A 55,029-nucleotide genomic window follows, 5' to 3' on the forward strand; every position below is an offset into this window, starting at 1 on the left:
CGGCTGGTCGGGCTGGCGGCCGAACGCGCAGGCCTTTCCACCACCGAAGCGTCCCTACGCGAACCCGCCCAAGCGCAGCGGCTTGGCGCCCTGGCCGCCGGCTTGCAGGTCCGGTTCACCGGCCAACACATGCTGCTCAATGGCGAGGACGTGACCGAAGCGGTGCGCACCGAAGCCGCCGGCATGGCGGCGTCGCGCGTGTCGGCCGTGCCCGAAGTGCGGGCGGCGCTGCTGGCCTTGCAACACGGCTTTCGCCAGTTGCCGGGCCTGGTGGCAGACGGGCGAGACATGGGCACCGTGATTTTCCCCGATGCTGCCCTGAAGGTCTACCTCACTGCCACAGCGGCACAGCGCGCCGAACGGCGGCATAAGCAATTGATTTCAAAAGGGATTGCTGCTAATATTGCAGACCTTCTGGCGGACTTGGAAATGCGTGATTTGAGGGATTCAACCCGAGCCCACGCACCGCTCAAGCCCGCCGCAGACGCTTTGTTACTGGACAACTCTCAACTCAACGTCGAGCAATCGGTGCAACAGGTTTTGAGCTGGTGGCAAGGCAAAACGGTGTTTTCAGGCGACTGAAAGCGCCACCTTGATGGCCCAGACGGCACAGCCGGGCGTTCTCAGCCCGCAGGCCTGATGGTTCTTTCACTTAACCCCGCGGTGCTGCGCACCGCAATGTCAACGCCGCCCATCCGTCGATCTCCATGCGAACCGCCGCAAGGCTGTGCTGCATCCCGACGCCTGAGTGGTTTTAGGAAATTCAATGTCTGAATCTTTTGCCGCCCTGTTCGAAGAGTCCTTGAAACGCGCTGAAATGCGCTCAGGCGAAGTCATCACCGCCGAAGTGGTTCGTATCGAACACAGCCACGTGGTGGTCAACGCTGGCCTGAAGTCGGAAGCCTATGTGCCTCTGGCCGAATTCAAGAACGACCTGGGCGAACTCGAAGTCCAGGTGGGCGACTTTGTGTCGGTCGCCATCGACTCCGTGGAAAACGGCTTCGGCGACACCCTGCTGTCGCGCGACAAGGCCAAGCGCCTCGCCTCGTGGATGTCGCTGGAAAAAGCACTCGAGTCGGGCGAATTCGTCACCGGCACGACCTCCAGCAAGGTCAAGGGCGGCCTGAAGGTCATGGTCAACGGCATCAGCGCCTTCCTGCCAGGCTCGCTGGTGGACAGCCGTCCGACCAAGGACCTGACCCCCTACGAAAACAAGACCCTGGAATTCAAGGTCATCAAGCTCGACCGCAAGCGCAACAACGTGGTGCTGAGCCGCCGCGCCGTGGTGGAAGCCTCCATGGGCGAAGAGCGCGCCAAGCTGATGGACACCTTGAAAGAAGGCGCTATCGTTCACGGCGTGGTCAAGAACATCACCGAATACGGTGCGTTCGTGGACCTGGGCGGTATCGACGGCCTGCTGCACATCACCGACATGGCCTGGCGCCGCGTCCGTCACCCAAGCGAAGTGGTGACGGCTGGCCAGGAAATCACCGCCAAGATCCTGAAGTTCGACACCGAGAAGCACCGCGTTTCTCTGGGTCTGAAGCAGATGGGCGACGACCCATGGATGGGCGTTGCTCGCCGCTACCCACAAAGCACCCGCATGTTCGGCAAGATCACCAACATCGCCGACTACGGCGCGTTTGTTGAACTGGAGCCAGGCATCGAAGGTCTGGTCCACGTGTCCGAAATGGACTGGACCAACAAGAACGTGGCCCCTTCCAAGCTGGTTTCGCTGGGCGACGAAGTCGAAGTCATGGTGCTCGACATCGACGAAGACAAGCGCCGCATCTCCTTGGGCATGAAGCAGTGCCGCGCCAACCCATGGCACGAGTTTGCTGAACAGACCAAGCGTGGCGACCGCGTCAAGGGCCCGATCAAGTCGATCACCGACTTCGGCGTGTTCGTTGGCCTGGCTGCTGGCATCGACGGCCTGGTGCACCTGTCCGACCTGTCCTGGAACGAAACCGGCGAAGCTGCTGTGCGCAACTTCAAAAAAGGCCAGGAAGTCGAAGCCATCGTGCTGGCCATCGACGTGGAGCGCGAGCGCATCTCCCTGGGCATCAAGCAGCTCGACGGCGACCCGTTCACCACCTTCGTGTCGGTGAATGACAAAGGTTCCGTCGTGACCGGCAAGGTCAAGACCGTGGACGCCAAGGGCGCTGAGATCGACCTGGGTGAAGACGTGCTGGGCTACCTGCGCGCCTCCGAAATCAGCCGTGACCGCGTGGAGGACGCGCGCAACGTGCTGAAAGAAGGCGATGAAGTCACCACCGTGGTGATGAACATCGATCGCAAGACCCGCAACATCCAGCTGTCGATCAAAGCCAAAGACATGGCTGACCAGAACGAAGCCATGGCAACGCTCAGCCAGCAGTCTTCCCGCGAAAACGCTGGTACCACCAGCCTGGGTGCCCTGCTGCGCGCCAAGCTCGACAACAATAACTGAGCCGACTGAATCTGGGTGGGAGCGCAAGCGCCCACCCATTTCGGCCCAACAGCCTGATCGAGCTTTCTCCCAGACATGACCCGAAGCGACCTCGTTGAAGCCTTGGCCGGCCGTTTTGGCCAGCTCACCCACCGCGATGCGGAATTCGCCGTCAAGACGATTCTCGACGCGATGGGTGACGCCCTCGTCAAGGGCCACCGAATCGAAATTCGGGGTTTTGGCAGCTTTTCCGTCAACCGCCGCTCGCCCCGCATCGGGCGCAACCCGCGTTCGGGCGAGAGTGTGATGATTCCGGAAAAGCGCGTGCCGCATTTCAAGCCGGGCAAAGCCCTGCGCGAACAGGTGGACGCCAAGACCGCAGAGATACTGGGACGCGAACCCCAAACACCCGCTTGAAGGCGACTGCCCCGTGCAGCGACCTGATCGCTACAATCACTCCTCCACAAAGGGGATGATTTGAAATACCTGATGTGGCTGCTTAATGCAGCCATTTTTTTTGTGTTGTTCGCCTTCGCGCTGAACAACCAGGAAGCCGTCACGCTGCGCCTCTTTTTTGGGGCCAGCTGGCAGGCGCCGCTGGTGCTCGTCTTGCTGATGGTGCTGGTGCTGGGCGTCTTTCTGGGTGTGGCGGTCATGCTGCCGTTGTGGCTGCGGGCCAAAAAGGCCCGGCGCCAGCACGCAGCGGCCAGCACCGCCTTTGAAGCCGATTCCACCCTGATCCCGAGCCCGAACGATCCACGACATGGACTTTGACCTGACCTGGCTGCTGTGGGGCCTGCCGCTGGCCTTTGCCTTGGGCTGGGGTGCCTCCCGGCTGGACCTGCGCCAGTGGCGCATGGAAAGTCGGCAAGCCCCCAAAGCCTACTTTCGGGGCCTGAACTACCTGCTCAACGAGCAACAAGACCAGGCCATCGACGCCTTCATTGAAGCCGTTCAAGGCGATCCCGACACCGCCGAACTGCACTTTGCCCTGGGCAACCTGTTTCGCCGTCGGGGCGACTACGACCGCGCCGTGCGGGTCCACGAACACCTGCTGGCCCGTGCCGACCTGAGCCGCAAAGACCGCGACCGTGCACAGCACGCCCTGGCGCTGGACTTTCTGAAAGCTGGTCTGCTGGACCGCGCCGAAACCGCTCTGCATAAGCTGGAAGGCTCGGCCTTCGAAGGCGAAGCCCTGCTGGCCCTGCTGGCCATATACGAGCGCTCACGCGACTGGACACAGGCCAAACGCATTGCGCAACGGCTCGAAACCGCCGAGCAAGGCAGCTTCACCACCAGGCTGGCGCACTACCTGTGCGAAGAAGCCGAACAAGCACAACGCAGCGGCGATACCGCCCTGGCAGCCCGGCTGCTGGCCGAAGCCGTCGAAAAGGCACCGCAGCTGGCGCGGGCCTGGATGGCGTTGTCCAGCCTCAAAGTTCAAACCGGTGACCCAACCGGCGCATTTGATGCGTTGGTTCAACTCAGCCAACAAGCCCCGCAAGGCATGCCGCTAGCCGCACGCGCCCTGGCCGATCTGGGTCAGCAAACCGACCGTCAGGCCCAGGCGCTGGCACTTTTGCAGGCCTGCCATGACCGGGCACCTTCGCTGGATGTGACCGAAGCCCTGGCCAGCCTGAGTGCAGACCCGCAAACGGCACGCTCCCGCTACCTCAGCCACCTGGAGCGCGAGCCCTCGCTCGTGATCGCCACCCAATGGCTGGCGGGTGAAACGCTGTCGCAACCCGACGCCAAAACCCGGGTGCAAGCCGCACTGGAACAGGCCGGCGCCCCGCTCAAGCGCTACCGCTGCTCGGCCTGCGGCTTCGAGGCCCGGCAGCATTTTTGGCAGTGCCCTGGCTGCCAGGCCTGGGACAGTTACCCGGCCCGGCGCGTCGAAGAGCTTTAACGAGCGGCTGCCGCCACCCACCCTGTGGCCCATCCGTCTGCGCCTGCGCCCCGCCTTCTGCCACTGGGCGACAGCGCCTGGACCGTGGAGCTGGGCACATCCATCTCGCCACACGTCAACGCCAGCGTGATGGGTCTGGCTGAGCGTCTGGAACAGGCCCGACATGCGGACTCGCTGCTGACCTGCGTCACCGATGTCGTGCCCACCTTCCGCTCTTTGACAGTGCACTACAACCCGCTGGCGGCCAACGCCGCCGCGCTGGGCGAGCGCCTGCTGGTTCTGGCGCAGGGAACTGGCCACGGCATACAGCAGGGCCGCCTCTGGCACCTCCCGGTATGTTTCGACGCCGATTGGGCGCCCGACCTCGCCCGGCTGGCCGAGGCCAAAGGGCTGACAACCAACGCGGTGATTCAGCGCTTGTTGGACGCTGCTTTTCGCGTCTACATGCTGGGCTTTCAACCCGGTTTCCCTTACATGGGCGGTGTACCGCCCGAGCTGCACATGCCCCGCCTGCCCGCACCACGCCAGAAGGTCCCCGCGCAATCCGTGGCGGTGGCAGGCGAAATGTGTGCGATCTACCCCTGGGAAAGCCCCGGCGGGTGGAACCTGATCGGACACACGCCGGTGGTGTTGTTTGACCTGCGCCATGCCGACCAACCGGCGATGCTCGCCGCCGGCGATGAGGTGCGCTGGTACGCCGTGGACCGACAAACCCATGACGCGCTCGCAACCGAAATTGCCCGGGGTTTGCCGCGCGAAACCTTTCTGAAGGCACGCCAAGCATGAGCGGCGCGATGGAGATCGTGCAACCCGGCATCGGCACCACCGTGCAGGACCGCGGCCGCGCCGGCCACCGGCACCATGGATTGCCGCTCTCTGGGTGGCTCGACGCGCCCTTGGCGCAGGCCGCCAACGCGCTGCTGGGTAACCGCCTGGACGAGGCCGTGCTGGAGCTGCGCGGCATGGGCACGGTGTTGCGTGTTCAGGCTGGCCCTGTGCGGGTGGCGCTGGCGGGCCGCACCAGCGCAGTTTGCCTAAGCAGCGATGGCAGGCGCAGCGCCCTGCCCGCCTGGCACAGCGCCACGCTGTGTGAGGGCGACTTGCTGCAACTGGGCACGGCAGAGAGCGGCTGCGCCTACCTGGCCGTGGCGGGAGGACTGCGCATGCCGCCACAGCTCGGCAGCCGTTCGAGCTACTGGCGTGCCGGGCTGACGGGTGTGCTGGGTCGCGCCTTTCGCCCTGGCGACCTACTGCCCTGCGGACAGTGGAGCGTGTCCGACCCGAAAGAATGGCGCAGCCGCTCGCCCTGGAGCCCCACCGAAGGCACGGTGCGGGTGTTGCTCGGCCCGCAACAAGACCATTTCACGGCGGACGCGATTGCGCAGTTTTTGAGCCGGGACTGGGAAGCTACTGCGGCACAGGACCGCATGGGCCTGCGGTTTGTGGGCCAGCCGCTGGCCCACGTCAACGCGGCGGCTGCCGACATCGTGTCCGACGGCGTGGCGCCAGGCGCCATTCAGGTGCCGGCCAATGGGCAGCCGATTGTGCTGCTGGCCGACGGCCAGACTGTCGGCGGCTACCCGAAAATTGCCACTGTGATCAGCGCCGACCTGCCCCGGCTGGCGCACCTGCGACCCGGCACACGCGTGCGCTTTCAAGCCGTCACCCTGGAAACGGCGCACCGTGCGCTGCTGAACGAGCGCGAGCGCTGGCAACGTTGGCTCACCACCCGTGAGACCTACCTGCCGCCCGGCACCGTGGACGAAGCCGCCTTGTACGGCGCCAATCTGATCAGTGGCGTGTTGCACGCCACGCCCTGACAAGGAGCCCCATGACCCAACCCACCATCAACCTCAATGCCGACCTGGGCGAAAGTTTCGGCGCCTGGAGCATGGGGAACGACGCTGCGCTGCTGCAAGTCATTGGCAGCGCCAACATCGCCTGTGGCTTTCACGCGGGCGACCCCGTGGTGATGCGCGACACCGTGCGACAAGCGCTGGCCCAGGGCGTGAGCCTGGGCGCGCACCCTGCATTTCCCGACCTGCAAGGCTTTGGCCGGCGCGCGATGCAACTGTCGGCCAAAGAGCTGGAAGCCACCATCCTGTACCAGGTGGGCGCATTGCAGGCCATGGCCGCAGCCGAAGGCGGCCAGGTCACCCACGTCAAACCGCACGGCGCGCTGAGCAACGTCGCTTGCGCCGACGCCGAGGTAGCCGCCACCGTGGCCCGGGCCGTGCGGGCGCTGGACCGCGAACTCATCTTGCTCGCGCCCGCCATCTCGGCACTGGAAGCAGCGGGCTTGGCCACAGGCTTGCGCGTGGCCCGCGAGGTGTTTGCCGACCGCACCTACCAGGCCGACGGCCAGCTCACCCCGCGCTCGCAGCCGGGCGCCGTGCTACACAGCGCCCAGGACTGCGTGCAACACGTGCTGCGCCTGCTTGACGCGCAAGGCATCGTCACCGCCGATGGCCAGCGCCTGCCCACCCGCATCGACAGCATCTGCGTGCATGGTGACGGGCCAGACGCTGTGGCTTCGGCGCAGCAGCTGCGCGCAGCACTGGAAGCCGCGGGCTACCAGCTGGCACCGCTGAACGCGCTGGCCTGAACCCTGGATTTGGGTGGGTATCATCAAAGCCCCTCACTTCAACCCTCTCCCGCTGGCGGGAGCGGGCGCCGGTCCCAGACGCACCGGCACAACCCAAGGATTTCCGTGTTCAAGAATGTAACGATCTACCGCATCGCGCCCGGCTGGGACGTGACGCTGGAAGCGATGGACGCCGCGCTGGACGCGGCGCGTTTTGTGCCCTGCGGGGCCTCGCAAGACAAGTCGGTGGGCTGGGTGGAGCCCCGCGGCGAGCCGCACGGCCCGCTGGTAGAGTCGGTGGCGGGGCAACGCATTTTGAAGCTGATGATCGAAACCAAAAGCGTGCCGGGCTCGGTGGTGCGCGAAAAGGCGCAAGAAGAAGCCGACCACATTGAAGCCGCCACCGGCCGCAAGCCCGGCAAAAAAGAAACCAAGGCCCTGCGCGAAGACGCGCTGCTGGCGCTGCTGCCCCAGGCCTTTCCGCGCCGGGGCGCCACCTGGGTCTGGATCGACCTGGCCAACGGCTGGCTGGTGACCGACGCCAGCAGCCAGGGCAAGCTCGACGAGCTGGTGACCGCGCTAGTGAACGCTTTCAGCGACCTGAGTGTGACGCTGCTGCAAACCCAGGTGACACCCCAAACCGCCATGACGCAATGGCTGTCAGCCACCTCACCCGATGAGTGGCCCGGCCGCTTCAGCGTCGAGCGCGAGTGCGAGCTGAAGTCGGGCGACGAAGAAAAGAGCGTGGTGAAATTCACCCGCCACAACCTCGCCACCGACGAGGTGCGCCAGCACATCACCGAGGGCAAGCTTCCCACGCGCCTGGCCATGAGCTGGGAAGGCCGCATCGGCTTTGTGCTGACCGAATCGCTGCAGCTGAAGAAGCTGGCGTTTCTGGAAGGTGTGTTTGACGACCGGGCCAGCGACGACGAAAGCGGTTTTGACACCGACGTGGCGCTGACCACCGGTGAACTCACCCAACTGATCCCCGAGCTGATCGAAGCGCTGGGCGGCGAAATGGCCTTTGGCGCTGCGCCAGCCGATGCGCCCGCCGCCAGCGGCACCAGCAGTGGTCAAGCGGCCGTCACAGCCGTGGCTGACGGCGACCCGCCGTTCTGAACTCTCCACACCTGACACCACGCGCACACCATGCCCAGCGTCCTTGCCATTTGCCTCGGTGCCTGCCTGGGCGCGCTAGCCCGCTGGCGGCTGAGCCTGTGGCTCAACCAGGGCACAGCCTTGCTGCCCTGGGGCACGCTGACGGCGAACTGGGTGGGCGCTTACCTGGTGGGTTTCGCGGTGGTGGTGTTTCAAAGCCAGACCCAGCTCGACCCGGCCTGGCGCCTCGCCATCATCACCGGGCTGTTGGGTGCGCTGACCACGTTTTCCACCTTTTCGGTGGAGGTGGTGAGCATGTTGCAAAATGGCCGCTGGCTGCTCGCATGGGGCACCGCCAGCCTGCACCTACTGGGCTCGCTGCTGCTCACCTGGGCCGGCATGCGCACCGCCAGTGTGTGGTTCCACACCGGCTGATGCTGAGCGTCTGAATTACTTCAGCACAACGCCCGCAGCGTCTTGCACCTGCACGTTGATCGCAATGCCCTGACGCACGCTCATCGACACGGTGCAAAAATCTTCAAACTGCGCCAGCACGCGGTCCAGGTGCTCCAGCTCGGCGGCGGGTCGGCCCAGCTCCAGCTTCACGTTGATCCCCACGATGCGCAGGCGCTTGTCGGCGTTGCGCCCCATTTCGGGTGTGGCCGTGGCCTTGAGCTCGCCAGGGTCTTGCTTGAACTTCTGCAACGCAAACACCAAGCTCGCACTTAGGCAATTGGCCACAGCAGCCAGCAGCATGTGGTTGGGCGCCGGGCCGCTGCCCTGCCCCAGCGGCTCGGGTTCGTCGGCCAGCATGGTGGCGATGTTGGGGCCGAAATCCACCAAAAATTGGTAGCCCGATTGCCGGGTGATGGTGACGATTGCGTTGTCGCTCATGAGAACTCCAGTCGGTAAGGTGCAAGGCCGTTGATCCGCCTCAATGCGGCAGAGGATCCAGGATCCACCATGTAGCCTTGATAAAAGTCAAAGCTCTAAGGCGGGACATGAACCTATAGTAACAAACCCCCAGGGGTATCAGCCTATCCACCTTGAACCGTGCCTCCGGCGCACACAGGGTCCACGTCACAGGAGACAAGCATGCCCCAAAAAACGCCCACCAACCACTGGCCTGCACTACCAGAACCCGCCCGTAGGCGCTTCCTGACGGGTCTTGCAGCACTGCCCCTGGCCGCTGCCGTGGCGCAAACCAGCACGGCAGCCCGGGCCGACACGGTGAAAACCAGCGCCCGCATTGTGATTGCCGGCGGTGGAGCGGCTGGCCTGACCGCCGCATCGCGCCTGGCTGCTGCGTTGCAGGGCGCCAGCATCACCGTGGTGGATTCCCGCAAGGAACACTATTACCAACCCGGCTTCACCTTGGTGGCGGCGGGTATCAAGCCACAAGCGTACGTGACCTCGCCCACCGGCAGCTACATCCCCAAAGGCGTGGAATGGGTGAACGAGCGCGTGGCTGAAATCGACCCTGAAGGCAACAAAGTGGTCACCGAAAGCGGCAAGGCTGTGCCTTACGACTATCTGATCGTGGCCACTGGGCTGGAGTTGCACTACGCCGGCATTGAAGGCATGGACACTGCGCGCATTGGCCAAAACGGCCTCGGCAGCATCTACCACAGCCCGCAAGCAGCATCGGCCACCTGGGGTGCCCTCAGCCAGTTTGCCGACACCGGGGGCGTGGGCCTGTTTGGCCGCCCGGCGGGTGAAATGAAGTGCGCGGGCGCACCGTTGAAGTACGCCTTTATTTCAGACGACCACCTTCGCCGCCGGGGCAATCGGGGCAAGGCTGAACTGATCTACATGGCCCAGAGCAAGTCGCTGTTTGGCGTGCCCATCGTGGCCGAAAAAGTACGCATGCTGTTTCAGGACCGGGGCGTGAAGGTCAACCACGAACACGTGTTGCAGTCCATCGACCTGGACAAGCGACTGGCCACCTACAAAACCCCCACCGGCACAGCCGAGCAGGCTTACGACTTCATCAACGTGGTGCCGCCCATGCGTGCGCCCGAAGCGGTGCGCAACAGCCCGCTACCCTGGACCGAAGGCCCTTTTGCCGCCGACGGCTGGATGGAGGTGGACCGCGAAACGCTGCGCCACAAGCGCTACCCCAATGTGTTCGGTGTCGGCGACATTGCGGGTGTACCCAAAGGCAAGACGGCGGCCAGCGTGAAATGGCAGGTGCCTGTGGCCATTGCCCACCTGATCGGCGACATCACCGGCAAAGCCTCCACCGAGGTCTACAACGGCTACACCTCGTGCCCGCTGATCACGCGACTGGGCCAGGCCATGCTGATCGAGTTTGACTACAAGGACAACCTCATCACATCCTTCCCCGGCGTGATTGCACCGCTGGAAGAGCTGTGGATCAGCTGGGTCATGAAAACCATGGCGCTCAAACCCACCTACATCAGCATGCTGCGCGGCCGCGCCTGACCCCCAAGGAGAACCCCATGAAAGAACTCGACCCGCTGGTTTTCCTGTCTGTATTTCAAGAAATGCTGGGCTTTTGGCTCTGGATCATGCTGGCCGCTGCGGTGGTGGGCGTGGTGGCGTTTGTCGCCTTGCTGGTGCGCGAACGCGGCCTGGTTTCGCGCCGTCTGGTGCTGTCCGAGGTGCTCGGCATCTTCGGTGGCGGCGTGGCGCTGGTGATCATGGCCCGGGTGTCTTCGTCGGGCTTCACCGACGCGGGTGGCCCGGCCGACTGGTTCCTGATTGCTTTGGTGTACGGCGTGGGCCTGGCAGCCACGGTGGTGCTGGCTTACACGGTGCTGGGCTGGATGTCACCACGTCGCCCGGCTCAATGAGCCTGACAGCCCCATAAAAAACCGCAAGCCGCTGGGTGCCGCTTGCGGTGCTTTTCACCCTGCGTTCAGCCGCCCCCGCGCTGCATATACAGGTCAAACCGTTTCATGAACGCATAGCGCTGCTCGCTGTCCAACCCGTTGAACGCAAAGCTCACGCGCAGCACCGGCATGCGCATGAGCGCGATCACGCGGGGCGGCATGGTCTGCCAGCGCAGTTGCAGGGCGCCGGGCGCAATGCTCACCTGGGCCGACTGGCCTTGCACCTGCCAGCTACAACTGCCAATGGCAGCGGGCAGCCAGCCCAGCCACTCGGACTCGGTGCAGCCCATGTCGCGCTCAAAGGTTTCGGCGTAGCTTGATTGCATGTCAGGGTTTCAACCTCGCGAACAGTGATCGGGACCGGCGCGCAAGGACCACCCCAGAGACACCGCCGGGCTGGCTTTGCCAGACGGCTGGTGCCGCCCCCTTGAGGGGGTCGCGCGCAGCGCGGCGGGGGTGTTTCATCCTCTAGCCGCCGGCAATGGGCGGCCAGATGGCCAGCACATCGCCCTCCACCAGCGTGGCCGTCATGCGCTTTTCGGGCTCGATGTACTTGCCGTTCACCAGCACCAGGTGCACCAGCTTGGGCGGCAAGCCAAAGGGTTCAATGATTTTGCTGATGGGCAGCGCCGGGTCGATGTCGAGCGCAACCTGGTTGCTGCGCCGGGCTTCGGCGGGCAAATAGTCGGTGAGCGTGGCAAACAGTTTCAGCGTGATGTTCATAGGTGCCATTTTCGTTGGCCAACACAATGCGGGAGCAACACCGGCCGCAAGACCGCACACCGTGCCAAGGCACAGCGGGGCCATTGGGCCGGTGGCCATGCGGTCAACGGCGGCGCTCGTCGGCGGCACCACTCCATTGGCCCTGCCCCTGCGCGCTGGCCAGGTAGGCGTCCATCAGCCGGGTCGGGTCGTGCATGAGCTTGTCTTTCCACTCACCCAGGCGCACCTGACCTTCCACCAGCCCACGCATCACGCCCACGTGGTCGGTCCAGCCCACCGAATTGCAGCCCACCATCACATCGTCTTTGAACTGCAGGCTCAGGTGACGGCCCGAGGCCTGATCGGTCAGCTCGGCGTGTTCGCCACCGGGCACGCCCTCCCAGTTGCCAAAGCTGGTGGAAATCATGCCGAGCGTGTCCAACACGTTGATCTGCGTCACGCCTTTCAGATCGGCCCGCTGGCCCGACATGTTGAGCGCGGCCACGCGGGCTTGCTCGGCTGCGTTGGGCTGAATGGCGCTGACGATGGTTTTGCCGCTCACCTTGTCAAAGGCCTCGGCGCAGTCGCCCGCCGCATAAATGCCCGGCACATTGGTTTGCAGGGTTTCGTCGGTCAACACGCCCACCAGGCATCGCACACCGCTGTTTTCCAGAAAACCGATATTGGGCTTGACACCGGTCGCGCTGATCACCAGATCGGCCTCCAGGTGTTCACCCGTGGAGAGCCGCACACGCATCTTGCCGCTGGCTGGGGCCGATGACCCAATGCCCACCACCTCTGCAATTTTCCCCAGCAGGCCAGGCTCGGCGCCGTCACCGCGCTCAATGGCTTCCACCCGCGCACCGGTGTACACCTTCACACCCTTGGTGGCACACCAGTCCTTGATCATGCCGCCGGCCGTGGGGCCCATCATGCGCGGCACCATGCGGTCGCCCATTTCCACCACCGACAGGTCCACCCCGCGCTGCTGCAGCGCTTCCATGATGATGCAGCCAATGAAACCTGCGCCCATTTGCAACACCTTGGCGCCGGGTTGCGCCAGGTTGGCAATGGCGCGTGCGTCGGCCAGGGTCCAGCAGCTGTGCACACCGGGGCCGTTGATGCCGGGAATGGGCGGCGTGGCGGGCGACGAGCCGGTGGCGATCAGCAGCTTGTCAAAAGCCAGGGTGTTGCCGTCGCTCAGCTCCAGCGTGCGCTTGGCCGAGTCCAGCACCTTGGCACGCACACCGCGCAACACGGTGATCTTCAACGTTTCAAAATGGCCCGCCGTGTGGCGCAAATGCGTGCCGTCTTCGCCCACCTTGCCAATCAGCAAATAGGGAATGGCCATGCGCGAGTAAGGCGCTTCGTTTTCGTCACCCACAATGGTGATTCGGTCGTGGGGCGCGTGCTTGCGGATGGTTTCGGCAGCGATGACACCGGCCGGGCCGGCGCCGAGGATGACATGGTGGGTCATGAACGTGTTCTCCAAAAAAAGAAAGCGGCCTCAGGAGACCGCTACTTCGTTGCTTCCGGTCATTGGGGGTCAGAGCACACGCTTTGCGCTTTGCTCCAGTCGGTGATCCGACCCCCAATCACCTGCGTGTCTTCTGGCAACTCAGAGGCTCAGGCGTGCCTTGGTCTCGGCAGTCGGACGGCCTTCCGTGTCCCAGCCGCGGGCAGCGTAGTACTTGGGCAGCATCTCGGGCAGCTTGCTGACCATGCCTTTGGAAGCACCGGTCTTGGCGGCTTCGGTCAACAGGCGCTTGGGCAGGCTGTCGTCCTTTGCGGTGAAGCCAGCGGCGTTGTTGAATTCGCGCTCCATGTTCCAGATGCGCTCACCGATCTTTTCCAGCTCTTCGGTGGTGAATTCTTCGTTGCAAGCGGCTTGCAGTTGCGGTGCCAGGTCGGCCACACCCCAGGCAAAGGTGGTGAACACGCACAGGCCCGACGAGTCAAACGCGGCGGTGGCATCCTGGAACGCCTTCACCAGTTCCGGCTTGCCCTCGGACTCGACCGGGTCGGTCTTGACCGGAATGCCCAGCACTTCAGACGCAATGGTGTAACCGCGCAGGTGGCAGGCGCCCCGGTTGCTGGTGGCGTAAGCCAAGCCAATGCCCTGAATGGCCCGACCGTCGTAGGCCGGGAATTCCTGGCCCTTCACGCTCATCGACAGATCGGGGTGGCCGTACTTCTCGGTCAGGCGCTTGGAGCCCATGCCAATTTCTTTGCCAAAGCCTTCGCCCCGGGCGGTGATTTCAGCGAAGTGCGCCAGCGCTTGTGCCGAGCCGAACTTGGCATCAATGCCCAGTTGCTCTGCGGTCAGCACACCCATTTCATACAGCTCCATCACGGCGCCCACGGTAGCGCCGAAGCTGATCGGGTCAAAGCCCTCTTCGTTGCACAGCAGGTTGGCGTATTGCAGCGCTTCCAGGTCGTTCACACCGTTGGCAGCGCCCAGCGCCCAGGCCGCTTCGTATTCCAGACCGCCGTTGGCGCCCCAGTATTGCGGCTTGTTGGCCACGGTGAAATGGCCCTCGTCCATCTTGCTGATGCGTCCACACGCAATGGTGCAGCCAAAGCAAGCCTGGTTGGTCACCAGGTGCTTCTTGCCGTCGCTTTCGCGCGGCGTCACCATGGCTTCGGCCGAAATGTCCTTGGCGCCTTCGAACTGCACGTCGCGGTGGTTGCGGGTGGGCAGCGCGCCAATTTCGTTGATCACGTTCATGAGCACCTGCGTGCCGTAAGCCGGCAGGCCTTGGCCAGTGACGGCGTTCTCGGCCAGGATTTTCTTTTTCTCGAAGGTGGTCTTCATGAAGGCCTTGGGGTCGCGGATGTTGCCCACGCCCTTGGTGCCGCGCACGGCAATGGCCTTCAGGTTCTTGCTGCCCATGACGGCACCCACGCCCGAGCGGCCGGCGGCGCGGTGCAGGTCGTTCACCACGGCTGCATACAGCACGCCGTTTTCACCGGCCTTGCCGATGCTGGACACACGCACCAGCGGGTCTTGCAGGCTGGACTTGAGGATTTCTTCCGTCTTCCAGACACTTTGACCCCAGAGGTGGCTGGCGTCGCGCAGTTCCACGTCGTCGTCGTTGATGTACAGGTACACCGGCTTTTCCGAGCGACCTTCAAAAATGACCATGTCCCAGCCGGCCATCTTGAATTCGGCGCCCCAGTAGCCGCCTGAATTGGAGCAGGCAATGGCGCCGGTCAGCGGGCCTTTGGTGATGACGGTGTAACGGCCTCCGGTGGAGGCCATGGTGCCGGTCAGCGGGCCGGTGGCCCAGATGATCTTGTTCTCTGGCGACAGCGGATCCACTTTGGGATCGACTTCGTTGATCAGGTATTTGCTACCCAGTCCGCGCGAACCGATGTAGGCACGCGCCCACTCCATGTTCAGCGGTTCGGATTTCACGGTGCCTTCGGTCAGGTTGACGCGAAGGATTTTTCCAGCCCATGACATATTGAGTCTCCTGTGAGTGTGGGTTCAAACGGCAGGCTTAAGCTGCCGAGGGCTGGTTGCCCAGCTTGTCGGCCCACTGTTTCATTTTGTCCATGCCAGTCCAGTTGGCATCGATGAACGTGATGGCGCTGGTCGGGCAGGCTTCCACGCAGGCCGGGTCGCCACCGCACAGGTCGCACTTTTGTACCTTGCCGGTTTCCTGCACGTAGTTGATGGTGCCGAACGGGCAAGCGATGGTGCAGACCTTACAGCCCACGCAGGTGGTTTCGTTCACCACTTTGGCGCCGGTGACCTTGTCCACCGTGATGGCTTCCACCGGGCATGCATGCAGGCACCAGGCTTCGTCGCATTGCGTGCAGGTGTAGGGCACTTTCTTGCCGGTATGGTGAAAGTCAAACACCTTGATGCGGGATTTCGACGTGGCGTAGGTGCCATAGTTCTCGAAAGAACAGGCCATTTCGCACTGCAAGCATCCGGTGCATTTGTCCGGGTTGATGTGCAGGACTTTCTGCATGTGAGGTCTCCTGGTGGGTAGCGGCGCTGCTTGTGCAGTGCCATGCCTATGAAAGGAATTGCCTAGGCATTGTTGAAGGCTTAAGCCACTTTGAGTTCAGGGTTATCCCTAGTCAACTACCCCGCTTCTCATGAAATTCTCAAAATGAAACACGCACGGAGTTGGCATACTTGATGCTGCTTTGAACGGTGTCGCAGACGACCGAACAACAAAGAGAGACACGGCATGAACACAAGCCCGCTACCGCCCGGCACAGCAACCACCACCGACCGCATGGCCCTGATTGAAAGCGCACGGCGTGCGGTTTTGAGTGAAGGCGGCTTGCACGCGGCGCCTTGGGTGGAACCCTGGATCGACCGCTCCTGGCGCCGCTGCCTGGCCCAAGGTTTTCGCCCGCAGCAGGCCCTGGCTTTTCAGGCGGTTTCCGCGCCGGCCACGCACCGCGCCATTGAGGCCAGCCGTCCGCTGCTGCACGCGGCAGCTCCCGTCATTCAGTCGCTCGCGCGGGCTATGGCAGACACCCGCTACTTCGCTATCCTGACCGACGCACAAGGCGTGGTCATTGACGTGAACGGCCCGGTGGACCGCCACAACCCGCAGGCCAGCCTGATCGCCCGTGTGGGTGTGGACCTGTCTGAGCAGGCGGTGGGAACCACCGCCATTGGCGCCACCCTGGCCGAACTGCAACCGGTGTGGCTGCACCGCGGAGAACACTTTTTTGACGACACCGGCATTTACAGCTGCGCCGGTGCACCGCTGTTTGGTCCCGACGGCCGCTGCGTGGGCATGCTCGATCTCACAGGCATCCATGTGGCCGAGCGCCCGGCGCTCAAACACCTGGTGGCGCAGTCGGCCAGACGCATTGAAAACGCACTCACACTGGCGCAACCCCACCAGCTGCTGCTGCGCATCCACTGGCCCGGCAGCTCACCCGACGAAGACAGCGCTGGTCTGGTCTGTGTGGACGCCGACGGCTTTGTGACCGGCACCAACCGCGCCGCCGCTGACATGCTCACCCTGGCACCCGGCGCGCCCTGGCCCCATTGCAGCGACGTGTTTGCGGTGCCGTTTGAAACGCTGTTTGATGACGCCCGCAGCGCAAGCGCTGCGCGTGAACTGCCGTTGTGGTCGGGCCTGCGTCTGGCGGTGTGGAGTCGATTGAGCAACGACCGAGCCCAACCCCAGAACCCGCCACCAGCCAGGCACACCAGCTTGCCGCTGAAAGACGTCGAGACGGCACTCATACGCAAAGCGGTGGAAGACGCGCGCGGCAATGTGATGGAAGCAGCCCGCTCGCTCGGCATCAGCCGTGCCACCGTTTACCGCAAGCTGAGTAGCAAGCGTCCCGGCGGTCCCGCCTGACCCGAAAGGGTTGCCCTCAGGCTGTGGTGAGCGTGAGCTTGTTCTGTCGAAAAATGGCCAGCATTTCTCCAGATGCGTGCAGACGGCGGAAAGCCTCTTCCACCAGCAGCCGGAGCTGGCGATTGCGCGACTTGATCGCGACACCCACCGGCCAGCCACGATCAACCAGATTGCCCAGTTTAATTTCCTCTATACCCAGATGGGCAGGTGAAGCAGCAAGGCGGGCCAGCACGTACTCGCCCTGGGCACGGGTCACATAGGCTGCGGCCACCGTGCCATCCACCACCGCCTGCGCCGCCAGCAAACCGGTGTCGAACAAGCGAACCTGATCTTTCAATATTCCGCCGCCGTAGCCCAACATTGCAGAGGTCAGGCCCATGCCGCGCTCTCCTGCCAGGGGCAGTCCTTTGAGGTCGTCTGGGGTCTCCACGCGTTGCAAGCGCCGACGGTCGACCAGCAAAACGGGAACCTCTTTCTGGTAGGTGCCGAAAATGAAGGCCAGGCGATCGGCCATCATGAGGTGCATGTCAACAGGGACGCGCATCAGCAGATCTGCCGGGCCATGGCCCAGGTAGTGCCCTCGGGTCACCATGTTGCGCAGATCGCCATGCATGTCTTCCGCCGCCTGAAAAGGCAGCAGGGAGAGGCCCAGGCCCATTTCACGCGTCAAAGCACGGGCAATGTCGATATCGAGCCCTTGCATGTTGGCGGGCGGTCCGTAGGAATAGGGTTCGTTGTCTTTGTAGACGGCGACGATGAGTGATCCGCGCTGTTTGATGACCTCGAACTCAGAAGGCTCACCATCGTCAGGCCGCTGGGCCAATGACAAGGGCGCCACGGTGGAGCACAGGGCAGCGGCAAGCACCTGACGGCGGCTCGGGTACGCCGAGCCGCCGCTGGGCAATGGGGGGGCGGGGGTGTCGTGCTGGTTCAATTTGGTCTCCTGTGCGGGTTGGGCAAATCGTCGCCTGGAAGTGGTGCTCTAGCCTGCCCAGACGGCCGGGATCCACTCGGACCCGCCGCACTCGGGCAAACACTCAGAGGGCATCAGGGTTCGCGACGCGTTTCGAGGTAGGCCTTGATGGTCCAGATGGCTTCCTGCGACAAGGTGCTTTCAAAGGGTGGCATGTAGACGCGTCCATCCCGCACACGACCGCGGCGCACGGTGGCCACATAGAACTCGTCCATTTCTTTGAAACACGCCTTCTTCTTGGCTTCGTCTGCCATGCCCGTGCACTCTTGGTCAAACTTGCGCAAGTCAGGAGAAATACCCCCTGAGATGGCTTCGAGCCCGTGGCAACGCGCGCAGTTCTGGTTGTAGGCCGAGGAACCGATGCGCAAGGCTTCCTTGTACTCCGGTGCGCCGGTGGTGTACGGGTTGCTGTCCAGCCATTTTTCGCCCAGCTTGGGCAGCGTGCTTGTGTCAACCGCCTGGGGGGTGACATCCCCATGGGCATGGACCACCGCGGCGAGACCCGCACACAAGGCCAGGCCAAGGGCCCAGCGGCCCAGAAGTTGGATACGAAAATGGATGGGATATTTCATGGGTTTGTCTCCGAAGACTGAAAGCTGAAAAACGGGTACGCAACCCTCTTCAGCAATATGCAGGCCAGGCACACTTTGGGCCAAAGCAACGCCCTGCCAGCGCCCCGAGAAGGTTTCAGTTACACGCTAGACAAGAGCCATCGCGCAACACCAGTGTTGCAATTTGAAGCAGAAATATCTCCCCCTGGTACAGACGCAGCCCGCTGTGAGCCAACACATGGGGTGGGCGCGCCTGTGGCGAGCAATTTGCTTTGTCTGGAACACTCCAGCGCCACGGTCTGGAGCAACCAAGGGAAAGCCTGTGTTGATCCCTGACACAGATGCGAGGACAATGAAATGCAAGAAATCAAAAAAGTTGATCCGTCTTCGACGGGCACATCTCATGAGATGTTGCCGTGGGGAATGGATCCCTGGGACACCTTGACCCCGGTAGCAGGAGACGACATGAACGGCGGGATGCAGATGCACGGCATGGGCCGCCCGAAGGGTGGCCACAACATGTCCAATGACCTAAAAGGCACGGATGCGGGCTTGATCTCTCAGTCGCATCGGCGTTCGCTCGCGCACGGCCTGTCGGCACAGGACGAACCCGATTTTTCCAGCCCCGGACGCGGGCTACTGGCCGACGTGCTGGAGGAGAACAAGTTTCTTTTCCAGCACGCGGCGCCCGTCATGGAGACCCTGTACGACCAGATCGTCAACACCCACAGCATGGTGCTGCTGACGTCGGCACGTGGCATGGTGCTGCACTCGCTGGGCGACACCGACTTCCTTGAAAAAGCCTCACAGGTGGCGCTGACCCCGGGCATGGATTGGTCTGAAGAAAACAAAGGGACGAACGCTATTGGCACCGCCCTGACCGAGCAAGAAGCGCTCACGGTGCACGGCAGCCAGCACTACCTGAACGCCAACAAATTCCTCACCTGTTCAGCGGCCCCCATCTTTGACCCTTATGGCCAGGTCATTGGCGCGCTGGACGTGACCGGAGACCACCGCAGCGTGCACCAGCACACGCTGGCGCTGGTGCGCATGTCGGCGCAGATGATCGAAAACCACATGTTTGCCGACATCTTCCCCAAAGCCATCCGCATCCACTTTCACACGCGATCGGAATTTCTGGGCACGCTGGTGGAGGGCATCGCGGTGTTCTCACCCGAGGGGCGGTTCCTTTCGGCCAACCGCAGCGCGCAGTTCCAGATGGGGCTGCCGTACAGCGCGCTCAAGGCACACACGTTTTCGTCGCTGTTCGGCATGTCGGTGTCGGCGCTCTTCGAACGCTTCAGCGGTGCGCTGCCCAACCCGAAACAACTCTGTTTGCACAACGGCGTGTCGGTGTGGTGCCGCATGAAAGCCAAGGCGGCCAACGCATGGTCAGGCTCGGTGACCAGTGCTACCGCACAAGGCATGTCCAGCCCCGCAGACATGCGTTCTGGCGATGCACCCGGCACAGCCGCTTCTGCACCCGCGCCCCTGAAGCAAACAGGTAAAAAAATGCAGTTTTCCTCCCTGCACTACCTCGACACGGGTGACCGGCAGGTGTCGTCGGTGATCCACAAGTTGCGCATGGTCTCGGGGCGGGACATTCCCATCATGATCCTGGGCGAAACCGGCACCGGCAAAGACCTGCTGGCGCAAGCCATTCATGGCGATTCCACCCGGTCTGCGCAGCCCTTTGTGTCGGTCAATTGCGCCTCCATTCCAGACACGCTGATCGAGTCGGAGCTGTTTGGCTACGAAGAAGGTGCCTTCACCGGTGCGCGCAAAAAAGGCTCCATTGGCAAGATCTTGCAAGCCCATGGCGGCACCCTGTTTCTGGACGAAATCGGTGACATGCCCAAGCACCTGCAGGCGCGGCTGCTGCGGGTGCTGCAAGAGCGCAAAGTCAGCCCGCTGGGCGCAGGCAAAGAGGTGGATGTGGACGTGGCGGTGGTCAGCGCCACCCACAAAAACCTCAAAGACATGATCGCCCGGGGCGAGTTTCGGGAAGACCTTTACTACCGCCTCAATGGACTGGTGGTGCGATTGCCTGCGCTGCGCGAGCGGTCCGACTTCGACCTGGTGGTGCAAAAGATTCTCAAGTCGCTGTGTGAAAACGGAGAGCATGTGGGCATCTCGCCCGAGGTCATGGGCGTGTTCAAACGCTACCACTGGCCCGGCAATTTCCGGCAACTGCACAACCTGCTGCGTACAGCCGTGGTGATGGTGGGCTGTCAGGGTGAGATCGCTTTTGACCACCTGCCCGACGATTTCATGGAAGAACTGGAACACGGGCCGGCTGAAACCCGACTGACCCCGCCCATGCACATGTTTGCCTCTGAGGCGCTGCAGTCCAGCCCTTCAGACACCACGGCCATGCCCGAGCCAGAAGGGCACCGGCTGCAAGACGTGGCGCTCGGTGCCATGGCGCAAATGCTGCGGCTGCACAAGGGCAATGTGTCGGCCGCCGCCAAGGCGCTGGGCGTGTCGCGCAACACCATCTACCGCAAGAAAGACCAGCTACCCCCCGATGTGCTGGGCTAGCCACGCGGTACACCCGCAGCGTTGGACTCACTGCCCCTGAAGAGGCTGCATTTGCCCCGGAAGCGGAACGGCGCTGTGAGCACCCTGCTCCATCCAAACCGGCTCCAGTTCGCGCCAGGCGCGCTGCACATTGAAGGCATGGCGTTCGGCGTAGCCCGCCCAAGATCGGTAAGCAGGCAAGTCAACCACACCCGCCTCCTGCGGCTGACGGCCTTCGTCCATGGCGCGCAAAACACCCTGGCGCAACGCCAGCAAATAGGCCCGCGTGCCCAGCAGCGCTGAAGGCGCCTGTCCCGGGTCTGCGGCAACCGACACCACCGTGGCCACCACCTGGGTTGGGCCCAGCGCTTGCAGACGGTCCAGCGCATCCAGCCAGCCGTCCAGCCGGCCCTGCGCCAGCTCCGGAATGCGCTCGCCGTACACCAAGCCGCCAGCCCACAACAGGCGGTTTTCGGCATTCCACAGCACCAGATCCCCTTCGGTGTGCCCTCGCTCAACCGGCATCACCTCCAGCACCAAGGGGCCCAGCACCAACCGCTGCCCCTCTTGCAAAGTGTGGGTGGGCAAAACGATGTGGGTGCCCGCCATGGCTGCAACCCCCACACGCGCCGTCAAACTGGCCAGGCAACCCGGGCAGCGCTGCTGCATCGCCGTGCGGGTGGCTTCGCTGGCCCAAACCGTCAGCTGTCCGGCGACCATCCGATCGGCAAACGCTGAGTTGGCGAGCACGTTTTCCGCGTGGGCATGGGTGTTGACGATCCACTGCACCTCGGCGCCGAAACGACACGCCAACGAGCTGCGCACACGCTCGCCATGGCGTTGGCTGGGCCCCGGGTCGATCACCAGTGCGTGTGCGCCCGCCACCAGCGCTGTGGTCGGCGCAACATGTCCTTCATTCAGTGCCGACACTTCCCCTTGAGCCGCAGGGTGCCAGACCCAGACACCGGGAGCCAGGGCTTGCCAAGGCACCGCTGGGGAAGCCTCGCAACTTTCAGCGGGCGTACCTGCGTATGCCGTGGGCCACAGGGCAGCCGCAGCCCACAGAACCAAGGCCCAGAACCTGCTGCGCCCCCAGCGCGAGCGCCTGAATGCCATCACCTGGTGCTCCGTACACGGACGCGCAAAGCACTCAGCATGTCGGGCTCATGCCCCAGGTGCCCGCTACACGGCCCCATCAAGGTCACTGCCCCAGGCGCTGTGCGTTGCCCCAGGGCGACCCAGCTGCGGCTGTTGGCGGGCGGACAGATGGCGTCAAACCGCCCGTGCACCCAGTCCACCGCAACGCCCTGCTGGGCCAGGCTCAGCACCGCCCGGTCCAGCCCGCCCGGCCGCACAAAGCCCCGATGCAACAAGTAGTGCGACTGGATGCGGAATTTGTTCAAAGACCGCTGGTCAGCTTGATTCATGCTCGGACGCTTCACTTCGGCCTGGGCCCGCCGCTGCTGGCGATGCAGCGCACTCCAGCCGCGTCGTATGGCAGTCGCCAAAACAGGCTCCTGTCGGCCTGGCGCTTGCATGGCGTGGCGCAGGCTGCGCCGCATGCCCCGGCCCGCGGCCTCGGTTTCCAGCAGGTTCCAGCGCCGCAACACGCGCAACGATGCAACACTGGGTGTTCCAGATTGAAGCAGTTGCTTCAGCCGCGCCAGCAATGGCGGCAAAGCATGGCCCGCCGAGGTGGGCCAATGGGGCTCCGCACCCAAGCTGCGCATCACGCCAGGGCTGGGCTGCAACAAGCCCCCCACTTCGCACCGCCGCAACGCAAAGGCACCGCGCAGCACCAGCCGCTTCACCCGCTCGGGATGCGCCTGCGCATAAGCCAGGGCCACCACCGTGCCCCACGAACCGGCCAGCACAGCCCAGCGCTCCACCCCCAGGTGCACCCGCAACGCCTCGAGGTCGGCCACCAGGGCAGGGGTGGTGTTGGCCGTGGTTTTGCCCTGTGGGCGGCTGGCACCGCAGCCGCGCTGGTCGGGCGCAATGGCCCACTGGCGCGCCAGGTCCAGCGGCGCCAGCATACCGGGCTGGCAACTGCTGCCCGGGCCTCCATGCAGCAGCAACCAGGGCTCGCCGGCGGGGTTGCCCACAGCACGCCATGCCATGTGGTGCCCCCGGCCCACCGACAGGTAGCGCGGCGCTGGCCAGGCACTGCCGCGAACGGCAAGCTTCGCAGGCTCAGGGTTGACCCTAGGTTGGACTTTCATGGCATTTATATTGCTTAATAACCTCGCGGCTTGATGTGCAGTGGTGCTGACAAGTTTGCAGACATGTTTCATGCCAACCCACTTTTGGAGACCTGACTATGCAATGGACCACCCCCGCTTTCACCGACCTTCGCTTCGGTTTCGAGATCACGATGTACATCGCCAACCGCTGATCCAGCACCGATCTGCAACCAGGCGCACGGGTGAACAACGCGTGCGCTTTTTTCTTCCTCTTTCTTTCCCTTTGTGACAGGTCAGTCTATGCGCATCCGGGTTCTGGGCTCTTCGGCCGGCGGTGGTTTTCCCCAGTGGAACTGCAACTGCCCCAACTGCGACGGCCTGCGCCGCGGCACCCTCAAGGTCAGCGCCCGCACGCAATCGTCCATCGCGGTGAGCGTGAACGAAGCCGACTGGCTGCTGGTGAATGCGTCTCCCGACGTGTTGACCCAGATCCGCGCCACACCCGCTTTGCAGCCCGCCCGCGCCATCCGCGACAGTGGCATCGCCGCCGTGTTGCTCATGGATGCACAAATCGACCATGTCACCGGATTGCTGATGCTGCGCGAGCGGCAAACGCCCTTGCCCTTGCTGGCCACGCCCGAAGTGTTTTCGGACATTTCCGCCGGCTTTCCCATCACCAAAATCCTGTCGCATTACTGCGGTGTCAACACCCACGATCTGCCGATTGACGGCAGCACGGTCGACGTGCCGGGCATGCCCGGCCTGCAGGTGCAGACCGTGGCGCTCTCGTCCAAGCCGCCTCCGTACTCTCCGTTTCGAGGCAACCCCCGCCCGGGTGACAACATTGGCCTTTTGCTGCGCAACCCCGCCACGGGGCAGCGCGCGTTTTACGCGCCGGGTCTGGCCGAAGTCACACCCGCGCTCATCGAGCTGATGTCTGTGTGCAGTGCGGTCCTGGTGGACGGCACCTTCTGGACCAACGATGAAATGCAGCGCCTGGGCCTGTCGACCAAGGCCGCGCTCGACATGGGCCACCTGCCGCAAAGCGGCCATGGGGGCATGATCGAACAGCTGGACCGGCTGCCCGCTGGCGTGCGCAAAATCCTCATCCACATCAACAACACCAACCCCATGCTGGTGGAAGATTCCGACGAGCGTGCCGAGCTCACGGCTCACGGCATCGAGGTCGCCCACGATGGCATGGACATCACGTTCTGAAGAGCCCGGCCATGGAAATCGCACAAGCCATCCGCCCCGACAACCACCTGCCCGCCTGGAGCCCCGCTGAGTTTGAAGCACAGCTGCGCGACAAAGGCCGCAGCTACCACATCCACCACCCGTTCAATGTGCGCATGAACGCCGGCGGCTGCACGCCCGACGAACTGCGCTGCTGGGTGGCCAACCGGTTTTATTACCAAATCTGCATTCCTCGCAAGGATGCCGCCATTTTGGCCAACATGCCCGACCGCGCGCACCGCCGCCTGTGGGCCGAGCGCATTCTGGACCACGACGGATACGGCGACTTTGAGGGCTCGGCCGCTGGCGGCATTGAAGCCTGGACGCGCCTGGGTGAGGCCGTGGGCATTTCGCGTGAAGAACTCTGGTCTTTGCAACACGTGGTGCCCGCGGTGCGCTTTGCTTGCGACGCCTATGTGAATTTCGCGGCCAAAGCGCCCTGGCAGGAAGCGGTCTGCTCGTCCCTCACCGAAATGTTCGCGCCGCAGATTCACAAAGACCGCCTGGCCACCTGGCCCACCCACTACGCCTGGATCGAGCCCAGCGGACTGGGTTATTTTCGAAGCCGCATCCCACTGGCCAGCCGCGACGTGGAACACGGCCTGCAGGTCACGCTCGCCCACTTCACCACCCGCGCTGCGCAGCACCGCGCGCTCGACATCTTGCAGTTCAAGCTGGACATTTTGTGGACCATGCTCGATGCCATTGAAAAGGCCAGCCAGCAATGAGCACGCTGCCCGAACGCCCCAAGCTGTCGCGCCGCTTTCGGCTGCAGTTTGAGGAAACACAAAACCGCTGGGTCCTGCTTTACCCCGAAGGCATGGTGCAGCTCAACCCGAGCGCTGCTGAGATATTGATGCGCTGCGACGGCGAGCGAACGATTGGCGCCATCGTGCACGAACTTGAAGCCGCGTTCAACGCCCAAGGCATCGCGCCCGAGGTGAGCTCGCTCCTCGAAGAAGGACAGCGCCGTGGCTGGATTGACTGACCCCGCGATCGGGCAGCCCCTGTGGCTGCTGGCCGAGCTCACCTACCAGTGCCCGCTGCACTGCGTGTTTTGCTACAACCCCACGCAGCACGCCCGCGTCAAGAGCGAACTGAGCACCGAGCAGTGGGTGGACGTGATGCAGCAGGCCCGCAAGCTGGGCGCGGCGCAGCTCGGGTTTTCGGGTGGTGAACCGCTGCTGCGCGACGACCTGGAAGAACTGGTGCAAGAAGCCCACCGCCTGGGGTATTACACCAACCTCATCACCTCCGGCGTGGGCCTCACGCCCACCCGTGCGCAAAAGCTCAAAGACGCCGGACTCGACCATGTGCAGCTCTCGTTCCAGGACTCCACCAAAGAGCTGAACGACTTCTTGAGCCACACCAAAACCTTTGAGCTCAAGCAGCGCGTGGCCAAGCTGATCAAGACGCACGACTGGCCGATGGTGATGAACTGTGTGCTGCACCGGCACAACCTGCCGCACGTGGGCAAGATCATCGAGATGGCGGTGGCGCTGGAAGCTGAATACCTGGAACTCGCCAACACGCAGTATTACGGCTGGGCCTGGGTCAACCGGGACCACCTCATGCCCACTCGCGAGGCGCTGCAAGAAGCCGAAGCCGTGGTGAACCGCTTTCGCGCCGAGCAGGAAGGCCAGACCGGACCCAAAACCCGCGTGCTGTTTGTCGTGCCCGACTACTTTGAAGAGCGGCCCAAAGCCTGCATGAACGGCTGGGGCTCGGTGTTCCTGTCCATCGCACCCGACGGTCTGGCCATGCCCTGCCACAACGCGCGCGACCTGCCCGGCCTGCAACTGCCCAATGTGAAAGACACGCCCATCGCGGAGATCTGGCAACGCAGCAACGCGTTCAACGCCTTCCGTGGCGACAGCTGGATGAAGGCGCCCTGCCGCACCTGCGATGAGCGCCACAAAGACTTTGGCGGCTGCCGCTGCCAGGCCTTTTTGATCACCGGCGACGCCACCGAGGCCGACCCGGTGTGCAGCAAGTCACCGCACCACGAAAAGGTGGTGCAGCTGGTGATGCAGGCACCCACGCGACGCAGCATCCCTATCGTGTTCCGCAGCGACGACGAATCGCGCCTGCTGCATCCCTCGAACTGAACATGCCCGCAACCACGCCCGCCAGCGCCCAACACCACCGCATGCTTGGCGCCGCGCTGGCCAGCCGCATTCCTGGCGCAAGCCTGCGCCCGATGGCGCTGGAGCGCATGGCGTACGGCCTGTTCCTGCTCTGGCTGGCTTACATGGGCCTGCTCGTGTTTGGCGCCTGGCTGCTGTGGCAAGCGGGCGCCTGGCACCGCCTGGTGCAAGCCGACCCCACGGGGCTCACGGTGGCCATCGTGCTGCTCTTTGCGGGCTGCTCGGCCTGGGCTGGACGGCGCGCCTGGGTGCTGGGCCAGCAGCGCCTGCTGCTGGACGCACAACTCGCAGCATCTTCTACTGCGCTACCCACCGGCTGGAGCGCTGAGTACCACCAGGGCTGCACCCGGCCCGGCGCCGACCACACCATCTGGCTGCAGGTGCTGGGGGAGCGCGCCCACGGCCCACACGAAATGGCCTGGTGGCTCAACGGCATCCAGCTCAAGCTCGGGCTGCTGGGCAAGGTGATTGGCTTCTCCATCCTCGCTTTGCAACTTGGGCAAATGGACAGCTTCGACGCCAGCCAGTCGTCGCAATTGCTGAAGAACCTCACAGGCGGTCTGGGCATCGCGCTGCTCACCACCGTGACCGGCCTCACCGGCAACATCTTGCTCGGCCTGCAACTCATGCGGCTCGACCGCTTTGCCGATGCCCTCGTGGCCGACACGCTGTCCAACAGCCCCGCGCCCACGACCCACCCACCGCAGGAGTCCCCCGATGGCGATCGGTCGCTCGGCTCGTGACACCGAGACCGATCCGTTCTACGACATGTTGTTCAACATGTTGATCGCCTTCGTCTTCTGTTTTGTCATCGCCCTGCTCGCGTTCAACCCCAAAGCCCGCAAGGCTGGCGATGTGCCGGCCAAGGCCGAATTCATCGTCACCATCTCCTGGCCCGACAACAACCCCAACGATGTGGACGCCTGGGTGCTGGAGCCCGGCGGCAAAACCTTGTGGTTCCGCCAGCGCGACGCAGGCATGCTGCATCTGGACCGCGACGACCGCGGCGCCAAGAACAGCAGTGTCGTTGTCGACGGTCGCCTCATCGAGAGCACCGTGCGCCAGGAAATCGTCACACTGCGCGGTTTGGTTCCGGGCGAGTATGTGGTCAACGCCCACTACTACGAAAGCAACGACAAAAGTCCCGTGGACGTCACCGCCACCATCATCAAGGTCAACCCCCAGGCGGAAATCGTCTTCACCGGCACACAGCGCCTTCCCTCACCGGGAGACGAGCGCACCATGGTTCGTTTCTCCATTGACGACGCAGGCCGCGTGACCGACCTCAACACCCGGCCGCTCGAGATCGTCCAGCGCGCAGGCCTTTGACCCTGAAAAGCCCACCCCATGATTCCTGCTGTTTCTTCCGAGCTGCTGTGGCTGGGGCTGGTGTACGCCCTGCTGGCTTTTTTGCTGCTGGTGCTGTGTCTGTCGACCCGCTGGCACTGGGGCGTCAAGCTGGCCATGGTGGTCATGGTGAGCGGTTTTTACCCCTTGGGGCAGCAGACCCTGAAGGGTCTCTCGGGATGGCCATCCGAAGACCAACTCCCCGAGCGATTTTTGCTGCTCTCCGCTGTTTTTGATGAACCCAGCCCGGCGCGCGGCCATGCAGGTGCCATCCATATCTGGGTGCACCCCATGAAGGACAACCGGCCGGTGGAGATGCCCCGGGCTTTCCGCTTGCCCTACCAGAAAGACCTGCAAGGCATCTTGAACGATGGCCTGAAGAAAGCACGGGACGGCAACAGCCAGATGGGCTCCGTGGAGCCCGTGCGCGGTGCCCGCGGTTTGCCCTGGCTGCGCCCCGCAGGTAACGACCAGCTGCAGATCAAGCTCAGCGACCTGCCGCGTGCGCAGTTGCCCGAAAAATGAAGGCAGCCCTTGCGCCGCCTGGCGTCTTCCCCCTGCCTCATTTTCAGCCTGAAGGGGGTCGCGTCTGCGGCCTCGCGCCAGTCTGGTTGGCGCTGGCCTTGCTTTCGGGGTGCGCCGACCCTGACAGGGGCAACGAATGGTTTCCGTTGCGTGAAGGCGATGAGCAGACTCTGGCGGTCACCTACGCGATGGACGAGCCGCGCGAGGCCGAGCAATGGACGCTGCGCGTGCAGGCGCACGCCACCTTCCAGGAACAACCGGTGGCCGTGCGCCGCCACTCGGCTGGCATCAGCTACTTTCTGTTGGCAGACACCAAGGGGATCCGTCGGGTGGCGACGCAGTCGGACCTCGACAACGACCCCACCGCAGACGCCGAGCCGGTTTGGGTGCTTAAGGCACCGTACCAGGTGGGCACCGAATGGACCACCCCCACCGTGCCCTACCTGCTCCAGCGCAAAAACGAGCACCCCCGCGACCTCAAATACACCCACAAGGCACAGATGATCTGGCGCATCGAGGCGGTGGACGATGTGGTGAAGCTTGCCGACGGCAGCACACTCAGCCCCTGCCTTCGCGTGAGGGGCGAGGCCCGCCTGAACCTCTACACCGACCCGGTGAACGGCTTCACCGACGTGCCACTGATCAGCCGCGAGTGGTATTGCAAAGGCCTGGGCCTGGTGAAACTGGAACGCGAAGAAAAAGTGCCCAGCGGCTTTTTGGTCGGCGGGCTGCTCCGCGCTGAATGGGCCAGGTAGTGCGACCCAGCGAACGCGGCGGGCCATGACACGTCAGCGCCCCGTTGACTGAGCCCCCGCGGTCGAGGCCAACGCCGCCACCGCCGCCGGGTAATCTTGTGCAGCGGCGAGACGCAACCACGTGACACTTTGCGCCAGATCGCGTTCGCGGCCACGGCCGGTTCGGTGCATCACGGCGAGGGCATATTGCGCCTCTGCGTTGCCCGCCCTTGCAGCCTGCTCGAAGCGCCTGGCCGCTTCGGGCAAGCTGCGGTCGACTCCCCGACCGGCCTCGTACATCCAGGCCAAACGGGTCTGGGCGCGGCTATCGCCTCCCTCAGCAAGTTGGCGGTACAGCCCGGCAGCCTCTGCGTGCTGCCCGCTGGCGCTCAGCCATTCGGCACGCTGGTAGGGGCTCAGCTTCTCCGGGGGTTGGCCCAGCGTGGCCAGCGTGCTCAAGGCATCCTTGTCGCCGCCCTGGGCTGCGAGCGTGAGGTAAACACGGGCTTTTTCGACATCGCGCGGGAGCTGCACCCCTGCGCTGTACAGCATGCCCAGCCGGTATTGGGCCTTGAAATTGCCCGCTTGAGCGGCGCTGGTGTACAGCGCCTCGGCCTTGCGCATGTTGCGCGGCTCGCCCAGACCATCTTCGGCCAGGATGGCCAGGTTGAACAGCGCATCGCCGTTGCCTACCTCGGCCAAGGTTTCCCACACCTCGCGAGCAAAGGCGTAGTTGGCCATTTTGAACTCGGCATACGCTTTGTAGTTGCCCATGGCCGGGTTGCGCAACCAGTCGGCGCGGTCGCTGTCCTGCGCAATAGCGCCCGTTGTGGCGCTCGCCAGCAAGACCGCCAAGACCCAAGCCGGGAGCGTTGTGAACCGTGCAGGGAGCATGAGGGGTACCGGTGAGATGGGGCGTGCTGCCGGATCACTCGATCCGAAGCTCCTGCACCCAGCGCGCCCCGGGGGTGAAATCGTCGCGATCCATGGCGCCGAAAGGCGGCTGGTTGGGATTTTCCGGCGGCGCACCGATGCGGTTGAGATCCACCGCCTGCGGCGTACCGACCAGGCCCGCCGGTGTCAGGCTGAACCTGAAGATCATGCCGTTCCAGAGCTTGGCGCCAAAGTCAGCGGGTTGCTTGTAAAAGAACAGCAGGCTGTGCTCCAGCCAGGCGAAGTTGGCGGCGCTCACGGTTCCCGGCTGCGGGTAGGGGTAAGGCACGAAACAGCTGATTTCCTGCGCGGCGGGCAGGCATTTGAATTCGCGCATGGAGAGAAAGTGATCCCGCATCACCGTGTGGTCCATCTGCACACGAAACGCCGATTGCCCACCATCAAGCGCTGTGAAAACGACCTTGCCAATCGGGGTTCGATTTCCGTCACGCGTCACGGCCACGAGGGATTTTTCGCCCTCGGGCAGCACCGGCTGTGCCGCGGCAGTGCTCAGCGAGAGCGCAGCGGCCAGCGCGATCAGTGTTGGGCCGTCATGACCCATTGGGCCAGGGTCTTGATGTCGGCAGGGCTCATGCTTGGGTGAGCCGGCATCGGAATGCGGCCCCATTTACCCTTGCTGCCGTTCTGGATGGATTGGGCCAGCGAGGCCGCAGCGTCCTTGTCACCCTTGTACTTTTCAGCGATGGCGCTGAAGGACGGGCCCACAATTTTTTCCTTGGCCGAGTGGCAGGACATACAGCCATTGTTCTTGGACAGTTCCACGGTTGCCGCTTCGTCCACCGCATGCGCGGCGCCCGCAGCGAGAAGCAAGCCGGCGGTGAAGATAGAGAAAGTACGCATATCAAAAACACCAAAGAAAGAATGAAAAAGGATGGGGGTCCTGTCGCTGCAAAAAATGCGAAGAGACCCCAAACCAGCCCGCACCAAGGATCCAGCCTGGCCGGTCCGAGGTGGGGCCCCCACTCAAGGGGATGCCGCTGAGCGGCACAGACTGCCAATCACTTCAGCAGTTTGAAGGTCCAGACGGAACCGCCCTGCTCGAGGAAGTTGACCTTCTTGGCCACCTCGCCACCCCACAGCGGCACGGCGCCACCCCAGCCAGAAACCACGCTGATGTATTGCTCGCCGTCCTGCATCCAGGTCACCGGCGGTGCCACGATGCCGGAACCGGTCTGGAATTGCCAGACGATCTTGCCGGTCTTGGCATCTGCTGCCTTCAGGTACCCCTCGGGTGTGCCCCACAACACCAGATCACCCGCCGTCAACACGCCACCCCAGAGCGGCGCCTCGTTCTTCACTTCCCATTCGACCTTGCCGGACTTGGGGTTGATCGCACGGAGTGAGCCGATGTAGTCGTCGTACAGCGGTTTGATGGTGAAACCAGCGCCCAGGTAGGCGGCACCCTTCTTGTAGGTGACCGGCTCGTTCCAGATCTCCATGCCCCACTCGTTGGTCGGCACGTAGAACAGACCCGTCTTGGGGCTGTAAGCCATGGGCATCTGGTTTTTGCCACCCAGGAACGCGGGGGCTGCAAACACCGACGCACCCTTTTTGCCATCACCACCCGTGCCTGCCGGGTCACCTGGCCGGTTTTCTGGCACAAAGTTTGGACGCCCCGTCTTGAGGTCAATGCCGGTTGCCCAGGTGGTTTTGGTCACAAACGGGAAGGCGTTGACCAGCTTGCCGGTGGCGGCATCGTTCACATAGAAGTAGCCGTTGCGGTCAGCCTTGGCGCCCACGCGCTTGCCATCCATGTCAAAGGTGATGAACTCGTTGGTGCCGTCAAAATCCCACCCGTCGTTGGGCGTACCTTGGTAGTGCCACACGATCTTGCCCGTCTTGGGGTCGATCGCCACGGTCGACGCAGAGTAGAGGTTGTCACCCTTGCGCAGGTGGCTGTTCCAAGGACCGGGGTTGCCGGTGCCGAAATAGGCCAGACCGGTCTTGGGATCGTAGCTGCCACCCATCCAGGTGGCCGCACCGCCGGTTTTCCACATCTCGCCAGGCCATGTGGCGTTGGTGGTGCCGGAAATACCGTTTTCCTTGCCGTCTTTGAAACCCATGTGGCCTTCGACCACCGGGCGCACCCAAACCATCTTGCCGGTCTTGGGATCACGGGCTTCGACGCGACCGATCACACCGAACTCACCGCCAGAAACGCCCGTCATCAACAAGCCTTCGGCAATCAGCGGTGCAGCGGTGTAGCTGTAGCCCGCGCTGTAGTCGTCGATGCGCTCACGCCACACCACACGGCCGGTCTCCTGGTCCAGCGCCACCAGCTGCGCGTCCAGCGTGCCGAAGATCACCAGGTTGTCGTACAGGGCAGCACCGCGGTTGATCACGTCGCAGCAGGGCATGATGCCTTCGGGCAAACGGTGCTCGTACTTCCAGAGCTTCTTGCCGGTCTTGGAGTCGAGCGCAAAGATGCGCGAATACGACCCGGTGACAAACATCTTGCCTTTGTGAATCAGCGGCTGCGACTGTTGGCCGCGCTGCTTCTCACCGCCAAAAGACATCGACCAGGTGGGCACCAACCGGTTGATGTTGCGGGCGTTGATGTTGGTCAAAGGCGAGTGGCGCTGCAGCTGGGTGCCCAGACCATTGCTCAGCACGCTGTCGGTCGTCTTGGCATCGTCGGCGATCATGGCATCGGTCACCTGCGCACTGGCGTGGGCGGTGGCGGCCAGGATCAAAAGGCTCAGTAGCTTGCGTTTCATTGTGTTGTCTCCTGCTCATTCACGAGGTTGATGACTGAAGCCGAGCGCGATGCCCGGCCGGTGGCGAACTTCCCAGGCCTCCAGCTCCCAGGTTGCACACCCATATTGCGCAACATCTGTGCCAGGCTTTCCGGTGACACCTTTGCCTGGAGACCGCGCCTTGAAACCGGGAGGACGGGCGCAATTGCCCCAGCCTGCACAGCTCTCAAGCTTCAATGGCGGTGACACTGCTCAAAAATGGCGCAGTGCCGGTGTATCGCTTGTGACACCTGGCAGGTGCCCGCTGGCACGTCACAACCAGGGGCAGCTGCCGTGCGGGTCAGCGCCCTGTCAAGGCCCGCTGCTCGAAGCCGGGGTACCACTGCGTCAGCGTTCGGTACAACTCCACAGGCTGCGCCGCCCAGCCTGCGAAACGTGGCGGAACTGGCAGTGCCAGCACCTCCAACAGGTCCAGGCCACCCTCCGCCTGCGTCTTCATGTGGGCGTTGAGCCAGTCGATCCAGTCGCGCGTCTGGGCAATGCCTCGACGGCCCTCGTGCACCGGCCCGTGGCTGGGTACAACCACGCGAAACCCGCCAGTGGCAAGCAGGCCTTCGAGACGGTTCAGACTGGCCTGCCAGGCTTCAAAGTCGGCATGCGGCGTGGTGGGCACACGGTCGGCAAACACCAGCCCACCGGCAAACACCACGCCGGTGCTGTGGTCGAGCAGCACAAGGTCATCTGCCGTGTGGCCCGACAGCCGGATCAGTTCCAACCGGTGCTGCCCCAGCGTGCGCACCCCTGGCGCCAACGCTTGCGCCGCAGGCGCTGACTCGGTCTGCTTCATCCAGTCACCGCAAAGCCGGTAGAGGTTGTCGGCATAGGCGGCTCCCTCGGCCTGCATGCCGGCAATACTCCCGGGCAGCGCCTGCACAGGCCGGTTGGCCCAGGCCTGGTTACCGAAAAAATAGTCCGGATGCAGGTTGAGGTTGAGCACCTGCACCACCGTTTCCTGGGTGGTGCGTTCAATCAGCTTTCGCTGCTGCTCGCCATACAAACGGGACGGCCCCGTATTGACCACCACGACCCCGGCACCGGTGGCGATGAAGGCGGTGTTGATGATGTTGCAGCCATTTTGTCGGCTGAAGTCGTCCACCGCGCCTTCAATCACCCAGGTGCGTGGCGCGATCTGGCGCGCCTGCAGGTCGTAGTCGAGCTTGGCCATATCGGGCCTCGGCACGTGCGCCGGTGCTGCCGCCACCGCCTGCGCCTGCAGGGGTGGCACCACCAGCCAGGCTGCGGCGGCAAAACCCGCGAGCAACACGCCCTTCATGACAGCAGCTCCACGTTGATGCGGTTGCCATTGTTGTCGCGCCCCACCAGCCGCAGATGGCCCACGCCCTGGGGCGGCATTTCAAACGTGATGACGGGGTTTTCAGACACCGGCTCGTGCAGGCCCAGCCTCCACCAGGCTTGCCCGGTCGCGTCTTGCAACTCCAGATGCTCCAGGTGAAACGCTGGGATACCCGCCACCAGACCGGTGTCCATCGGGTGCATCACCCGCAGCCGCAAGCGCCTGCTGCCTTCGAGCACGTTGTTGAAGAAACGCGCCTGCACCTGGTTGAGTGTCTGGCTCCAGCTGCCGTCGGCCCGGGTAGCCCCGGGCACCGTGCAACCGCCACCGGCGGCCTGCACCCAGGTGCCGCCCACATGCCACTGGCCATCGGCGGTTTGCACCAGGGCGCGCACCGGCGAAGCCTGCTCCAGCCGCAGCCTGAACGCCAGCACCGGCAGGGACCGCATTGGCGCGAAGTCCAGCACCTCGCGCACGGGGTTGCGATCGGCCACCACGAGCATGCGCCGAATGCCGCCAGCGCTGCCCGCCAGTGCCCGGGCATCGACCTGGATCGGAACATTCATGGCATCGTCGGCAAAGGCCGGCCCCTTGACCACCACCTGGTCCGAAAAGCGCATCGACGCCTCGCCCAGGAAATGCCGCCGCAAGCCGGGCCATTGCATCGACCCCAGCGGATCACCGCCTGTGTGGTCCTCGGCCGCTCGCAGGCCCCGGGACGACAGCAGGCCCGCGCCCAGTCCCCAGCCGAGTAACTGGCGCCGTTGCACAAGCTTGATCATGGTTTTGTCTCCTGTCGTTGGGAATCAGGCTGCGCCGCGCTGGCGGATCCAGCCGCGCTGCGGGTCATAGCCCCAGAGTGCCAGCACAAAAAACACGGTGGTGCAGCCCAGCATCACCGCCCAGGTCAGCGTGTTCACCTGACCGTGCAACGCAAACCGGATCGCTTCCACCCCATGGCTGAACGGGTTGATCTGCGCCGCCCCATGCAACCACCAGGCACCCGACTCTTCGAGTTTCCACAAAGGGTACAGCGCCGGGCTGATAAAGAACATGGGGAAGATCACGAAGTTCATGGTGCCGGCAAAATTTTCGAGCTGACGCACATAGACCGACAGCACCAGCCCCAACGCAGCCAACATGGCCGCACAGCAAGCCATGGTCAGCAGCACCAAGGGCAAATTCCACGGCAGCACGTCCACACCGAAAAGCCAGGCGATGAACAAAAACACCGCCATTTGCAGCAGCGACAGGAAGGTACCCGCCAGCAACTTGAACGCCAACAACCAGCCCCGTGGCAACGGTGCGGTCAGCAGCAGGCGCATCACCCCCATCTCCCGGTCGTAGACCATCGAGAGCGAGCTCTGCATGCCGTTGAACAGGGCGATCATGCCCAGCAACCCCGGCAGCATGTATTCCTTGTATTCAATGTACGTTTCATAGGGCGGCTGTACGGCCACCCCGAACACGTTGTGGAACCCTGCCGCAAACACCACAAACCACAGCAAGGGCCTCACCAACGCCGAGCCCAGCCGTGAGGGCTGGCGCAAAAAGCGGGACACCTCGCGCCCGACCACGGCGCGCAGGGCTCGCAACAGGTGAAGTCCTATGGTCGGTTTTTGCATGCGCTCTCCGCGCGGTCCACACCCAGCGTGTCCAGGGTTTCGGTGGGGTGCAGCACACCGTCCATCGGTGCCATGGCAAGAACGCCATCGCCATGGGTCAGAAACACGGGCTGGCGCAACTGCCCATCCCACGGCCGGAAGCTCAAAGCCTTGCCCTTGAAGCCGTCCAGCGTGACCGACCCGCTTCGCAAGGCCTGCAGCTGCGCCGCCACCCCACCTTTGGGCTGGGCCAGCACCGCAGCGGCAATGGCACGGCCGGCCATCCAGGCGGCCCAGTCGTGCCCGTGCATCGCACGCTGCGTCTGACGCAAGAAACGCCGGGTGAGCTGGGGCGCGCCATACCGCTCCCACTGCGGGTGCCAGGCCAAAGGCACCAGCCCGGCGGCACCGGCCACGGGCCGCGGCCACTGCGTGGCGTAAGGCACGGTGCGCGCAAACTCGCCGTCGCTGTCCACCACCACCACCACCTCATGCTGCCGGTCCCCGGTCAGCAGGCGCAGGTTGCCCAGGTCCTTCTCGCGCGGATCGCCGCTGATCTTGAACGGCCGCTCTTGCACGATCTGGACACCAAAGCGCTTGGCTGAACGCCGGAAGGCCTCCAGTTGCACGGCGTCTTCTTCCAGCGGCCCGTGCAGCACCAGCACCTTGGTCCAGCGGCGCGAAGCCAGGTACTGCGTCGTGGCATCACCGGTCATGGCGCGGCTGGGGTAGGTGTGCAGCAGGTGGGGTTGGCAGTCTGCGCCGCGCAGGGTGTCGGCGTCCTGCGAAGCGTTGAACACCAGCGCACCGCCCAGCGCTTTCGGCGCCTGGGCGGCCAGTTCGCGCAGCAGCGGCACGGGCAGATCGGCCACCACGTGCTTGACCTTGGCCGCCTTCATCTGATCCAGCAGCCTTGCGATGCCTTGCGCTCCGTCCAGCTTGAACTCTTTGACATCCAGCGCCAAATTCTGGGTCCCCAGCTCGTAGGCCGAGTCTGACGCGCCAAGGCGCACGCCCTCGATGGCTGGCGATGTGGGATGCCCCGGATAAGCTCGCTCGGCCCGGCGTGGGGCGTGGCGGGGGTCGCGCTCCAGCGACACCACCGCTACCGGCGCTTGCGTAGTCGCCCACACCTGCACCGCCGGCCAGATGCTGGCCAACGAAAGGCTGGCCGACAGCACCCAACGGCGCCCGGCCCTCATCGGCTCACCAGCACCGAGTGCGGCACGCGACCCACAGAGACCGTGCGCACGGGCTTGGCCTTGGTGCCCGATACATCGACAAGCGTCATGTCATCGGACAAGCCGTTGGCCACATACAGGGTCTTGCCGTCCGGGCTGAGGTCCAGCCCCCAGGCGCGCTGACCCGCCAGCACCATCTGCTTGACTTGCCGCGTCGCCACGTCGACCTCGGCCACATGGTTGGCGCGGCCCAGGGCCACCCACATGCTCTTGCCATCCAGGCTGGAGACCAGGCCCACCGGCATCACGTCGGCATCGCGGAAACCCTTCACCTTGAACACCACCGTGTGCTTGACCGTGTGGCTGGCCAAGTCGATGACGCTCACCGAGTTGCTCAGCTCGTCACTCACCCACAGCTCGCTGCCGTTGGCCGCCGGCATGAAGCGGCGAGGCCGCTTGCCGACCTTGATGTCCTTGACCACCTTGCGGCTTTTCAGGTCGATCAGGTGCACCACATTCGCCACCTCGGACGTGACATAGGCGTACTTGTTGTCCTTCGTGACATAGATGCCCTCCGGCTCGCCGCCGGTGGCCACCGTGAACAGTTCCTTGCCGGTGGCCATGTCGTAGGCCGCCATCACGTTGGCGTCCTCGATGGATACGTAAACGGTACTCTGGTCGCTGTTGAAATCGAAGATTTCAGGGCTCTCGCCCAGCTCCATGGTGCGCACCATCTTCTGCGTGGCCATGTCGATCACACCCAGCTCGTTGCTGTTGCCGCAACACACGTACATGGTTTTCTTGTCCAGGCTCAACACCATGTGGCGAGGCCGTTCACAGGTGTCGATGGCACCCAAACGGTCGCCCTTGGCGTTGAACATGTAGATTTTTTTGTCCTTCTCGCTGGACACATACACCGTGCTGCCCGGCTGCGCCTGGACACCCAGGGCAAGACCAGCCAGCAGCAAAGAGGCCACCAGGCGGCCAACAGACGGTGCAGCGCGTTTCGGAAAGTTCATTGTGTGTCTCCTAAGGTTCGATCGATGACGTTGCTCACCACCCGTGCATCTGGGCAGGCGAGAGCATTGACAGCAAATTCGGTGCCACCTCGATAGGAACGCTTCTTGCAGGTTTTTTCATGCAAACACGGGCTTTAACCGCCCTACCCGTCCTCAAACCCGGCCTGATCCACAGGCTTTCGGCGCCCAGTGCCCGCTGTACCTTTTTCTGAATCAGTATGCAACACAGCGAACGCGCCGCACCGCTCCGAAATGACACAGGGGAAACCCGCATATCTCGCCGCGTTGTGCTGGCGGGAGGGCTGTTCGCTACCCTGCAGCTGCCTCGGGCACACGCTCGCACGCCCGCCTGGCCCGAACGACCGCTGCAACTGATCGTGCCTTGGCCGGCGGGTGGCGCCACCGACATGACCCTGCGCCTTCTGTGTGAAGAGGCGCAGCCCCTGCTGGGCCAACCCATCGTGGTCATCAACCGGCCCGGCGCGGCCGGCACCTTGGTGGCGCAGGTGCTCAACATGGCCCCACCCGACGGCTACACCATCGGCCAGGTGCCCATCACCGTGTACCGCCATGCGCTCATGAACCACGTGCCCTGGAACCCCCTGACCGACCTCAGCCCCATCGTGCAGGTGTCGGGCGTCACCTTTGGCGTGCTGGTGCCCGAGGGCAGCCCCTGGAAAAGCCTGAACGATCTGGTGGCCTGGGCGCAGCAGCACCCTGGCGAATTGATTCTGGGCTCCACCGGCATTGGCACCACGGCCCACCTGGCCATGGAAGAAATTTTGCTGCAGCACCAGGTGCGCTATGTGCACGTGCCCTACAAAGGCACCGCCGACCAGATGCTGGCCGTGGCCGCCGGGCAGCTCATGGCCGGGGTCAACTCCACCGGGTTTGCGCCCTGGGTGGAGCGCGGCCAGATTCGCCTGCTCGCCACCTTCAGTGCGCAGCGCAGCCCGCGCTGGCCCGCTGTGCCCACCTTCCGTGAGCTCGGGTACGAACACGCGGTGTACACATCGCCCTGGGGTCTGGCCGCCCCAAACGGCACGCCCGAGGCGGTGGTGCAACGGCTGCACGACGCGTTTCGCCAGGCCATGTTCAGCGACCGGCACCAGCAGGCGCTGGCACGCTACGATCAGCAACTGGACTACCTGAACACGGCCGACTACCGCCTGGCCGTGCAAGCCACGGTGGATCGCGAGCGGCGCCTGCTCAAACGCATGAACCTGCTGGCCAAGCCCATCAGCTGACCGCTGCGCACACCGAACCCACAAGTTTGAAACCCATGACGGAACACCTTCTGCTGAGCGCCCAGGGCCTGCACAAAGCCTATGCCGGCAAGCCCGCGCTCAAAGGGGTCAGCGTGGCACTGCACCCAGGCGAGATGCTGGCCCTGCTGGGCCCCAACGGTGCGGGCAAGTCCACGCTGCTGCAACTGCTCACCGGCCTCTTCAGCCCCGACCAGGGCAGCATCACCGTGATGGGCCACGACATGCACCGCCAGCCCAGTCACGCACTGGCTTCGCTGGGTGTGGTGTTTCAGCAGAGCGCGCTCGACATGGACCTGAGCGTGTTGGCCAACCTGCTGTTTCACACCGACCTGCACGGCATGCCGCGCGCCGTGGCCCGCCAGCGGATTGCCGCCGGGCTGGATGACATGGGCCTGGGCGATCAGGCTGGCGCGGTGGTGCGCAGCCTTTCAGGCGGCACGCGACGCAAAGTCGAGCTGGTGCGCGCCTTGCTGCACCAGCCGCAGGTGCTGCTGATGGACGAGGCCACCGTAGGCCTGGACCCGGCCTCGCGCCAGCACCTGCTGGACACCGTGCGTGGCCTGTGCCGCACGCGCGGCATGGCGGTGCTGTGGGCCACCCACCTGATTGAAGAAGCCAAGGTGGCCGACCGCCTGCTGCTGCTGCACCAGGGCTCGGTGCGGTTTGACGGCAGCATCGACGCCTTCATGCAGGCCGCACAGAGCGAAGACTTCCAGGCCGAGGTGCTGCGGCAGCTGGAAAAAACCACGCTTTGATCCGGCTCAGAGGCTGGCCTTTGCGGCGGCTTCCTCGGCATCCAGCTCGGCCATCTCGCTCTCGCTGAACACACGCGAGCGCGTGTGAAACGCCTTGCCCTCCGGCCCTTCCAGCGAGAAGGTGCCGCCGTGGCCTTCGATCACATCGATGATGAGCTGCGTGTGGCGCCAGTACTGGTACTGCGCCTTGCCGATGTAGAACGCGCAGCCACCGATATGGCCCAGGTACACGTCGCCCGCACCCATGGTGATTTCGCCGGGCAGGTAGCAGTTGGCCGCGCTGTTGTCGCAGCAGCCACCGCTCTGGTGAAACATCAGCTCAGGGCCGTGCTTGGTCTTGAGGAACGCGATGAGTTCGACCGCGGCCGGGGTGGCAATGACTTTTTCAACCATGACGGTCTCCTTGTTCTTCAACGGAAAACGCCAGAACGAAAATTCCGTTCCGGCGCGAAGTGTCCCAACCCAGAACGCAGCGGCACCGGCTGTGCCGGGCCGCCAGCGTTGCCCCCTTGAGGGGGTGACGCGCCGCAGGCGCGGCGCGGGGGTGGGTCAAAAGAAGCCCAGCTTGTTTTCCGAGTACGAAACCAGCAAGTTCTTGGTCTGCTGGTAGTGGCCCAGCATGGCCTTGTGGTTTTCGCGGCCCAGGCCCGATTCCTTGTAGCCACCGAAGGCGGCGTGGGCCGGGTAGGCGTGGTAGCAGTTGGTCCACACCCGGCCGGCCTTGATGGCGCGGCCCATGCGGTAGGCCACGTTGCCGTTGCGGCTCCACACGCCGGCACCCAGGCCGTACAGCGTGTCGTTGGCCATCTCCAGCGCGTCGGCTTCGTCCTTGAAAGTGGTCACGGCCAGCACCGGGCCAAAGATCTCTTCCTGGAAGATGCGCATCTTGTTGTGGCCTTTGAACAGCGTGGGCTGCACGTAGTAACCACCGTCCAGATCGCCGCCCACCTTGGCTTGCTCGCCACCGATCAGCACCTCGGCGCCTTCGGCCTTGCCCAGCTCCAGGTAGCTCAGGATCTTGGTCAACTGCTCTTTGGAGGCCTGCGCGCCCATCATGGTGTCGGTGTCCAGCGGGCTGCCCATCTTGATGGCGGCCACGCGCTTCAAGACACGCTCCATGAACTTGTCGTAAATGCTTTCCTGAATCAGCGCACGGCTTGGGCAGGTGCAGACCTCACCCTGGTTGAACGCGAACAGCACCAGGCCTTCGATCGCCTTGTCGAGGAAGGCATCGTCTTTGTCCATGATGTCGGCAAAGAAGATGTTGGGGCTCTTGCCACCCAGTTCCAGCGTGGCCGGAATCAGGTTGTTGGCGGCGGCCTGGGCGATCACGCGGCCGGTGGTGGTGGAGCCGGTGAAGGCAATCTTGGCGATGCGCTTGGAAGTCGCCAGCGGCATGCCGGCTTCACGGCCGTAACCGTTGACGATGTTCAGCACGCCCGGGGGCAGCAGGTCGGCGATCAGCTCGATCAGGATCAGCAGGCTGATGGGGGTGGACTCGGCGGGCTTCAAGACAATGCAATTGCCAGCGGCCAGGGCCGGCGGAATCTTCCAGGCGGCCATGAGGATCGGGAAGTTCCAGGGAATGATCTGGCCGACAACGCCCAGGGGTTCCTTGAAGTGGTAGGCCACGGTGTTGCCGTCGATTTCGCTCATGGAACCTTCTTCGGCGCGCAGGCAGCCGGCGAAGTAGCGGAAGTGGTCCACGGCGAGCGGGATGTCGGCGTTCAGCGTCTCGCGGATCGGCTTGCCGTTGTCCACGGTTTCGGCGTAGGCCAGCAACTCGAGGTTGGCTTCCAGGCGGTCGGCGATCTTCAGCAGGATGTTGGAACGCGTGGTCACGTCGGTCTTGCCCCAGGCATCAGCCGCAGCGTGGGCGGCGTCCAGCGCCAGGTCGATGTCTTCGGCGGTGGAGCGTGCGGCTTGCGTGTAGACCTTGCCGTTGACGGGCGATATCACGTCAAAGTACTGACCCTTGACCGGGGCCACCCACTGGCCGCCGATGAAGTTGTTGTATTGGGCTTTGTAGGCGATCTTGGCGCCGGGGGTGCCGGGTGCTGCGTAAAGCATGTGTGTCTTCCTCTGAAAATGGGTGTGGAACTTGAATAGGCCTTGACGGCAACAACACATGCTCAAGTTCCATGCCACGCCAGAAACACCGCCATAGCTGCATTTTTTGCTCTTTATTTTGATGGTTTCCGGGGCAATGTGTCACACAGCACGACACCTGTGCCACAGGCTGTTCAAGTCTGGTACGGAAGTCGATTGCATAGGCTCATCCCGCGTTGAACGGCCCTCATCAGCCGGCCAACGCAACCACCAAGGCCGCAGCAGGTGCATGCACTGCCGCTGCATCACCCGCGTCACGTGGCCGCCGCGCGATGTGAGCCTAGGAGCCTGAGCACCCCAACGGTTGTTGTCTCGGACGGCGGACCGGGGCCGATGCGGGTGCAGCTGGGCGACACGGCGGCGTAAACGGGACTGCGCCCGCGCATCGGCGGCCCGCCCGGCACGCGGCCGGGCATATAGACCGTTACAGCGGTTGAGACTCTTGACAAGCAGAACCAGGGCGAGGCATTGGCTGCGCCCAGACGCGCTCAGTCGCCGACCAGCCGCACCTCGATGCGCTCCAGCCAGCGCACATGACGGGGCCCCGAGCGGGTGTCTTGCAGGGAACGCAGCGCCGGCAAGCCATCGGCGCCGATGAGGTCGCGCCCGTCCTGCGAGCGCACAAGGATCACACCGTCACCGAGCGCGCTGTTGTACAGCTCGCCCCACGAGAAGCTGACGCGGTAGCCGTCACGCGCCGTCAGCAGCACCACGGCACGGCGTACCGCTTGGCGGTCGGGCGAAAGGCCGGCACGGTCGATCAGATCGCGCAACGGAAAGCCCTGGTAACGCACGACAAGCTTGACCGTGCGACCGTCTTGCTGCACCTCACGCGATTCAGCGAAGTCGCGCCAGGGCAGCGCCTCCAGCTGCTCGCGGTTGAGCGCCAGCGGCGTCTGCACCGCCCCAGCCACACGCACCAGGTGCACAGCAGGGTCTGGCGCCTGTGCCAGGGCCCGCGGCGTGCTGGCCCAAAACGCCAGCGCCAGCGAAGCGCCGATGCCGAAGATCCGCCGGTGCATCAAGTCACCCTCAAGGCGCACCAAAGCCATGGCGTGCCAGGATGGCCTGAGCGGGTGGTGCCAGCAGCGCCTTGGCAAACGCTGAAGCGGGCGCCGGTGCACCCTGGCGCACCGTCAGACCGTATGCGGCGCCCACCTGCAGTGCGGGCGGCACCTGCACCACCTGCAACGCGCTCACATGCCGGCGTGCGGCCACGGCGTTCGTGCAGTAGGTGAGAAATACATCGGCCTGGCCTTGTTCCATCACCCAGGCATACAGGTTGCGGCCAGCGGGCGCGGCGGGCGAGGCGGGCCCGCCAGTGAGCAGCAGGGCCTTGGCGGTGAGCCGGGTCTGGCTACCTGTAACCACGGCCTCAGCCTTCTGAAAAAGAGCCAGCGCGTAGTCGCCCGACGGGTCGGCCTTGGGCGTGGACATGCCCAGCTTCACATCGGGCCGAAGCAGCGTCTGCAGCAGGTTGGCCGTGTTGACCGCCAGCGCAGGCTGAACCAGCGCGCACAGGCTGTTGCGCACAAACACCGTCTGCGGCGCCCAGCCACCCCCATCGGCCAGACGCTGGGGATGCTGGGTGTCGGCAGAAGCAAACACCTGGGCGCCCTCGCCGTTTTCGATACGCTCGCGCAGCAGGCCCGACGGCCCGAAGGTCAGCGCGACCTGTTGCCCGGTACGGGCCTCGTGGTCGCGCGCCACTTCGGTGAGCGCGTCGCGCAGGCTGCCTGCGGCGTAGACCACCACCGGGCCCGTCGCTGGGATTGGCGATGCGCAGCCGGTCAGCACCGCCGTCAAGGCCAGAGCGGCGAACTTCATTTCGTGGCGTTCGGGAAGAACAGCTGTTCGCCGCCGATCTTGTAGCCGGCAATCACGGCTTGGCCAGCGGGGCCAGTCACCCAGTCCACAAACTTCTGACCTTCAGCGGTTTTCACCTGGGGGTGCTTGGCCGCACTCACCAGCATCACGCCGTACTGGTTGAACAGGCGCTTGTCACCCTCGACCACCACGGTCAGGTCGGCGCGGTTCTTGAAGTTGAGCCAGGTGCCGCGGTCGGCCAGCACATAAGCGCCGCTGCTGGAGCCGATGTTGAGCGCCGGGCCCATGCCGCAACCACACTCCTTGTAGCCGGCACCCTTGTTGGCGTCGGTGTCGGTCATTTTCCAGAAGCGCAGCTCGGCCGCGTGGGTGCCGCTCTTGTCACCGCGCGAGATGAAGGGCGCGTTGGCCGTGGCCACTTTTTTCAGCGCCACCACGATGTCGTTGCCCTTGGTGCCTGCCGGGTCGGCCTTGGGGCCGATGAGCACAAAGTCGTTGTACATCACCTCCTGGCGCTTGGCGGCGAAGCCGTCGGCCACAAACTTTTCTTCGGCCACTTTGTCGTGCACGAACAGCACGTCGGCGTCGCCGCGGCGCGCCATGTCAATCGCCTGGCCAGTGCCCAGCGCCACCACCTTCACGTCGATGCCGCTGGCCTTTTTGAACTCGGGCAGCAGGTAGCTGAACAGGCCCGATTGTTCGGTGGACGTGGTGGACGCCACGACGATGCTGCTCTGAGCGAACGCGGCCGCGTTGCCCAGCAGTCCGGCCGTGACCAAACCGGCGGCCGCCAGCATGCGAACCGTGAGACGGCGGTTGAGCGGGCGGTTCAGTGGTTGGGGCGTGTTCATGTGGTTTCTCCTTTGACGAACAGTTGGGCCTGGGGGCTGTGCGCCTCCAGGTGGGTTGGGTTGAAAAAATCGTTGACGGGCAAGTCGGCCATTACCCGGCCGCGCTCCAGGTAAATCACCCGGCTGGCCAGGCGCTTCACCTGGCCCAGGTTGTGGCTGCTGAACACCAGCGTGGGCGGGCGGCGGCCGGGCGCCGGGGCGGCGGTGGTGAATTCGGCAATCAGAGCCTCCACCTCGCGTTTGGCGTGCGGGTCCAGGCTGGCGGTGGGCTCGTCGAGCAGCCACACGTCGGGCATCAAGGCCCAGGCCCGCGCCAGCGCCAGGCGCTGCTGCTGCCCGCCTGAGAGCGCCCGCGCGTTGCGCTCGGCCAGGTCCTGCATGTCCACCCGTGCCAGCGCCAGCGGCGCCCGCTCCCGGGCTTGCGCCCAAGGCACACCCTGCAGCCACAGGCCCAGCGCGATGTTGTTCTGCGCGCTCAGCCGCAGCATGTGCGGGCGCTGAAACAGCATGGCCTCGCGTTGGTGGGCGGGTTTGCTCAGCGTGCCAGCTTGGGCGCGCTGCAGGCCATGCAGCGTGCGCAGCAGCGTGCTCTTGCCACTGCCGTTGGCACCTACCAGCGCCACGCGCTCACCACTGGCGATCTGGAGCGTCACAGCGCTCAGCGCAGCCAGCCGGCCGGCGGGACCCAGGCGCACCTCCACGTCACGCAAGTCAAAACAAGCGGGTGCTTGCACGTTCAAGGCTGGCCAAGGGGCCACATGGGGCAAACCGCTCATGTGCTCACGCCACAGCCAAGGCCATGCCCACGCCATCGGCCCGCTCGCGCCAGCGGCGCAGCAGGGCCACCAGCGCATTGAGCAGCAGCACCACACCCAGCAACACCAGGCCCAAGCCCAGCGCCAGGGGCAGGTCGCCCTTGCTGGTTTCCAGCGCAATGGCGGTGGTCATCACGCGGGTGAAGCCTTCGATGTTGCCGCCCACAATCATCACGGCGCCCACCTCGGACACCGCGCGCCCAAAAGCCGTGATCAGCACGGTGAGCAGTGCATAGCGTTCGTCCCAGGCCAGCAACAGGCTGCGCAAGGCCGTGCCCGCACCGAGCGACTGCAGCTGCTCGCCATGGCTGCGGTCGGCGTCTTCCACCACCTGGCGGGTGAGCGCGGTCACCAGCGGCAGCACCAGCACCGCCTGCGCCAGCACCATGGCCTGAAAGCTGAACAGCCAGCCCAGAAAACCCAGCGGGCCAGAGCGCGACAGCAGCAAATAGATCACCAGCCCCACCACCACCGAGGGCACGGCCAGAAAGGTGTTGAGCAGGGTGAGCACCACACCACGGCCGGCAAAACGCGCTGCGGCCAGCCAGGCGCCCAGCACCAGACCGATGCCGCAGGCAAGTGCGCAGGCTGTGGCGCTGACCGCGAGCGAGCGCAGCACCACCGTCCAGAGCCCGGCGTCGCCCGACAAAACCAGTTGCAGCGCCGTGGCGATGCTGTCAGAAAACGTATTCATGTTGCGCTGCAGCTTAGCGGGCTGGGTCGGGCTTGAGAGTACGTAGTGACGCGGTATGAAGCGCCGAACATAGGCGGCATGGCAGGCGCTGCGGGCCTTGAGGCACACTGGCGGCCATGAGAAAGATCGAGCTGTCGTACAGCATCAAGGAGCGAATCACCGAGCGGGCCACGGAACGCGCCGGCACCGCGCCGGCGTCTGCGCACGCGATGCTGCGCAACCCCATGATGGACGTGTTGCACGCGGTACGCGAGCGCGGTTCGATCTCGGCTGCGGCGAGGCAACTCGGTTTTTCTTACCGCCACGTGTGGGGCCAGCTCAAGCAATGGGAGGCCGAGCTCGGCCAGGAGCTGATCGTCTGGGAACGCGGCCAGGCGGCGCTGCTGAGCCCGTTTGGCGAGCGGCTGCTGATGGCCGAACGGCTCGCCCAGGCCAGGCTGGGGCCGCAAATGGAGAGCCTGCGCGCCGAGCTGGAGCGGGCGTTTGCGCTGGCGTTCGAGCCCGACAGCACGCAAGCAGGGGCCGAGGTGCTGACGCTGTACGCCAGCCACGACCACGCCCTGAACGCCTTGCAGGACATGGCCCGTCAAGGCTTGGACGGCTCGGGGCTGCACCTGGACATCCGCTATTGCGGCAGCGTGGACGCCATCCGCGCGCTGAACGAAGGGCGCTGCGTGCTGGCCGGCTTTCACACCCAGCCGTTTGCCGACGCCAACAGCCTGAGCGCCCGCACCTACCGCCCGCTGCTCAAGCCGGGCACGCACAAGATCATTGGGTTTGCACGCCGCGTGCAAGGCCTCATGGTGGCGCAGGGCAACCCGCTCAAGCTGCACGATATGCGCGACGTGGCCCGGCTGCAGGCTCGTTTTGTCAACCGGGCCAAGGGCACCGGCACACGGCTGCTGCTGGATGAACTGATGGCCCAGGCCGGCCTGGACCCGATCGACATCACCGGGTTTGACACCGTGGAAAGCTCACACGCGGCGGTGGCCCACGCCGTGGCCAGCGGGCGGGCTGACGTGGGGCTGGGCACCGAATACGCCGCCCGCAACCAGGGGCTGGGTTTTGTGCCGCTGACCGACGAACGCTACCTGCTGGTGTGCCTGAAGGCCGCGCTGGAAACACCCGGTGTGCAGCGCCTGCTGTCCTTGCTGAGCGGCCCTACGTGGCAAGCCGCGCTCAATGCCCTGCCCGGCTACGCCACCGACCACAGCGGCGAAGTGGCTGCCATGAAGCGGCTGCTGCCCTGGTGGAAGGCCTGAACCGTCCGGGTTTGCCCGTCTAACTTGCATCACCCGGCTGCACGTCAAGAAACAGCGCCATCGCTGCCAGCTCGGTGGCCAACGCCGCATGGAAATGTGCCTCTTGCGGTGGCTGGCCGCTGACATAGCCCACATCGGCACGAAGGCGTCCATTACTCGTGGACAGATTGCCCCAGCCCACCACCTGATCGCGCCAGAGCAAGGGCATGGCGTAGTAGCCGCGCACGCGCTTGGCCGGCGGCGTGTAGGCCTCGAATCGGTAGGCCCAGCCCCACAAGCGTTCAAACCGGTCGCGGTCCCACACCACAGGGTCAAAGGGCGCCAGCAGGCGCACGTGTTCGGGCACGCTCCAGCGCTTTGAACATGGGTCCTCGCCTACGGGCCAGTACCAAGAGATGCCGTCCACGCAGGCGTGGGGCAGGCGCTGCAAAGCCCGCTGTAACGCCGCGCGCAACTCGCTCTGCCACTGGGGCACCGCGTGTTTGAGCATGGCCACCAGTTGCCGAAGGCCAGGTTGTGGCAGCGGCGCATATTTGTCCACCAGCACATCCACCAGAGCGTCCAGCGTGGTTGGCACGTCATCAGGGGCTGGCTGTGGCGCCTGCGCAGCGTACAGGCGGATGCCTTTTTCCCGCCGCGCCACGCGCAACAGGCCGCGGTAGTGCATGGCGTCCAGCAACTGGGTGCTGGCCTTTGATTGGCCCCCAAAGCCGTTGGTGGTGTGGCCGTGTGCAAAGTGCCCATCGACTTCCCGCGGATGCGCTTCGCCCCGCGCCTGAACGAATTGCCTCACCGCATGGGCCTGCGTCTGGCGCTCGGCAGACCATTCCTGACGGGCAGCGCGCGGGTGCATGCGTTGGTGCAGTTTGTGTGTCACAAAACCGTAGTTGACGAAAAAGTCCTCTTCCACCGCCAATTGCGGGTAGGCGCGCTCCAGGTCGCCGGCCCGGTAGTCCTTGACGCGGTGGCGCAGCGTGAGGTCTTGCGCGCGGGCGGGCGACCGGATCGGGTCGGCCTGCACGAAGCCCAGCCGTTCGATGGCCCGGGGCAGGCTCAGGGGTGTGAACAGGCTGCGGCCCACCGCGTAGCGGCGCAAGTCGGCAAGGGTCGGTGACGGCATCACCGCATCATGCCGCAGGCAAACCACCGCCCAGCGAAGCGCCTAGAAAGCTTCTTTTTCCGCTTCCAGATACGCCAGGCTGGTGTACTTACCAATGTTGCTGTCGAAGCCGTCCATGGTCTTGGCGCGGCTGGCCACGCGGGGGTCTTCCAGCACACGGGCTTTGGCGCCGTCGAGCCCCACGCCGTCTTTCACGGCCTTTTCACACGGCTCGTAAATGCCCTTCATGAAGGTGCCGTAGGTGTCAAGCAGGGTCTTGCTGCCCCGGCCATGGCCGGGCACCCACAGCTGGTCGCCAGCGGCCGCCTTGATCGCGTCGTAGTACTTGAAGGTACCCACGTAAGAGCCGTCGTCCATGTTGGCGATGCGGTTTTCCATGGCGATGTCGCCAATGTAGGTGAGCTTGTCCTGCACGATTTCCAGGCACAGGTCAGACGGGGTGTGGGCGCGGCCGTAGTGGTGCAACTTGATCTGCACGTCGCCGTAATCAAACACCTGGCCGTGCTGCACCGTCTGGTTGGGCGCAAACACCTTGGTGCCGAGCGTGGCCTGGTTGGTCCAGCGCTCCATCAGGCTGCGCCACAGGTTGCCCTCGTGTCCGGCAATTTGCTCGCGGGTGTGGGCCAGCGCGTGAATGGGCAGGTCTTTGCCGTAGGCCTCCACAAAGGCGTGGTTGCCCAGCCAGTGGTCGCCGTGGTAGTGGCTGTTGAACACCGCAATCACCGGCTTGTCGGTCACCTTTTTGATCATGCGAATCGCCATCTGCCCAATTTGCAGCGAAGCGCCGCTGTCCAGCACGACCACGCCTTTTTGCGTGATGACAAACAGCACGCTGGCCATCAGGCCCTGGTTTTCAGCGGTGGGAAAGCCGTCTTTGGCATACACCATCCACACGTGTGGGGACAGTTGCTCGGGCGCCACGTCGGGCACCGGCGGGCCTTCAATAAAGTCTTGCACCTGCTGGGCAAACAACCGCACCTCGGGCACCAGGGCCAGCCCGGCCACGCCCAGCCCGGCGCCGCCCACCATGCGCAACCATTGGCGGCGGCTACGCACCGGCTCGCTCGCCACATCCAGCGGAAAAGAGGGTTTGACGGGTTTCATGGGGTGTCTCCTGCAGGATGTCGTTATCAAATAAGCGATTGCTTATTAAACAATGATAGAACCGCCAGCGGCTCTCGGCAAGCCCCGCCACACGCCGCCCAGCCGCTTACACCGCCGGTTTTTGGGTGGGCAGGCGCCGCGCAATCTCGGCCACCAACTGGCGCGCGAGCTGCAGCTTGGACGCCCGGGGCACCTCGGTGGCACCGTGCTCGTCCACCAGCAGCAGGGCGTTGTCGTCCTGGCCGAAGGTGTCGGGCCCAATGTTACCCACCAGCAGCGGCACCCCTTTGCGGGCGCGCTTGGCCTGGGCGTGGGCCAGCAGATCGTGGCTTTCGGCGGCAAAACCCACACAAAACAGCGCACCGCTGCGGGCGCGTGCGCCGGCGGCAATGCCGGCCAATATGTCGGGGTTTTCAATGAACGACAGCGTCGGCACATCGCCCGAACCGTCTTTCTTGATCTTCTGGTCGGCTTCGGTGGCGGGGCGCCAGTCGGCCACGGCGGCGGCCGACACAAACACGCTGGCGTCCTGGCTCAGCAGGTTGAGTGTTTTCTGCATGTTCAGCGCCGACTTGACGTTGATGCGGCCCACCCCACGCGGCGTGGGCAGGCTCACCGGCCCGGCCACCAGGGTCACATGCGCGCCCGCTTCGTGGGCAGCGCGGGCAATGGCAAAACCCATTTTTCCGCTGGACAGGTTGGTCAGCCCGCGCACCGGGTCAATGGCCTCAAACGTGGGGCCGGCGCTCACCAGCACCTGCTGGCCTGCCAGCACCTTGGGCGTGACAAAGCGCACCAGCTCGTACACCAGCTCTTCAGGCTCCAGCATGCGGCCGTCGCCCATCTCACCGCAGGCCTGGTCACCCACGCCCACGTCCAGCACCGTGGTGCCGTCGGTGCGCAGCTGCGCCACGTTGCGCTGCGTGGCCGGGTGTGCCCACATTTCGCGGTTCATGGCGGGCGCCAGAATCAGCGGCACCCTGTCCAGCGGGCGCGCCAGGCACATCAGGCTCAGCAGGTCGTCGGCCCGGCCGTGCAGCAGTTTGGCCATGAAGTCGGCACTGGCCGGGGCCACCAAAATCGCATCGGCCTCGCGGCTCAGGTTGATGTGGGGCATGTTGTTGTCCACCCCGGCTGCCGTGCGGGCGTCCCACTGCGAGGTGAACACCGGCCGACCCGAAAGCGCCTGCAGCGTGACCGCGGTGATGAAATGCTCGGCCGCCTCGGTCATCACCACCTGCACGGTCGCGCCCTGCTTGATCAGCGCACGACACAGCTCAGCGGCTTTGTAGCAGGCAATGCCCCCGGAGAGGCCCAGGACGATGTGTTTTCCAGCGAGGTCGTTCATGCGCAAAATGTAGCAGCTTGACCGGGCCAATCAACTGCGGACGGACCAATCGAGCGGGGCAAAAATGGGGCGCCATTTATAATCGCCATTTCCACCTCCTGCGAGCAAACGGCTCGCCCGAGACATGACCAAATTTGTGTTCGTCACCGGCGGTGTGGTGTCCTCCCTGGGCAAGGGCATCGCTTCTGCATCCTTGGCCGCGATTCTTGAATCGCGCGGCCTCAAAGTCACCCTCATCAAACTCGACCCGTACATCAACGTGGACCCGGGCACGATGTCGCCGTTCCAGCACGGCGAGGTGTTCGTCACCGACGACGGCGCCGAAACCGACCTGGACCTGGGCCACTATGAGCGTTTCATTGAAACGCGCATGAAAAAAACCAACAACTTCACCACCGGCAAGATCTACCAGTCGGTGTTGGAAAAAGAGCGCCGCGGCGACTACCTGGGCAAAACCGTGCAGGTCATTCCGCACGTCACCAACGAAATACAGGACTTCATCAAGCGCGGCGCCGGCATTGGCACCCCAGACGCGGTGGACGTGGCCATTGTTGAAATTGGCGGCACCGTGGGCGACATCGAATCGCTGCCGTTCCTGGAAGCCGTGCGCCAGATGAGCCTGCGCATGGGCCCCAACAACTCGGCCTTTGTGCACCTGAGCTACGTGCCCTGGATCGCCGCAGCCGGCGAACTGAAAACCAAACCCACGCAGCACACGGCGCAAAAGCTGCGCGAAATCGGCATCCAGGCCGACGCCCTGCTGTGCCGCGCCGACCGACCCATTCCCGACGAAGAGCGCGCCAAGATTTCGCTGTTTTCCAACGTGCCCGAGTGGGGCGTTATCTCCATGTGGGACGTGGACACCATCTACAAGGTGCCGCGCATGCTGCACGAACAGGGCCTGGACGGCCTGATCTGCGACAAGTTGCGCCTGAACACCCCGCCCACCAGCCTCAAGCGCTGGGACGAACTGGTGTTTGAAACCGAGCACCCGCAAGGCGAAGTCACGGTGGCCATGGTCGGCAAGTACGTCGACCTGTCGGACAGCTACAAGTCGGTCAACGAAGCCCTGCGCCACGCGGGCATGCGCAACCATGTGCGCGTCAAGATCGACCACATCGACTCCGAAACCATCGAAGGCGACGCCTCGGCGCAACTGTCCAAATACGACGCCATTTTGGTGCCCGGCGGCTTTGGCCAGCGCGGCGTGGAAGGCAAGATCAGCACCGCCCGCTTTGCCCGCGAACACAAGGTGCCTTACCTGGGCATTTGCCTGGGCATGCAGGTGGCCACCATCGAATACGCCCGCCATGTGGCCGGTTTGAAAGATGCCAACAGCACCGAATTCGACCCGGCCACGCCGCACCCGGTGATCGCCCTCATCACCGAATGGAAAGACGCCGACGGCAGCATCCAGACGCGCGACACCAGCTCCGACCTGGGCGGCACCATGCGCCTGGGCGCGCAAACGTCTGACGTGTTGCCCGGCACCCTGGCCCACAGCATTTACGGCAACGAAGTGACCGAGCGCCACCGCCACCGCTTTGAAGCCAACGTGAACTACCTGGACCAGCTGCGCCAGGCCGGCCTGGTGATTTCGGCCCAAACGCAGCGCGAACAGCTCACCGAAATGGTGGAACTGCCGCAGAGCGTGCACCCCTGGTACATCGGCGTGCAGTTCCACCCCGAATTCAAGTCCACACCGTGGAACGGCCACCCGCTGTTCAACGCCTTCATCAAGGCGGCCATGGAACACCAGCAAGCACGCGCCGCGGCCAAGGCCTGACCAGGAAACACCCATGAAACTCTGCGGATTTGACGTGGGCCTGGACCAGCCCTTCTTTTTGATTGCCGGCACCTGCTCCATTGAAGGGCTGCAAATGTCCATCGATGTGGCGGGCCAGCTCAAGGAAGCTTGCACGGCGCTCGGTATTCCGCTCATCTACAAAGGCTCGTTCGACAAGGCCAACCGCTCGTCGGGCACCAGCCAGCGCGGCGTGGGCCTGGAAGCCGGCCTGCACATTCTGGAAGAAGTGCGCCGCCAGCTGGGTCTGCCGATCCTGACCGACGTGCACGACACGTCCCACGTGGCCGAGGTGGCCAGCGTGGTCGACGTGCTGCAAACGCCCGCGTTCCTGTGCCGCCAGACCGACTTCATCCGCGCCGTGGCCCAGTCCGGCAAGCCGGTGAACATCAAAAAAGGCCAGTTTCTGGCCCCTTGGGACATGACCAACGTGGTCGACAAGGCCCGCGCCGCAGCGCGCGAGGTGGGCTTGTCTGAAGACCGCTTCCTGGCCTGCGAACGCGGCGTGAGCTTTGGCTACAACAACCTGGTGGCCGACATGACCAGCCTGGCCGAAATGCGCAAGTCGGGCGCACCGGTGGTGTTTGACGTGACCCACTCGGTGCAAAAGCCCGGCGGCCTGGGCGCGGTCAGCGGCGGTGCCCGCGACATGGTGCCCGTGCTGGCCCGCGCCGGCGTGGCCGCTGGCGTGGCGGGCCTGTTCATGGAAACGCATCCGAACCCGGCAGAAGCCTGGTCAGACGGCCCCAACGCCGTGCCGCTCAAGCACATGAAGGCGCTGCTTCAAACGCTGGTGGCGCTGGATTCCGTAACCAAAAAGAACCCGTTGCTGGAGAACAATTTCTCATGAGTGCGTACATCATTGCGGACGTGACCGTCACCAACGAAGACCAGATGAAGCTCTACCGCGAGTGGAGCACGCGCGCCATGCAGGAACACGGCGCCGAAGTGCTGGTGCGCGGTGGCCGCATGGAGCCGCTGGAAGGCGACTGGAACCCGCAGCGCATCGTGGTGCTGAAGTTCAAAGACCTGGCCGCAGCCCGCGCCTATTACGACTCTGAAACCTACACGCAGGCGCGCAAGGTGCGCGAAGGTGCCGGCTCGATCCGCATGCTGGCGGTGGAGGGCGTGTGACCCCCTGCGCCGCTTCGCGTCTTCCCCCAAGGGGGACGCGCCCTGTGGCCCGGCAAAGCCGGTTCCACGGGAGCCCTGGACAAAGCCGTGCGCTCCGGTCCAATGCCTCTTTTTTTAATTGTTTTTCTCAGTTCCAAAGGTAGACAACATGAGTGCAATCGTTGACATCGTCGGCCGCGAAATTCTGGACAGCCGCGGCAACCCCACCGTCGAATGCGACGTGCTGCTGGAAAGCGGCGTGATGGGCCGTGCGGCCGTGCCGTCTGGCGCGTCCACCGGCAGCCGCGAAGCCATTGAGCTGCGCGACGGTGACAAAAGCCGCTACCTCGGCAAGGGCGTGCTCAAGGCGGTTGAGCACATCAACACCGAAATTTCAGAAGCCGTGCTGGGCCTCGACGCTTCCGAGCAGGCTTTTCTGGACAAGACCCTGATCGACCTCGACGGCACCGACAACAAAGGCCGCCTGGGCGCCAACGCCATGCTGGCGGTCTCCATGGCCGTGGCCCGCGCCGCTGCCGAAGAAGCCGGCCTGCCGCTGTACCGCTACTTTGGCGGCATGGGCGCGGTGCAAATGCCGGTGCCCATGATGAACGTCATCAACGGCGGCGAGCACGCCAACAACAACCTCGATCTGCAAGAGCTGATGATCATCCCCGTTGGCGCGCCGAGCTTCCGCGAAGCCCTGCGCTGGGGCGCCGAGGTGTTCCACGCACTCAAGAAAATTTTGCACGACCGGGGCATCAGCACCGCCGTGGGTGACGAGGGCGGCTTTGCCCCCAGCGTGGAAAACCACGAAGCCGCGATCCAGATGATTCTGGAAGCCATCGACAAGGCCGGCTACACCGCCGGTGAGCAAATTGCCCTCGGCCTGGACTGCGCCGCCTCCGAGTTCTACAAGGACGGCATGTACGTGCTGGAAGGCGAAGGCGGCATCCGTCTGAACGCCGAACAGTGGACCGACATGATGGCCAACTGGGTCGACAAGTACCCCATCAT

59 protein-coding genes (2 of these 59 only partly in view) are annotated in these 55,029 nt (G+C 64.3%); 30 read left to right on the forward strand and 29 right to left on the reverse strand.

The window, feature by feature from the left end:
* The 10 genes from AC4QBL_RS10665 to crcB form a co-directional block, all read left to right on the forward strand.
* Positions 1-582: the 3' portion of a bifunctional 3-phosphoshikimate 1-carboxyvinyltransferase/cytidylate kinase gene (locus tag AC4QBL_RS10665; protein ID WP_472906862.1), read on the forward strand. 1,461 nt of this gene lie to the left of the window's left edge; only the last 582 of its 2,043 coding nucleotides appear in the window; its start codon lies off the left edge, out of view; its stop codon occupies positions 580-582.
* A 184-nt stretch (positions 583-766) separates the two neighbouring features.
* Positions 767-2,449, forward strand: coding sequence for a 30S ribosomal protein S1 (gene rpsA, locus AC4QBL_RS10670; RefSeq protein WP_472899873.1), 1,683 nt, complete (start codon positions 767-769; stop codon positions 2,447-2,449).
* A gap of 75 nt (positions 2,450-2,524) precedes the next feature.
* A complete protein-coding gene (locus tag AC4QBL_RS10675) occupies positions 2,525-2,845 on the forward strand; it encodes an integration host factor subunit beta (protein ID WP_439113496.1) in 321 nt (106 codons plus the stop codon).
* Between the two features lie 60 nt (positions 2,846-2,905).
* The gene (locus AC4QBL_RS10680; protein ID WP_472906863.1) at positions 2,906-3,202 is read left to right on the forward strand and encodes a lipopolysaccharide assembly protein LapA domain-containing protein; all 297 of its coding nucleotides are present in this window, start codon (positions 2,906-2,908) and stop codon (positions 3,200-3,202) included.
* Positions 3,192-4,337, forward strand: coding sequence for a lipopolysaccharide assembly protein LapB (gene lapB / locus AC4QBL_RS10685; protein ID WP_472906864.1), 1,146 nt, complete (start codon positions 3,192-3,194; stop codon positions 4,335-4,337). Before AC4QBL_RS10680 ends, lapB begins: the two co-directional genes overlap by 11 nt.
* 24 nt (positions 4,338-4,361) lie before the next feature.
* Complete coding sequence (pxpB, locus tag AC4QBL_RS10690; RefSeq protein ID WP_472906865.1) at positions 4,362-5,123, forward strand: 5-oxoprolinase subunit PxpB; 762 nt, start codon at positions 4,362-4,364, stop codon at positions 5,121-5,123.
* Positions 5,120-6,157 (forward strand): 5-oxoprolinase subunit C family protein, encoded by a 1,038-nt coding sequence (locus tag AC4QBL_RS10695; RefSeq protein WP_472906866.1) that lies wholly within the window; start codon positions 5,120-5,122, stop codon positions 6,155-6,157. Before pxpB ends, AC4QBL_RS10695 begins: the two co-directional genes overlap by 4 nt.
* Positions 6,158-6,168: 11 nt before the next feature.
* Positions 6,169-6,942 (forward strand): LamB/YcsF family protein, encoded by a 774-nt coding sequence (locus AC4QBL_RS10700; protein ID WP_472906867.1) that lies wholly within the window; start codon positions 6,169-6,171, stop codon positions 6,940-6,942.
* A 105-nt stretch (positions 6,943-7,047) separates the two neighbouring features.
* On the forward strand, positions 7,048-8,040 hold the full coding sequence (locus AC4QBL_RS10705; protein WP_472906868.1) for a recombination-associated protein RdgC: 993 nt from the start codon (positions 7,048-7,050) through the stop codon (positions 8,038-8,040).
* Positions 8,041-8,070: 30 nt separating this feature from the next.
* On the forward strand, positions 8,071-8,454 hold the full coding sequence (gene crcB / locus AC4QBL_RS10710; RefSeq protein WP_472906869.1) for a fluoride efflux transporter CrcB: 384 nt from the start codon (positions 8,071-8,073) through the stop codon (positions 8,452-8,454).
* A 15-nt stretch (positions 8,455-8,469) separates the two neighbouring features.
* On the opposite strand, the gene AC4QBL_RS10715 is transcribed toward crcB, so the two are convergent.
* A complete protein-coding gene (locus tag AC4QBL_RS10715) occupies positions 8,470-8,913 on the reverse strand; it encodes an OsmC family protein (RefSeq protein ID WP_472906870.1) in 444 nt (147 codons plus the stop codon).
* 201 nt (positions 8,914-9,114) lie between these two features.
* On the opposite strand from AC4QBL_RS10715, the gene AC4QBL_RS10720 reads away from it, so the two are divergent.
* Complete coding sequence (locus AC4QBL_RS10720; protein ID WP_472906871.1) at positions 9,115-10,464, forward strand: NAD(P)/FAD-dependent oxidoreductase; 1,350 nt, start codon at positions 9,115-9,117, stop codon at positions 10,462-10,464.
* Positions 10,465-10,481: 17 nt separating this feature from the next.
* Positions 10,482-10,835 (forward strand): DUF5368 domain-containing protein, encoded by a 354-nt coding sequence (locus AC4QBL_RS10725; protein ID WP_472902040.1) that lies wholly within the window; start codon positions 10,482-10,484, stop codon positions 10,833-10,835.
* A 65-nt stretch (positions 10,836-10,900) separates the two neighbouring features.
* Here AC4QBL_RS10725 and AC4QBL_RS10730 read toward each other — a convergent pair whose 3' ends face one another.
* The 5 genes from AC4QBL_RS10730 to AC4QBL_RS10750 form a co-directional block, all read right to left on the reverse strand.
* The gene (locus AC4QBL_RS10730) at positions 10,901-11,200 is read right to left on the reverse strand and encodes a hypothetical protein (protein WP_472906872.1); all 300 of its coding nucleotides are present in this window, start codon (positions 11,198-11,200) and stop codon (positions 10,901-10,903) included.
* Between the two features lie 142 nt (positions 11,201-11,342).
* Positions 11,343-11,597: a sulfur carrier protein ThiS gene (gene thiS, locus AC4QBL_RS10735; protein ID WP_472906873.1), complete on the reverse strand. Its 255-nt coding sequence runs from the start codon at positions 11,595-11,597 to the stop codon at positions 11,343-11,345.
* Positions 11,598-11,700: 103 nt separating this feature from the next.
* Positions 11,701-13,053, reverse strand: coding sequence for an NAD(P)/FAD-dependent oxidoreductase (locus AC4QBL_RS10740; protein ID WP_472906874.1), 1,353 nt, complete (start codon positions 13,051-13,053; stop codon positions 11,701-11,703).
* A gap of 141 nt (positions 13,054-13,194) precedes the next feature.
* A complete protein-coding gene (locus AC4QBL_RS10745; protein ID WP_472902036.1) occupies positions 13,195-15,042 on the reverse strand; it encodes an aldehyde ferredoxin oxidoreductase family protein in 1,848 nt (615 codons plus the stop codon).
* Between the two features lie 37 nt (positions 15,043-15,079).
* Positions 15,080-15,556, reverse strand: coding sequence for a 4Fe-4S dicluster domain-containing protein (locus tag AC4QBL_RS10750; RefSeq protein WP_439113511.1), 477 nt, complete (start codon positions 15,554-15,556; stop codon positions 15,080-15,082).
* 225 nt (positions 15,557-15,781) lie between these two features.
* Here AC4QBL_RS10750 and AC4QBL_RS10755 point away from each other — a divergent pair, with 225 nt between their 5' ends.
* Positions 15,782-16,918 carry a helix-turn-helix domain-containing protein gene (locus AC4QBL_RS10755; protein ID WP_472906875.1) on the forward strand — a complete coding sequence of 379 codons (1,137 nt, stop codon included), beginning with the start codon at positions 15,782-15,784 and terminating at the stop codon, positions 16,916-16,918.
* A 16-nt stretch (positions 16,919-16,934) separates the two neighbouring features.
* Here the strand turns inward: AC4QBL_RS10755 and AC4QBL_RS10760 are convergent, their stop codons facing one another.
* Together AC4QBL_RS10760 and pedF are read right to left on the reverse strand one after the other, a co-directional pair.
* Positions 16,935-17,852, reverse strand: coding sequence for a substrate-binding periplasmic protein (locus tag AC4QBL_RS10760; protein ID WP_472906876.1), 918 nt, complete (start codon positions 17,850-17,852; stop codon positions 16,935-16,937).
* Positions 17,853-17,965: 113 nt separating this feature from the next.
* Entirely contained in the window at positions 17,966-18,463 is a 498-nt protein-coding gene (gene pedF / locus AC4QBL_RS10765; protein ID WP_472906877.1) for a cytochrome c-550 PedF, read from the reverse strand.
* Positions 18,464-18,907: 444 nt separating this feature from the next.
* Here pedF and AC4QBL_RS10770 point away from each other — a divergent pair, with 444 nt between their 5' ends.
* Positions 18,908-20,983, forward strand: coding sequence for a sigma-54-dependent Fis family transcriptional regulator (locus AC4QBL_RS10770; RefSeq protein WP_472906878.1), 2,076 nt, complete (start codon positions 18,908-18,910; stop codon positions 20,981-20,983).
* A 27-nt stretch (positions 20,984-21,010) separates the two neighbouring features.
* On the opposite strand, the gene AC4QBL_RS10775 is transcribed toward AC4QBL_RS10770, so the two are convergent.
* A complete protein-coding gene (locus AC4QBL_RS10775; protein ID WP_472902032.1) occupies positions 21,011-21,892 on the reverse strand; it encodes an MBL fold metallo-hydrolase in 882 nt (293 codons plus the stop codon).
* A gap of 185 nt (positions 21,893-22,077) precedes the next feature.
* Positions 22,078-23,184, reverse strand: coding sequence for an alpha/beta fold hydrolase (locus tag AC4QBL_RS10780; protein WP_472906879.1), 1,107 nt, complete (start codon positions 23,182-23,184; stop codon positions 22,078-22,080).
* Positions 23,185-23,282: 98 nt separating this feature from the next.
* On the opposite strand from AC4QBL_RS10780, the gene pqqA reads away from it, so the two are divergent.
* The 9 genes from pqqA to AC4QBL_RS10825 all read left to right on the forward strand — a co-directional run bounded on the left by pqqA (position 23,283) and on the right by AC4QBL_RS10825 (position 29,155).
* On the forward strand, positions 23,283-23,357 hold the full coding sequence (pqqA, locus tag AC4QBL_RS10785) for a pyrroloquinoline quinone precursor peptide PqqA (RefSeq protein WP_068167214.1): 75 nt from the start codon (positions 23,283-23,285) through the stop codon (positions 23,355-23,357).
* A gap of 88 nt (positions 23,358-23,445) precedes the next feature.
* Positions 23,446-24,363 carry a pyrroloquinoline quinone biosynthesis protein PqqB gene (gene pqqB / locus AC4QBL_RS10790; RefSeq protein WP_472906880.1) on the forward strand — a complete coding sequence of 306 codons (918 nt, stop codon included), beginning with the start codon at positions 23,446-23,448 and terminating at the stop codon, positions 24,361-24,363.
* Positions 24,364-24,374: 11 nt separating this feature from the next.
* A complete protein-coding gene (gene pqqC / locus AC4QBL_RS10795; protein WP_472906881.1) occupies positions 24,375-25,109 on the forward strand; it encodes a pyrroloquinoline-quinone synthase PqqC in 735 nt (244 codons plus the stop codon).
* The gene (pqqD, locus tag AC4QBL_RS10800) at positions 25,106-25,369 is read left to right on the forward strand and encodes a pyrroloquinoline quinone biosynthesis peptide chaperone PqqD (protein WP_472902028.1); all 264 of its coding nucleotides are present in this window, start codon (positions 25,106-25,108) and stop codon (positions 25,367-25,369) included. Before pqqC ends, pqqD begins: the two co-directional genes overlap by 4 nt.
* The gene (pqqE, locus tag AC4QBL_RS10805; RefSeq protein WP_472906882.1) at positions 25,353-26,489 is read left to right on the forward strand and encodes a pyrroloquinoline quinone biosynthesis protein PqqE; all 1,137 of its coding nucleotides are present in this window, start codon (positions 25,353-25,355) and stop codon (positions 26,487-26,489) included. The genes pqqD and pqqE overlap by 17 nt, the downstream gene beginning before the upstream one ends.
* A gap of 2 nt (positions 26,490-26,491) precedes the next feature.
* The gene (locus AC4QBL_RS10810) at positions 26,492-27,271 is read left to right on the forward strand and encodes a hypothetical protein (RefSeq protein WP_472906883.1); all 780 of its coding nucleotides are present in this window, start codon (positions 26,492-26,494) and stop codon (positions 27,269-27,271) included.
* A complete protein-coding gene (locus AC4QBL_RS10815) occupies positions 27,246-27,857 on the forward strand; it encodes a DUF2135 domain-containing protein (protein ID WP_472906884.1) in 612 nt (203 codons plus the stop codon). Before AC4QBL_RS10810 ends, AC4QBL_RS10815 begins: the two co-directional genes overlap by 26 nt.
* Positions 27,858-27,875: 18 nt before the next feature.
* Positions 27,876-28,400 carry a hypothetical protein gene (locus AC4QBL_RS10820; protein ID WP_472906885.1) on the forward strand — a complete coding sequence of 175 codons (525 nt, stop codon included), beginning with the start codon at positions 27,876-27,878 and terminating at the stop codon, positions 28,398-28,400.
* A 146-nt stretch (positions 28,401-28,546) separates the two neighbouring features.
* Positions 28,547-29,155 carry a hypothetical protein gene (locus AC4QBL_RS10825; RefSeq protein ID WP_472906886.1) on the forward strand — a complete coding sequence of 203 codons (609 nt, stop codon included), beginning with the start codon at positions 28,547-28,549 and terminating at the stop codon, positions 29,153-29,155.
* A gap of 33 nt (positions 29,156-29,188) precedes the next feature.
* On the opposite strand, the gene AC4QBL_RS10830 is transcribed toward AC4QBL_RS10825, so the two are convergent.
* The 9 genes from AC4QBL_RS10830 to AC4QBL_RS10870 form a co-directional block, all read right to left on the reverse strand.
* Positions 29,189-29,989 carry a tetratricopeptide repeat protein gene (locus tag AC4QBL_RS10830; protein WP_472906887.1) on the reverse strand — a complete coding sequence of 267 codons (801 nt, stop codon included), beginning with the start codon at positions 29,987-29,989 and terminating at the stop codon, positions 29,189-29,191.
* Positions 29,990-30,062: 73 nt separating this feature from the next.
* Positions 30,063-30,629 carry a hypothetical protein gene (locus tag AC4QBL_RS10835; protein WP_472906888.1) on the reverse strand — a complete coding sequence of 189 codons (567 nt, stop codon included), beginning with the start codon at positions 30,627-30,629 and terminating at the stop codon, positions 30,063-30,065.
* A complete protein-coding gene (locus tag AC4QBL_RS10840) occupies positions 30,605-30,928 on the reverse strand; it encodes a c-type cytochrome (protein ID WP_472906889.1) in 324 nt (107 codons plus the stop codon). The genes AC4QBL_RS10835 and AC4QBL_RS10840 overlap by 25 nt, the downstream gene beginning before the upstream one ends.
* A gap of 158 nt (positions 30,929-31,086) precedes the next feature.
* Entirely contained in the window at positions 31,087-32,805 is a 1,719-nt protein-coding gene (locus tag AC4QBL_RS10845; RefSeq protein ID WP_472906890.1) for a PQQ-dependent methanol/ethanol family dehydrogenase, read from the reverse strand.
* Between the two features lie 319 nt (positions 32,806-33,124).
* On the reverse strand, positions 33,125-34,117 hold the full coding sequence (locus tag AC4QBL_RS10850; RefSeq protein ID WP_472906891.1) for a quinoprotein relay system zinc metallohydrolase 1: 993 nt from the start codon (positions 34,115-34,117) through the stop codon (positions 33,125-33,127).
* On the reverse strand, positions 34,114-34,920 hold the full coding sequence (locus tag AC4QBL_RS10855) for a quinoprotein dehydrogenase-associated SoxYZ-like carrier (protein WP_472906892.1): 807 nt from the start codon (positions 34,918-34,920) through the stop codon (positions 34,114-34,116). The genes AC4QBL_RS10850 and AC4QBL_RS10855 overlap by 4 nt, the downstream gene beginning before the upstream one ends.
* A 24-nt stretch (positions 34,921-34,944) precedes the next feature.
* A complete protein-coding gene (locus AC4QBL_RS10860) occupies positions 34,945-35,763 on the reverse strand; it encodes an ABC transporter permease (protein WP_472906893.1) in 819 nt (272 codons plus the stop codon).
* On the reverse strand, positions 35,745-36,944 hold the full coding sequence (locus tag AC4QBL_RS10865) for a type 1 periplasmic-binding domain-containing protein (protein WP_472906894.1): 1,200 nt from the start codon (positions 36,942-36,944) through the stop codon (positions 35,745-35,747). Before AC4QBL_RS10865 ends, AC4QBL_RS10860 begins: the two co-directional genes overlap by 19 nt.
* Positions 36,941-37,942 (reverse strand): YVTN family beta-propeller repeat protein, encoded by a 1,002-nt coding sequence (locus AC4QBL_RS10870; protein WP_472906895.1) that lies wholly within the window; start codon positions 37,940-37,942, stop codon positions 36,941-36,943. Before AC4QBL_RS10870 ends, AC4QBL_RS10865 begins: the two co-directional genes overlap by 4 nt.
* 407 nt (positions 37,943-38,349) lie before the next feature.
* On the opposite strand from AC4QBL_RS10870, the gene AC4QBL_RS10875 reads away from it, so the two are divergent.
* Entirely contained in the window at positions 38,350-39,189 is an 840-nt protein-coding gene (locus AC4QBL_RS10875) for a tripartite tricarboxylate transporter substrate binding protein (RefSeq protein WP_472906896.1), read from the forward strand.
* A gap of 35 nt (positions 39,190-39,224) precedes the next feature.
* The gene (locus AC4QBL_RS10880) at positions 39,225-39,965 is read left to right on the forward strand and encodes an ATP-binding cassette domain-containing protein (protein ID WP_472906897.1); all 741 of its coding nucleotides are present in this window, start codon (positions 39,225-39,227) and stop codon (positions 39,963-39,965) included.
* A 6-nt stretch (positions 39,966-39,971) separates the two neighbouring features.
* Here AC4QBL_RS10880 and AC4QBL_RS10885 read toward each other — a convergent pair whose 3' ends face one another.
* The 7 genes from AC4QBL_RS10885 to AC4QBL_RS10915 form a co-directional block, all read right to left on the reverse strand.
* Positions 39,972-40,358: a DUF779 domain-containing protein gene (locus AC4QBL_RS10885; RefSeq protein WP_472906898.1), complete on the reverse strand. Its 387-nt coding sequence runs from the start codon at positions 40,356-40,358 to the stop codon at positions 39,972-39,974.
* 156 nt (positions 40,359-40,514) lie between these two features.
* Positions 40,515-42,035, reverse strand: a complete 1,521-nt coding sequence (gene exaC, locus AC4QBL_RS10890) for an acetaldehyde dehydrogenase ExaC (protein ID WP_472906899.1) — start codon at positions 42,033-42,035, stop codon at positions 40,515-40,517.
* A 527-nt stretch (positions 42,036-42,562) separates the two neighbouring features.
* The gene (locus AC4QBL_RS10895) at positions 42,563-43,096 is read right to left on the reverse strand and encodes a molybdopterin-dependent oxidoreductase (protein ID WP_472906900.1); all 534 of its coding nucleotides are present in this window, start codon (positions 43,094-43,096) and stop codon (positions 42,563-42,565) included.
* 10 nt (positions 43,097-43,106) lie between these two features.
* A complete protein-coding gene (locus AC4QBL_RS10900) occupies positions 43,107-43,901 on the reverse strand; it encodes a molybdate ABC transporter substrate-binding protein (protein ID WP_472906901.1) in 795 nt (264 codons plus the stop codon).
* Entirely contained in the window at positions 43,898-44,698 is an 801-nt protein-coding gene (locus AC4QBL_RS10905) for an ABC transporter substrate-binding protein (protein WP_472906998.1), read from the reverse strand. The genes AC4QBL_RS10900 and AC4QBL_RS10905 overlap by 4 nt, the downstream gene beginning before the upstream one ends.
* Positions 44,699-44,748: 50 nt before the next feature.
* Positions 44,749-45,528 carry an ATP-binding cassette domain-containing protein gene (locus AC4QBL_RS10910; protein WP_472906902.1) on the reverse strand — a complete coding sequence of 260 codons (780 nt, stop codon included), beginning with the start codon at positions 45,526-45,528 and terminating at the stop codon, positions 44,749-44,751.
* A gap of 4 nt (positions 45,529-45,532) precedes the next feature.
* The gene (locus AC4QBL_RS10915) at positions 45,533-46,261 is read right to left on the reverse strand and encodes an ABC transporter permease (protein ID WP_472906903.1); all 729 of its coding nucleotides are present in this window, start codon (positions 46,259-46,261) and stop codon (positions 45,533-45,535) included.
* Between the two features lie 116 nt (positions 46,262-46,377).
* On the opposite strand from AC4QBL_RS10915, the gene AC4QBL_RS10920 reads away from it, so the two are divergent.
* Positions 46,378-47,523, forward strand: coding sequence for a substrate-binding domain-containing protein (locus AC4QBL_RS10920; protein WP_472906904.1), 1,146 nt, complete (start codon positions 46,378-46,380; stop codon positions 47,521-47,523).
* A gap of 19 nt (positions 47,524-47,542) precedes the next feature.
* Here AC4QBL_RS10920 and AC4QBL_RS10925 read toward each other — a convergent pair whose 3' ends face one another.
* The 3 genes from AC4QBL_RS10925 to coaBC all read right to left on the reverse strand — a co-directional run bounded on the left by AC4QBL_RS10925 (position 47,543) and on the right by coaBC (position 51,095).
* Positions 47,543-48,643 carry a DNA glycosylase AlkZ-like family protein gene (locus tag AC4QBL_RS10925; RefSeq protein ID WP_472906905.1) on the reverse strand — a complete coding sequence of 367 codons (1,101 nt, stop codon included), beginning with the start codon at positions 48,641-48,643 and terminating at the stop codon, positions 47,543-47,545.
* 42 nt (positions 48,644-48,685) lie between these two features.
* The gene (locus AC4QBL_RS10930) at positions 48,686-49,747 is read right to left on the reverse strand and encodes an MBL fold metallo-hydrolase (protein WP_472906906.1); all 1,062 of its coding nucleotides are present in this window, start codon (positions 49,745-49,747) and stop codon (positions 48,686-48,688) included.
* A gap of 106 nt (positions 49,748-49,853) precedes the next feature.
* A complete protein-coding gene (gene coaBC, locus AC4QBL_RS10935; RefSeq protein WP_472902207.1) occupies positions 49,854-51,095 on the reverse strand; it encodes a bifunctional phosphopantothenoylcysteine decarboxylase/phosphopantothenate--cysteine ligase CoaBC in 1,242 nt (413 codons plus the stop codon).
* 124 nt (positions 51,096-51,219) lie between these two features.
* Between coaBC and pyrG the strand changes: the two genes are divergently transcribed.
* The 4 genes from pyrG to eno form a co-directional block, all read left to right on the forward strand.
* Positions 51,220-52,881, forward strand: a complete 1,662-nt coding sequence (gene pyrG, locus AC4QBL_RS10940; RefSeq protein ID WP_472906907.1) for a CTP synthase — start codon at positions 51,220-51,222, stop codon at positions 52,879-52,881.
* Positions 52,882-52,894: 13 nt separating this feature from the next.
* Positions 52,895-53,749, forward strand: coding sequence for a 3-deoxy-8-phosphooctulonate synthase (gene kdsA / locus AC4QBL_RS10945; protein WP_472902209.1), 855 nt, complete (start codon positions 52,895-52,897; stop codon positions 53,747-53,749).
* Positions 53,746-54,033, forward strand: coding sequence for a DUF1330 domain-containing protein (locus AC4QBL_RS10950; protein ID WP_472906908.1), 288 nt, complete (start codon positions 53,746-53,748; stop codon positions 54,031-54,033). The genes kdsA and AC4QBL_RS10950 overlap by 4 nt, the downstream gene beginning before the upstream one ends.
* Before the next feature lie 148 nt (positions 54,034-54,181).
* On the forward strand, positions 54,182-55,029 hold the 5' portion of the coding sequence (gene eno / locus AC4QBL_RS10955; RefSeq protein WP_472906909.1) for a phosphopyruvate hydratase. It continues 439 nt past the right edge of the window; 848 of the gene's 1,287 nt are visible here — the first part of the coding sequence; its start codon is at positions 54,182-54,184; its stop codon lies beyond the right edge, outside the window.

The organism is Hydrogenophaga sp. L99, from assembly GCF_058731905.1.

Excerpts from the sequence above, each read along its gene's own strand:
- AC4QBL_RS10730 (WP_472906872.1), bottom strand. The coding sequence starts at position 11,200 with ATGCAATCAAGCTACGCCGAAACCTTTGAGCGCGACATGGGCTGCACC.
- AC4QBL_RS10725 (WP_472902040.1), top strand. The coding sequence starts at position 10,482 with ATGAAAGAACTCGACCCGCTGGTTTTCCTGTCTGTATTTCAAGAAATG.
- exaC (WP_472906899.1), bottom strand. The coding sequence starts at position 42,035 with ATGCTTTACGCAGCACCCGGCACCCCCGGCGCCAAGATCGCCTACAAA.
- crcB (WP_472906869.1), top strand. The coding sequence starts at position 8,071 with ATGCCCAGCGTCCTTGCCATTTGCCTCGGTGCCTGCCTGGGCGCGCTA.
- thiS (WP_472906873.1), bottom strand. The coding sequence starts at position 11,597 with ATGAACATCACGCTGAAACTGTTTGCCACGCTCACCGACTATTTGCCC.
- lapB (WP_472906864.1), top strand. The coding sequence starts at position 3,192 with ATGGACTTTGACCTGACCTGGCTGCTGTGGGGCCTGCCGCTGGCCTTT.
- pyrG (WP_472906907.1), top strand. The coding sequence starts at position 51,220 with ATGACCAAATTTGTGTTCGTCACCGGCGGTGTGGTGTCCTCCCTGGGC.
- AC4QBL_RS10920 (WP_472906904.1), top strand. The coding sequence starts at position 46,378 with ATGAGAAAGATCGAGCTGTCGTACAGCATCAAGGAGCGAATCACCGAG.
- AC4QBL_RS10860 (WP_472906893.1), bottom strand. The coding sequence starts at position 35,763 with ATGCAAAAACCGACCATAGGACTTCACCTGTTGCGAGCCCTGCGCGCC.
- AC4QBL_RS10880 (WP_472906897.1), top strand. The coding sequence starts at position 39,225 with ATGACGGAACACCTTCTGCTGAGCGCCCAGGGCCTGCACAAAGCCTAT.
- AC4QBL_RS10780 (WP_472906879.1), bottom strand. The coding sequence starts at position 23,184 with ATGAAAGTCCAACCTAGGGTCAACCCTGAGCCTGCGAAGCTTGCCGTT.
- pedF (WP_472906877.1), bottom strand. The coding sequence starts at position 18,463 with ATGAAATATCCCATCCATTTTCGTATCCAACTTCTGGGCCGCTGGGCC.
- AC4QBL_RS10695 (WP_472906866.1), top strand. The coding sequence starts at position 5,120 with ATGAGCGGCGCGATGGAGATCGTGCAACCCGGCATCGGCACCACCGTG.
- AC4QBL_RS10915 (WP_472906903.1), bottom strand. The coding sequence starts at position 46,261 with ATGAATACGTTTTCTGACAGCATCGCCACGGCGCTGCAACTGGTTTTG.
- AC4QBL_RS10840 (WP_472906889.1), bottom strand. The coding sequence starts at position 30,928 with ATGCGTACTTTCTCTATCTTCACCGCCGGCTTGCTTCTCGCTGCGGGC.
- AC4QBL_RS10950 (WP_472906908.1), top strand. The coding sequence starts at position 53,746 with ATGAGTGCGTACATCATTGCGGACGTGACCGTCACCAACGAAGACCAG.
- AC4QBL_RS10910 (WP_472906902.1), bottom strand. The coding sequence starts at position 45,528 with ATGAGCGGTTTGCCCCATGTGGCCCCTTGGCCAGCCTTGAACGTGCAA.
- kdsA (WP_472902209.1), top strand. The coding sequence starts at position 52,895 with ATGAAACTCTGCGGATTTGACGTGGGCCTGGACCAGCCCTTCTTTTTG.
- AC4QBL_RS10870 (WP_472906895.1), bottom strand. The coding sequence starts at position 37,942 with ATGAACTTTCCGAAACGCGCTGCACCGTCTGTTGGCCGCCTGGTGGCC.
- pqqD (WP_472902028.1), top strand. The coding sequence starts at position 25,106 with ATGAGCACGCTGCCCGAACGCCCCAAGCTGTCGCGCCGCTTTCGGCTG.
- AC4QBL_RS10675 (WP_439113496.1), top strand. The coding sequence starts at position 2,525 with ATGACCCGAAGCGACCTCGTTGAAGCCTTGGCCGGCCGTTTTGGCCAG.
- AC4QBL_RS10815 (WP_472906884.1), top strand. The coding sequence starts at position 27,246 with ATGGCGATCGGTCGCTCGGCTCGTGACACCGAGACCGATCCGTTCTAC.
- AC4QBL_RS10900 (WP_472906901.1), bottom strand. The coding sequence starts at position 43,901 with ATGAAGTTCGCCGCTCTGGCCTTGACGGCGGTGCTGACCGGCTGCGCA.
- pqqC (WP_472906881.1), top strand. The coding sequence starts at position 24,375 with ATGGAAATCGCACAAGCCATCCGCCCCGACAACCACCTGCCCGCCTGG.
- AC4QBL_RS10895 (WP_472906900.1), bottom strand. The coding sequence starts at position 43,096 with ATGCACCGGCGGATCTTCGGCATCGGCGCTTCGCTGGCGCTGGCGTTT.
- AC4QBL_RS10750 (WP_439113511.1), bottom strand. The coding sequence starts at position 15,556 with ATGCAGAAAGTCCTGCACATCAACCCGGACAAATGCACCGGATGCTTG.
- AC4QBL_RS10755 (WP_472906875.1), top strand. The coding sequence starts at position 15,782 with ATGAACACAAGCCCGCTACCGCCCGGCACAGCAACCACCACCGACCGC.
- AC4QBL_RS10770 (WP_472906878.1), top strand. The coding sequence starts at position 18,908 with ATGAACGGCGGGATGCAGATGCACGGCATGGGCCGCCCGAAGGGTGGC.
- AC4QBL_RS10720 (WP_472906871.1), top strand. The coding sequence starts at position 9,115 with ATGCCCCAAAAAACGCCCACCAACCACTGGCCTGCACTACCAGAACCC.
- pqqB (WP_472906880.1), top strand. The coding sequence starts at position 23,446 with ATGCGCATCCGGGTTCTGGGCTCTTCGGCCGGCGGTGGTTTTCCCCAG.
- AC4QBL_RS10810 (WP_472906883.1), top strand. The coding sequence starts at position 26,492 with ATGCCCGCAACCACGCCCGCCAGCGCCCAACACCACCGCATGCTTGGC.
- rpsA (WP_472899873.1), top strand. The coding sequence starts at position 767 with ATGTCTGAATCTTTTGCCGCCCTGTTCGAAGAGTCCTTGAAACGCGCT.
- AC4QBL_RS10740 (WP_472906874.1), bottom strand. The coding sequence starts at position 13,053 with ATGACCCACCATGTCATCCTCGGCGCCGGCCCGGCCGGTGTCATCGCT.
- AC4QBL_RS10855 (WP_472906892.1), bottom strand. The coding sequence starts at position 34,920 with ATGATCAAGCTTGTGCAACGGCGCCAGTTACTCGGCTGGGGACTGGGC.
- AC4QBL_RS10745 (WP_472902036.1), bottom strand. The coding sequence starts at position 15,042 with ATGTCATGGGCTGGAAAAATCCTTCGCGTCAACCTGACCGAAGGCACC.
- coaBC (WP_472902207.1), bottom strand. The coding sequence starts at position 51,095 with ATGAACGACCTCGCTGGAAAACACATCGTCCTGGGCCTCTCCGGGGGC.
- AC4QBL_RS10885 (WP_472906898.1), bottom strand. The coding sequence starts at position 40,358 with ATGGTTGAAAAAGTCATTGCCACCCCGGCCGCGGTCGAACTCATCGCG.
- AC4QBL_RS10875 (WP_472906896.1), top strand. The coding sequence starts at position 38,350 with ATGACCCTGCGCCTTCTGTGTGAAGAGGCGCAGCCCCTGCTGGGCCAA.
- AC4QBL_RS10925 (WP_472906905.1), bottom strand. The coding sequence starts at position 48,643 with ATGCCGTCACCGACCCTTGCCGACTTGCGCCGCTACGCGGTGGGCCGC.
- AC4QBL_RS10865 (WP_472906894.1), bottom strand. The coding sequence starts at position 36,944 with ATGAGGGCCGGGCGCCGTTGGGTGCTGTCGGCCAGCCTTTCGTTGGCC.
- AC4QBL_RS10715 (WP_472906870.1), bottom strand. The coding sequence starts at position 8,913 with ATGAGCGACAACGCAATCGTCACCATCACCCGGCAATCGGGCTACCAA.
- AC4QBL_RS10850 (WP_472906891.1), bottom strand. The coding sequence starts at position 34,117 with ATGAAGGGCGTGTTGCTCGCGGGTTTTGCCGCCGCAGCCTGGCTGGTG.
- AC4QBL_RS10905 (WP_472906998.1), bottom strand. The coding sequence starts at position 44,698 with ATGCTGGCGGCCGCCGGTTTGGTCACGGCCGGACTGCTGGGCAACGCG.
- AC4QBL_RS10820 (WP_472906885.1), top strand. The coding sequence starts at position 27,876 with ATGATTCCTGCTGTTTCTTCCGAGCTGCTGTGGCTGGGGCTGGTGTAC.
- AC4QBL_RS10930 (WP_472906906.1), bottom strand. The coding sequence starts at position 49,747 with ATGAAACCCGTCAAACCCTCTTTTCCGCTGGATGTGGCGAGCGAGCCG.
- AC4QBL_RS10845 (WP_472906890.1), bottom strand. The coding sequence starts at position 32,805 with ATGAAACGCAAGCTACTGAGCCTTTTGATCCTGGCCGCCACCGCCCAC.
- AC4QBL_RS10835 (WP_472906888.1), bottom strand. The coding sequence starts at position 30,629 with ATGGGTCATGACGGCCCAACACTGATCGCGCTGGCCGCTGCGCTCTCG.
- AC4QBL_RS10700 (WP_472906867.1), top strand. The coding sequence starts at position 6,169 with ATGACCCAACCCACCATCAACCTCAATGCCGACCTGGGCGAAAGTTTC.